This is a genomic window from Halorubrum salsamenti, assembly GCF_007671685.1.
Classification (GTDB): Archaea; Halobacteriota; Halobacteria; order Halobacteriales; family Haloferacaceae; genus Halorubrum; species Halorubrum salsamenti.
Genome location: NZ_VCNL01000001.1, coordinates 166,118 through 222,312 on the forward strand (window position 1 = coordinate 166,118; position 56,195 = coordinate 222,312).

56 protein-coding genes and 1 other RNA gene (2 of these 57 running past the window's edge) are annotated in these 56,195 nt (G+C 69.1%); 28 read left to right on the forward strand and 29 right to left on the reverse strand.

Features of this window, described 5'->3' with window-relative positions; all coding sequences use genetic code 11:
- Positions 1-182: the end of an archaeosortase A gene (artA, locus tag FGL94_RS00820; RefSeq protein WP_144920029.1), read on the forward strand. Its footprint begins 781 nt before the window's first position; the window shows 182 of its 963 coding nt (coding positions 782-963); its start codon lies off the left edge, out of view; its stop codon occupies positions 180-182.
- A 181-nt stretch (positions 183-363) separates the two neighbouring features.
- Positions 364-1,611 (forward strand): MgtC/SapB family protein, encoded by a 1,248-nt coding sequence (locus FGL94_RS00825; RefSeq protein ID WP_144920031.1) that lies wholly within the window; start codon positions 364-366, stop codon positions 1,609-1,611.
- Between the two features lie 51 nt (positions 1,612-1,662).
- Here the strand turns inward: FGL94_RS00825 and FGL94_RS00830 are convergent, their stop codons facing one another.
- From FGL94_RS00830 to dph5, 3 genes are all read right to left on the reverse strand, one after another.
- Positions 1,663-2,037: a CBS domain-containing protein gene (locus tag FGL94_RS00830; protein WP_144920033.1), complete on the reverse strand. Its 375-nt coding sequence runs from the start codon at positions 2,035-2,037 to the stop codon at positions 1,663-1,665.
- Positions 2,038-2,163: 126 nt separating this feature from the next.
- Complete coding sequence (locus FGL94_RS00835) at positions 2,164-2,550, reverse strand: CBS domain-containing protein (RefSeq protein ID WP_144920035.1); 387 nt, start codon at positions 2,548-2,550, stop codon at positions 2,164-2,166.
- 71 nt (positions 2,551-2,621) lie between these two features.
- Positions 2,622-3,419, reverse strand: coding sequence for a diphthine synthase (dph5, locus tag FGL94_RS00840; protein WP_144920037.1), 798 nt, complete (start codon positions 3,417-3,419; stop codon positions 2,622-2,624).
- A gap of 197 nt (positions 3,420-3,616) precedes the next feature.
- Between dph5 and FGL94_RS00845 the strand changes: the two genes are divergently transcribed.
- From FGL94_RS00845 to lrpA1, 3 genes are all read left to right on the forward strand, one after another.
- On the forward strand, positions 3,617-5,512 hold the full coding sequence (locus FGL94_RS00845; RefSeq protein ID WP_144920039.1) for a 2-oxoacid:acceptor oxidoreductase subunit alpha: 1,896 nt from the start codon (positions 3,617-3,619) through the stop codon (positions 5,510-5,512).
- 3 nt (positions 5,513-5,515) lie between these two features.
- On the forward strand, positions 5,516-6,454 hold the full coding sequence (locus FGL94_RS00850) for a thiamine pyrophosphate-dependent enzyme (protein ID WP_144920041.1): 939 nt from the start codon (positions 5,516-5,518) through the stop codon (positions 6,452-6,454).
- 107 nt (positions 6,455-6,561) lie between these two features.
- Positions 6,562-6,990 carry an HTH-type transcriptional regulator LrpA1 gene (lrpA1, locus tag FGL94_RS00855; protein ID WP_144920043.1) on the forward strand — a complete coding sequence of 143 codons (429 nt, stop codon included), beginning with the start codon at positions 6,562-6,564 and terminating at the stop codon, positions 6,988-6,990.
- Positions 6,991-7,026: 36 nt separating this feature from the next.
- Here the strand turns inward: lrpA1 and FGL94_RS00860 are convergent, their stop codons facing one another.
- The 4 genes from FGL94_RS00860 to FGL94_RS00875 all read right to left on the reverse strand — a co-directional run bounded on the left by FGL94_RS00860 (position 7,027) and on the right by FGL94_RS00875 (position 12,030).
- Positions 7,027-7,320, reverse strand: a complete 294-nt coding sequence (locus tag FGL94_RS00860; protein ID WP_206664905.1) for a hypothetical protein — start codon at positions 7,318-7,320, stop codon at positions 7,027-7,029.
- A 65-nt stretch (positions 7,321-7,385) separates the two neighbouring features.
- On the reverse strand, positions 7,386-7,892 hold the full coding sequence (locus tag FGL94_RS00865; protein ID WP_144920045.1) for a GNAT family N-acetyltransferase: 507 nt from the start codon (positions 7,890-7,892) through the stop codon (positions 7,386-7,388).
- Between the two features lie 170 nt (positions 7,893-8,062).
- Positions 8,063-11,215, reverse strand: a complete 3,153-nt coding sequence (gene ileS, locus FGL94_RS00870; RefSeq protein WP_144920047.1) for an isoleucine--tRNA ligase — start codon at positions 11,213-11,215, stop codon at positions 8,063-8,065.
- Positions 11,216-11,583: 368 nt separating this feature from the next.
- Positions 11,584-12,030: an FKBP-type peptidyl-prolyl cis-trans isomerase gene (locus tag FGL94_RS00875; protein ID WP_241659127.1), complete on the reverse strand. Its 447-nt coding sequence runs from the start codon at positions 12,028-12,030 to the stop codon at positions 11,584-11,586.
- 294 nt (positions 12,031-12,324) lie between these two features.
- Between FGL94_RS00875 and FGL94_RS00880 the strand changes: the two genes are divergently transcribed.
- The gene (locus FGL94_RS00880; RefSeq protein ID WP_144920051.1) at positions 12,325-13,350 is read left to right on the forward strand and encodes an aldo/keto reductase; all 1,026 of its coding nucleotides are present in this window, start codon (positions 12,325-12,327) and stop codon (positions 13,348-13,350) included.
- Between the two features lie 57 nt (positions 13,351-13,407).
- Here the strand turns inward: FGL94_RS00880 and FGL94_RS00885 are convergent, their stop codons facing one another.
- Positions 13,408-13,866 carry a hypothetical protein gene (locus FGL94_RS00885; protein WP_144920053.1) on the reverse strand — a complete coding sequence of 153 codons (459 nt, stop codon included), beginning with the start codon at positions 13,864-13,866 and terminating at the stop codon, positions 13,408-13,410.
- Between the two features lie 110 nt (positions 13,867-13,976).
- On the opposite strand from FGL94_RS00885, the gene FGL94_RS00890 reads away from it, so the two are divergent.
- Entirely contained in the window at positions 13,977-14,390 is a 414-nt protein-coding gene (locus tag FGL94_RS00890) for a DUF7548 family protein (RefSeq protein ID WP_144920054.1), read from the forward strand.
- Positions 14,391-14,466: 76 nt separating this feature from the next.
- Positions 14,467-14,778: signal recognition particle sRNA (ffs, locus tag FGL94_RS00895), an RNA gene on the forward strand.
- Between the two features lie 49 nt (positions 14,779-14,827).
- On the opposite strand, the gene FGL94_RS00900 is transcribed toward ffs, so the two are convergent.
- Together FGL94_RS00900 and btuC are read right to left on the reverse strand one after the other, a co-directional pair.
- A complete protein-coding gene (locus tag FGL94_RS00900; protein ID WP_144920056.1) occupies positions 14,828-16,129 on the reverse strand; it encodes an ATP-binding cassette domain-containing protein in 1,302 nt (433 codons plus the stop codon).
- Positions 16,126-17,268: a vitamin B12 ABC transporter permease BtuC gene (gene btuC, locus FGL94_RS00905; protein WP_144920058.1), complete on the reverse strand. Its 1,143-nt coding sequence runs from the start codon at positions 17,266-17,268 to the stop codon at positions 16,126-16,128. The genes FGL94_RS00900 and btuC overlap by 4 nt, the downstream gene beginning before the upstream one ends.
- Before the next feature lie 62 nt (positions 17,269-17,330).
- Between btuC and FGL94_RS00910 the strand changes: the two genes are divergently transcribed.
- Positions 17,331-18,509 (forward strand): PGF-CTERM-anchored ABC transporter substrate-binding protein, encoded by a 1,179-nt coding sequence (locus FGL94_RS00910; RefSeq protein ID WP_144920060.1) that lies wholly within the window; start codon positions 17,331-17,333, stop codon positions 18,507-18,509.
- Positions 18,510-18,575: 66 nt separating this feature from the next.
- Here the strand turns inward: FGL94_RS00910 and FGL94_RS00915 are convergent, their stop codons facing one another.
- Positions 18,576-19,310 (reverse strand): MBL fold metallo-hydrolase, encoded by a 735-nt coding sequence (locus FGL94_RS00915; protein ID WP_144920062.1) that lies wholly within the window; start codon positions 19,308-19,310, stop codon positions 18,576-18,578.
- Between the two features lie 74 nt (positions 19,311-19,384).
- Positions 19,385-21,229, reverse strand: a complete 1,845-nt coding sequence (gene ligA, locus FGL94_RS00920) for an ATP-dependent DNA ligase LigA (protein WP_144920064.1) — start codon at positions 21,227-21,229, stop codon at positions 19,385-19,387.
- 180 nt (positions 21,230-21,409) lie between these two features.
- On the opposite strand from ligA, the gene FGL94_RS00925 reads away from it, so the two are divergent.
- The 13 genes from FGL94_RS00925 (at position 21,410) to FGL94_RS00985 (ending at position 35,631) form a co-directional block, all read left to right on the forward strand.
- The gene (locus FGL94_RS00925; protein ID WP_144920066.1) at positions 21,410-22,969 is read left to right on the forward strand and encodes a hypothetical protein; all 1,560 of its coding nucleotides are present in this window, start codon (positions 21,410-21,412) and stop codon (positions 22,967-22,969) included.
- Positions 22,970-23,221: 252 nt separating this feature from the next.
- Positions 23,222-24,205 carry an aliphatic sulfonate ABC transporter substrate-binding protein gene (locus tag FGL94_RS00930; protein ID WP_144920068.1) on the forward strand — a complete coding sequence of 328 codons (984 nt, stop codon included), beginning with the start codon at positions 23,222-23,224 and terminating at the stop codon, positions 24,203-24,205.
- 1 nt (position 24,206) lies between these two features.
- Positions 24,207-25,016, forward strand: a complete 810-nt coding sequence (locus FGL94_RS00935; RefSeq protein WP_144920070.1) for an ABC transporter permease — start codon at positions 24,207-24,209, stop codon at positions 25,014-25,016.
- Between the two features lie 4 nt (positions 25,017-25,020).
- Positions 25,021-25,815, forward strand: coding sequence for an ABC transporter ATP-binding protein (locus FGL94_RS00940; protein WP_144921383.1), 795 nt, complete (start codon positions 25,021-25,023; stop codon positions 25,813-25,815).
- A 360-nt stretch (positions 25,816-26,175) separates the two neighbouring features.
- Positions 26,176-27,357, forward strand: a complete 1,182-nt coding sequence (locus tag FGL94_RS00945) for a LeuA family protein (protein ID WP_449405026.1) — start codon at positions 26,176-26,178, stop codon at positions 27,355-27,357.
- Between the two features lie 367 nt (positions 27,358-27,724).
- A complete protein-coding gene (gene ilvB, locus FGL94_RS00950) occupies positions 27,725-29,533 on the forward strand; it encodes a biosynthetic-type acetolactate synthase large subunit (protein WP_144920074.1) in 1,809 nt (602 codons plus the stop codon).
- Positions 29,530-30,249 carry an acetolactate synthase small subunit gene (ilvN, locus tag FGL94_RS00955; RefSeq protein WP_144920076.1) on the forward strand — a complete coding sequence of 240 codons (720 nt, stop codon included), beginning with the start codon at positions 29,530-29,532 and terminating at the stop codon, positions 30,247-30,249. The genes ilvB and ilvN overlap by 4 nt, the downstream gene beginning before the upstream one ends.
- Before the next feature lie 22 nt (positions 30,250-30,271).
- Positions 30,272-31,327: a ketol-acid reductoisomerase gene (ilvC, locus tag FGL94_RS00960; RefSeq protein ID WP_144920078.1), complete on the forward strand. Its 1,056-nt coding sequence runs from the start codon at positions 30,272-30,274 to the stop codon at positions 31,325-31,327.
- A 70-nt stretch (positions 31,328-31,397) separates the two neighbouring features.
- Positions 31,398-32,819, forward strand: coding sequence for a 3-isopropylmalate dehydratase large subunit (leuC, locus tag FGL94_RS00965; protein ID WP_144920080.1), 1,422 nt, complete (start codon positions 31,398-31,400; stop codon positions 32,817-32,819).
- Positions 32,816-33,472 carry a 3-isopropylmalate dehydratase small subunit gene (gene leuD, locus FGL94_RS00970; protein ID WP_144920082.1) on the forward strand — a complete coding sequence of 219 codons (657 nt, stop codon included), beginning with the start codon at positions 32,816-32,818 and terminating at the stop codon, positions 33,470-33,472. The genes leuC and leuD overlap by 4 nt, the downstream gene beginning before the upstream one ends.
- A complete protein-coding gene (locus FGL94_RS00975) occupies positions 33,469-34,467 on the forward strand; it encodes an isocitrate/isopropylmalate family dehydrogenase (protein WP_144920084.1) in 999 nt (332 codons plus the stop codon). Before leuD ends, FGL94_RS00975 begins: the two co-directional genes overlap by 4 nt.
- 93 nt (positions 34,468-34,560) lie before the next feature.
- Positions 34,561-34,941: a DUF555 domain-containing protein gene (locus FGL94_RS00980; protein ID WP_099255021.1), complete on the forward strand. Its 381-nt coding sequence runs from the start codon at positions 34,561-34,563 to the stop codon at positions 34,939-34,941.
- Between the two features lie 150 nt (positions 34,942-35,091).
- Positions 35,092-35,631, forward strand: coding sequence for a CBS domain-containing protein (locus tag FGL94_RS00985; protein ID WP_144920085.1), 540 nt, complete (start codon positions 35,092-35,094; stop codon positions 35,629-35,631).
- A gap of 57 nt (positions 35,632-35,688) precedes the next feature.
- On the opposite strand, the gene FGL94_RS00990 is transcribed toward FGL94_RS00985, so the two are convergent.
- Both FGL94_RS00990 and FGL94_RS18745 read right to left on the reverse strand, forming a co-directional pair.
- On the reverse strand, positions 35,689-35,883 hold the full coding sequence (locus tag FGL94_RS00990) for a hypothetical protein (RefSeq protein ID WP_144920087.1): 195 nt from the start codon (positions 35,881-35,883) through the stop codon (positions 35,689-35,691).
- Entirely contained in the window at positions 35,880-36,008 is a 129-nt protein-coding gene (locus tag FGL94_RS18745; RefSeq protein ID WP_277752596.1) for a hypothetical protein, read from the reverse strand. Before FGL94_RS18745 ends, FGL94_RS00990 begins: the two co-directional genes overlap by 4 nt.
- A 217-nt stretch (positions 36,009-36,225) precedes the next feature.
- Here FGL94_RS18745 and FGL94_RS00995 point away from each other — a divergent pair, with 217 nt between their 5' ends.
- The 3 genes from FGL94_RS00995 to FGL94_RS01005 all read left to right on the forward strand — a co-directional run bounded on the left by FGL94_RS00995 (position 36,226) and on the right by FGL94_RS01005 (position 38,733).
- A complete protein-coding gene (locus tag FGL94_RS00995; RefSeq protein ID WP_186313303.1) occupies positions 36,226-36,531 on the forward strand; it encodes a hypothetical protein in 306 nt (101 codons plus the stop codon).
- 92 nt (positions 36,532-36,623) lie between these two features.
- On the forward strand, positions 36,624-38,405 hold the full coding sequence (locus tag FGL94_RS01000) for a nitrite/sulfite reductase (protein ID WP_144920089.1): 1,782 nt from the start codon (positions 36,624-36,626) through the stop codon (positions 38,403-38,405).
- Between the two features lie 31 nt (positions 38,406-38,436).
- Positions 38,437-38,733, forward strand: a complete 297-nt coding sequence (locus FGL94_RS01005; protein ID WP_144920091.1) for a DUF6360 family protein — start codon at positions 38,437-38,439, stop codon at positions 38,731-38,733.
- A gap of 562 nt (positions 38,734-39,295) precedes the next feature.
- Here the strand turns inward: FGL94_RS01005 and purM are convergent.
- The 3 genes from purM to FGL94_RS01020 form a co-directional block, all read right to left on the reverse strand.
- Entirely contained in the window at positions 39,296-40,321 is a 1,026-nt protein-coding gene (gene purM, locus FGL94_RS01010; protein WP_144920093.1) for a phosphoribosylformylglycinamidine cyclo-ligase, read from the reverse strand.
- Positions 40,322-40,404: 83 nt separating this feature from the next.
- Complete coding sequence (locus FGL94_RS01015) at positions 40,405-41,073, reverse strand: zinc metalloprotease (protein ID WP_144920096.1); 669 nt, start codon at positions 41,071-41,073, stop codon at positions 40,405-40,407.
- A gap of 49 nt (positions 41,074-41,122) precedes the next feature.
- The gene (locus FGL94_RS01020) at positions 41,123-42,937 is read right to left on the reverse strand and encodes a TraB/GumN family protein (protein WP_144920098.1); all 1,815 of its coding nucleotides are present in this window, start codon (positions 42,935-42,937) and stop codon (positions 41,123-41,125) included.
- A gap of 108 nt (positions 42,938-43,045) precedes the next feature.
- On the opposite strand from FGL94_RS01020, the gene FGL94_RS01025 reads away from it, so the two are divergent.
- From FGL94_RS01025 to FGL94_RS01035, 3 genes are all read left to right on the forward strand, one after another.
- The gene (locus FGL94_RS01025; RefSeq protein ID WP_144920100.1) at positions 43,046-43,753 is read left to right on the forward strand and encodes an ArsR/SmtB family transcription factor; all 708 of its coding nucleotides are present in this window, start codon (positions 43,046-43,048) and stop codon (positions 43,751-43,753) included.
- A gap of 87 nt (positions 43,754-43,840) precedes the next feature.
- Positions 43,841-44,293 carry a bifunctional nuclease family protein gene (locus FGL94_RS01030; RefSeq protein WP_144920102.1) on the forward strand — a complete coding sequence of 151 codons (453 nt, stop codon included), beginning with the start codon at positions 43,841-43,843 and terminating at the stop codon, positions 44,291-44,293.
- 149 nt (positions 44,294-44,442) lie between these two features.
- A complete protein-coding gene (locus FGL94_RS01035) occupies positions 44,443-44,925 on the forward strand; it encodes an acyl-CoA thioesterase (RefSeq protein ID WP_144920103.1) in 483 nt (160 codons plus the stop codon).
- A 36-nt stretch (positions 44,926-44,961) separates the two neighbouring features.
- Here FGL94_RS01035 and FGL94_RS01040 read toward each other — a convergent pair whose 3' ends face one another.
- The 12 genes from FGL94_RS01040 to FGL94_RS01095 form a co-directional block, all read right to left on the reverse strand.
- Positions 44,962-45,501: a GIY-YIG nuclease family protein gene (locus FGL94_RS01040; protein WP_144920105.1), complete on the reverse strand. Its 540-nt coding sequence runs from the start codon at positions 45,499-45,501 to the stop codon at positions 44,962-44,964.
- Positions 45,498-45,932, reverse strand: a complete 435-nt coding sequence (locus FGL94_RS01045) for a thioredoxin domain-containing protein (protein WP_144920107.1) — start codon at positions 45,930-45,932, stop codon at positions 45,498-45,500. Before FGL94_RS01045 ends, FGL94_RS01040 begins: the two co-directional genes overlap by 4 nt.
- Before the next feature lie 75 nt (positions 45,933-46,007).
- Positions 46,008-46,292 carry a DUF7545 family protein gene (locus FGL94_RS01050; protein WP_008004266.1) on the reverse strand — a complete coding sequence of 95 codons (285 nt, stop codon included), beginning with the start codon at positions 46,290-46,292 and terminating at the stop codon, positions 46,008-46,010.
- An 88-nt stretch (positions 46,293-46,380) separates the two neighbouring features.
- A complete protein-coding gene (locus FGL94_RS01055; protein ID WP_144920108.1) occupies positions 46,381-47,457 on the reverse strand; it encodes a metal ABC transporter permease in 1,077 nt (358 codons plus the stop codon).
- Entirely contained in the window at positions 47,457-48,197 is a 741-nt protein-coding gene (locus tag FGL94_RS01060; protein ID WP_144920110.1) for a metal ABC transporter ATP-binding protein, read from the reverse strand. Before FGL94_RS01060 ends, FGL94_RS01055 begins: the two co-directional genes overlap by 1 nt.
- A gap of 94 nt (positions 48,198-48,291) precedes the next feature.
- Positions 48,292-49,323, reverse strand: a complete 1,032-nt coding sequence (locus FGL94_RS01065; protein WP_144920112.1) for a metal ABC transporter solute-binding protein, Zn/Mn family — start codon at positions 49,321-49,323, stop codon at positions 48,292-48,294.
- A 128-nt stretch (positions 49,324-49,451) separates the two neighbouring features.
- Positions 49,452-49,946 (reverse strand): YbaK/EbsC family protein, encoded by a 495-nt coding sequence (locus FGL94_RS01070; RefSeq protein ID WP_144920114.1) that lies wholly within the window; start codon positions 49,944-49,946, stop codon positions 49,452-49,454.
- A 96-nt stretch (positions 49,947-50,042) separates the two neighbouring features.
- A complete protein-coding gene (locus FGL94_RS01075; protein ID WP_144920116.1) occupies positions 50,043-50,768 on the reverse strand; it encodes a ribosome assembly factor SBDS in 726 nt (241 codons plus the stop codon).
- Positions 50,769-50,851: 83 nt separating this feature from the next.
- Complete coding sequence (locus tag FGL94_RS01080; protein WP_144920118.1) at positions 50,852-51,052, reverse strand: DUF7576 family protein; 201 nt, start codon at positions 51,050-51,052, stop codon at positions 50,852-50,854.
- Positions 51,053-51,118: 66 nt separating this feature from the next.
- Positions 51,119-52,615, reverse strand: a complete 1,497-nt coding sequence (locus FGL94_RS01085) for a CRTAC1 family protein (RefSeq protein ID WP_144920120.1) — start codon at positions 52,613-52,615, stop codon at positions 51,119-51,121.
- A 77-nt stretch (positions 52,616-52,692) separates the two neighbouring features.
- Positions 52,693-54,483 (reverse strand): Na(+)/H(+) antiporter subunit D, encoded by a 1,791-nt coding sequence (locus FGL94_RS01090; RefSeq protein WP_144920122.1) that lies wholly within the window; start codon positions 54,481-54,483, stop codon positions 52,693-52,695.
- Positions 54,480-56,195: the 3' portion of a cation:proton antiporter gene (locus tag FGL94_RS01095; RefSeq protein ID WP_144920124.1), read on the reverse strand. Its footprint extends 393 nt past the window's final position; 1,716 of the gene's 2,109 nt are visible here — the last part of the coding sequence; its start codon lies beyond the right edge, outside the window; the stop codon is at positions 54,480-54,482. Before FGL94_RS01095 ends, FGL94_RS01090 begins: the two co-directional genes overlap by 4 nt.

Genomic DNA, 56,195 nt, shown 5'->3' on the forward strand with positions numbered 1-56,195 from the left:
TCTCCGACCGCATCATGAGCCAGCTGCTCGCGGTCGTCGCGCTGATCGGGATCACTTTCCTCGTCGTGCGAGAGCTGCCGGAGCTCGCGGTCATTCTCGAAGACGTGCTCTACCTGCTCACCGGCGAGGAGCACGACCTGACGGAGGCGCTCGATCTCCCCCGGGAGCCGACCAACCGCTGACGCGGTGTCGCACGGACGCCCGCTTTCTGACTGAATGTTGACACACAGTAAGCTATAGGCGTCGCTGTCGACTGATTCGGCGTATGAACGCGACGACTCGGTCGGTGCGAGCGGTGCGAGGTCGGCAGCGGATGCGGCGACGGTCGGTCCGACGCCGCCGCCGACGACGAGGTGACCCCCCGTGTTGAGCGCCGTCGACCCGCTGGTCTACCTCCAGACGAACGTCTCGAAGTTGGTCCTGGCGACCGCGTTGGGGATGTTCCTCGGACTGGAGCGGGAGTGGTCTCAGAAGTCCGCGGGGATCCGAACGTTCGCGCTGATTAGCCTCGCGGCGGCCGTGTTTTCGCTGCTCGGCGACGACGGGCTCCTGATCGTCGGCGGCGTGCTGATCGTCGCCATCGCGGTGCTGCTCGCGGTCCGGAGCTTCGTCGAGGAGGAGGTCGACGGGCTCTCGCTGACGACGTCGGTGTCGATGCTCGTCACGTACGGGGTGGGCGCGCTCGTCGCCGAGGGTTTCTTCATCGAGGCGGTGACGGTGGCCATGCTCTCCTCGCTGCTGCTCGTGTTGAAGCGGGAGCTCCACCAGTTCGCGTGGGGGCTCTCCCGGGAGGAGGTCCGCAGCGCGGTCGAGTTCACGATCCTCGCGTTCGTCGTCTTCCCGCTGCTCCCGGCGGAGACTATCGACCCCTGGGGCGCGGTCCAGCCCCGGCTCATCTGGTCGCTGGTCGTCGCGGTCAGCGCCATCGGCTTCGTCAACTACGTGCTCGTGAAGCGGTACCAGGGACGCGGTTACGCGGTCACCGGCTTCTTCGGCGGGCTGGTGAACTCCACCGCGGTCGTCGCGGAGATGGCGAAACGCGCGAAGGGGCGGGCGGACTTACTCGACATCGCGGTCGGGTCGATCCTGCTTTCGAACGCCGCGATGGCCCTCCGGAACGCCGCGGTCGTCGCCGTCTTCGTGCCGGAGGCGGCTCTGATCGTCGGCGCGCCGCTGGGCGCGATCACGGCCGCCGGCGTGGCGATCGCGGTGTGGCGCAGCGACTGGCGGACGTCGATGGAGGCGGAGCTCACCTCTCCGTTCAGCCTCCGGAACGCGCTGACGTTCGGGGCGCTGTTCCTCCTCGTGCTGCTCGTCTCGGCGGGCGCCGAACGGACGTTCGGCGCGGGCGGGTTCGTCGCCACGGCGTTCCTCGCGGGGCTCGTCTCCTCCGGAACGGCGACGACCACGGCCGTCTCGCTTCTGGGAACCGGACAGATCACGGTCGACACCGCGGTCGCGGGGGTCGTTGCGGGAACGGTCGCGAGCGTCCTCGTCAAAACGGTGTTCGCCGCGACAATCACGCGAGACCTGGTCCGGCCGGTGCTGTTCTGGAACCTCGTGTTGATCGCGGTGGGGATCGCGGTCGGTGCGCCGCTTCTCTTCTTATAACTGCCGCGAGCCGCCGACGGTCCCGGGCCGTTTACGGGCGGTCGAGGCGGTTCACGACAGGTGCTCGGCGATGTCCGTCGAGGAGATCATCCCGACGTAGTCGTCGTCGACGACGGGGAGGTGTTTCACGCCGTACATCGTCATCATCGCCGCCACTTCCTCCATCAGCAGGTCCGGCGTCACGGTTTCGACGTTCCGGGTCATCACGTCCCGAACCGCCGTCTCTGCGATGTCTTTCCCCTCGGCGACGGCGCCGACGATGTCGCTTTGGGTGACGATACAGCCGCCGCCGGTCGTCACGACGAGCGCGCTGATGTCGCTGTCGCTCATTCGACGCGCCGCCTCTCGGAGCGGTTCGTCGGCCCCGATCGTCTCGAGCGGCGTCGACATGACCTCGCTGACGCGGGTCCGGTCGTCTAGATCCATGACCTGTTGTGTGTTACCACACCTAATGTCTCTTCCGGCTGGCGCAACGCGACGGGGGGTCGGTTTCGTCGCGGACGCGCCGTTTTCGCCTTCAGTCGTCGACGCGTCGCTCCCGGTTTCTGCCCGCTACCGCTTCCCCGAGACGTACGCGGTGAGGTCGGTCGTCGACACCATTCCGACCAGCTCACCGCCTCCGTCGACGACGGGCAGGTGGGTGTAGCCGTGGGCGGTCGGCTCGGCCAGCTCCTCGATCGTGTCCTCGGGCCCGACCGTCACCACGTCGGTCGTCATGAACGCCTCGACCGGCGTCTCGTCTTCGGGGTCGTTCTCGCGGACGAGCGTGACGAAGTCGGTCGCGGTGATCAGCCCGTTCAGTCGGCGGTCGTCGTCGACGACGAGAATTGAGCTCACACCCGTTTCGAGCATGCGCTGTGCCGCGTCTGCGGCGGCGGCGCCCGGACGGATCGTGACGAGGTCGTTCGACATGATCCGCTCGACGGAGAGGTCAGTCATGTGGCGTGATAACGCGGTCGGGGGTCATCAAACGTGGGGTCATTCGCCGACGGCCTCGCCCGGGGTGGGTCTCACTCCTCGAGGAGTTCCGGCGGCGCGTCCGCCAGCCCGGCGAGCGCGTCGGCCTCGACGTGGTGGAGGTCGCCGGGAATCACGAGGAGATGAAGCGGGTCACCGAACTCACGCTCCGCGAGCGCGCTCAGTCGGTCGGCGGCGACGACGGCGTCGGGCGACCCCGCGCGGGCGACGACAACGGCGAGCGCGTCTTCCCACCCGTCGGCGAGCAGACCGGCCGCGACGTCGGCGGTCATGTACTCCTCGTGGTCCGGGTCGGGGCCGGTCGGCCCGGTTCCGACCTTGATATCGAGGTAGACGACCGTGTGGAGCCCCCGATCGCGGTTGGCCTCGATCGTGTCGATCACGCTTCCGGGCACGTCGTCACCGCCGTGGGCGTACGGGAACGGGAGGGTCGTCGCCTTGCCGAACCGGTAGTTCTGCAGGCCCGTCAGGCTCGACGCGGCCGACTGGGCGGTCACGCCGTGGATGACGCGAGTGTCGATCCCGCGCTCCTCGGCGCGCAGCCGGAGGTCGGTGTGGGTCGTCGAGATCATCGTGTCGCCGGCGGTGAGGAACGCGGCGTGGTTCTCTTCCGCCGCCGCCAGGATCGCCTCCGGATCCCGTTCGACGCCCTCGCGCGCCCGGACCTCTATTTCCGTGTCGTGGTACGCCTCCAACTCCTCGATGTCGGTACCGACCAACCGACTAGTGTAGAACTCCGCGAAGACCCTGTCCGCGGACCGGATCGCGTCGCGCCCTTCGACGGTGACCGACCGCTCGTCGTAGAGACCGAGACCGATGAACGTGAGCATACGGCTCGTCGGGGGGCTGGCGAGTAAAAGGGCGCGGAACGCCACCGCTTCCGCGGCGGAGAACGGTCAATCCTACCGGTCGGAGGTGGACGATCCGAAAGGTCCTTCACGATCGTCTCTTGTGAATCCATAGCAAGCCCTAAGAGGTAACCAACACAAAGTCGAACCACGAGACCCTTACGGGCTCACATACCACTATGACTGACGACGAACTCATCTGGCGGATATCGGGGGGATCCGGCGACGGGATCGCTTCGACCAGTCAGAATTTCGCGAAGGCCTTGATGCGATCGGGGCTCAACGTCTTCACGCATCGCCACTACCCGTCGCGGATCCGCGGGGGCCACACCTACACCGAGATCCGGGCGTCTTCGGACCCGGTGAACTCCCGAGGAGACGGGTACAACTTCCTGCTCGCGCTCGGCGACTCGTTCGCCCGCAACCCGCAGGAGGAGGCCGTCTACGGGAACGAGGAGATCAAGCCGCTCTCGGAGAACCTCGACGAGCTCCGCGAGGGCGGGGTCATCGTGTACGACGAGGGACTCCTCGACGCCTCCGAGATTCCGGACTTCGAGGAGCGCGCCGAGGAGAACGACTGGCACGTATACCCCCTCGACCTCCGCGGGCTCGCCCGCGATCAGGGCCGCGAGGTCATGCGCAACACCGCCGGCGTCGGCGCGACCTGCGCGCTGACCGGCATGGACCTCGACCACGTCCAGGACCTCATGCGCGACGCGATGCCGGAGAAGATCCTCGAGCCGAACCTCGAGATCCTCCAGATCGCGTACGACCAGGTCCGCGAGGAGTACGACGTGGACGCCTCGGACGTGTCGGTGCCGACCGGCGAGCACGACGAGACGCAACTGCTCATGTCCGGTTCGGACGCCATCTCCTACGGCGCCATCGACGAGGGGTGCCGGTTCATCGCCGGCTACCCGATGACGCCGTGGACCGAGGTGTTCACCATCATGACGAAGAACCTGCCGAAGCTCGGCGGGATCTCCGAGCAGGTCGAAGACGAGATCGCCGCGGCCGCGCTCGCGGTCGGGGCCTCGCACGCCGGCGTGAAGGCCATGTCCGGCTCCTCCGGCGGTGGGTTCGCGCTGATGTCGGAGCCGCTCGGGCTCGCGGAGATGACGGAGACACCCGTCGTCCTCGTCGAGGCCATGCGCGCCGGCCCGTCGACCGGGATGCCGACGAAGCCGGAGCAGTCCGACCTCGAACACGTCCTGTACACCTCGCAGGGCGACTCCCAGCGCGTCGTTCTGGCGCCGGGGACCGTCGAGGAGGCGTACGAGCAGTCGCGGATCGCCTTCCGGCTGGCCTACGAGTACCAGATCCCGTCGATCCTCCTGTACGACCAGAAGCTCGGCGGCGAGATGACGAACGTCTCGAAGAGCCACTTCGACCGCGAGCCGAACCCGACGCTCGGGAAGACGCTCTCGGAGGACGCGCTGGCCGACGAGCCGCACTCGCCCGACGGGAAGTTCCATCGGTTCCAACACGACGTCGAGGACGGCGTCTCCCCGCGGTCGATCCCCGGCCAGAAGGGCGGTCGCTTCCTCGCGACCGGCAACGAACACGACCCGACCGGGCACATCGCCGAATCGCCCGACAACCGCGTCGCGCAGATCGACCGCCGGACCCAGAAGTTGGAGGCGATCCGCGACGACCTCGACACCGTCGACACCGGCTCGTACGCCGGCCCCGATGACGCCCAGTACGGCATCCTCACGTTCGGGAGCCAGCAGGGAACCGTCGAAGAGGCGGTCGGTCGCCTCAACGACGCCGGCGTCTCGGTGAAGTCGTACGGCGTCTCCGACATGCTTCCCTTCCCGACCGAGCAGGTCGAGGCGTTCGTCGAGAGCGTCGACGAGGTCCTCGTCGTCGAGATGACGGCGTCCGGACAGTTCCGCGGGCTCGTCCAGAAGAACCTCGGCCGCTACGGCGAGAAGCTGTCGAGCCTGTTGAAGTACAACGGGAACCCGTTCGAGCCGGCGGAGATCGTCGACGGGTTCGAGGCCGCGATCATCGAGGGCGACGGCGATGCGTCCGGCCATCAGACCACCTTCGTCCCAGCCGCAGGTGACTAACTCATGAGCACGTTTTCAGCAATCGGAGAGGAACGAGAGATCGACCGCGACGAGTACACCCCCGGCGTCGAGCCCCAGCCGACCTGGTGTCCCGGCTGCGGTGACTTCAGCGTCCTGAAGGCGCTCAAGCAGGCGCTCCCCGAGGTCGGCCGCACGCCCGAGGAGACGCTTCTGTGTACCGGGATCGGCTGTTCCGGGAAGCTGAACAGCTACCTCGACACGTACGGGTTCCACACGATCCACGGGCGCTCGCTGCCCGTGGCCCGCGCCGCGAAGCTCGCGAACCCCGACCTCGAAGTGATCGCCGCCGGCGGTGACGGCGACGGCTACGGGATCGGCGGGAACCACTTCATCCACACGGCCCGGGAGAACCACGACATGACGTACATCGTCTTCAACAACGAGATCTTCGGGCTCACGAAGGGACAGACTTCCCCGACCAGCCCGAAGGGCCACAAGTCGAAGACGCAGCCGTCCGGCAGCGCCAAGGAGCCGATCAAGCCGCTCTCGATGTCGCTGAACGCAGGCGCCTCGTACGTCGCTCGAACCGCCGCGGTCAACCCGAACCAGGCCAAGGAGATCCTGATCGAGGCGATCGAGCACGACGGCTTCGCGCACGTCGACTTCCTCACCCAGTGTCCGACCTGGAACAAGGACGCGCGCCAGTACGTCCCCTACATCGACGTCAACGAGTCCGACGACTACGACTTCGACAAGACGGACCGCGTCGAGGCCGCCGAGATGATGCGCGAGACCGAGGAGTCGCTGTACGAGGGGGAGGTCCTCACCGGCCGCTTCTACGTCGACGAGGACCGCCCGTCCTACGGCTCGGAGAAGCAGGCGATCGGCGAGATGCCCGAGGAGCCGCTGGCCGAGCGCTACTGGGACGACGACTACGAGTGGGAGCGCTCCCACGACATGTTCCTCGACAAGCACGCGTGACGCGGCCGTAGCCCGGGATCGCCGGCCGGTCCCGTTGCAGTTCGTTGTCCGTTCGTCTCGTTTTTCGGTTCGCAAGGTATTTTTTCTGTGGTGACAAAGCAGTAGACATGAGTACGGTATCGACGGAGGAACGGATCCTGTCGGTGTTAGAGGAGGACGCGCAGGCCTCCTGTGCGGAGATCGCCGACCGGGCTGACGTCTCGAAGCCGACGGTGCGGAAGTACATCGACCGCCTCGAAGAGAAGGGCGTGATCGTCGGCTACTCAGCGGAGATCGACCCGAAGAAGCTCTCCTCGCAGTCGATCGCGATGGTCGGGATGGACGTCGACTCGGGACAGTACGTGGGCGCGACCCGGGAGCTGAAGGAGCTCGACGAGGTGCAGGCGCTGTACACCTCCTCCGGCGACCACATGTTGATGGCCGAGGTCCGCGCCGGCGACGGCGACGAGCTCGGCGACGTCATCTCCGAGAAGCTCCTCGGCGTGGACGGCGTCACCGCGGCTCACCCCTCGTTCCTGCAGGAGCGCCTGAAGTAAGCTCGGGCCGGTCGGTTCGGCACCGACGGATCGCTTCTACCGGTAGGCGAACGCGATGAGGAGCCCCGCCGCCGCAGTGACGCCCAGCGCTGTGGCGGCCATCTCGGACTCGCTCGCTCCCGGCAGAACCCCCACGAGCGGGAGACAGAGCAGCGCCCCGGTCCACATCGCCGCGCCGCCGAGCCGGCGCGCCCGCTCGCGGCTCACGTCCGGCGTCGTCAGGAGTTCGCGACGGTCGCGGTAGCGGACGAGCCACCCGAGGGCGACCGTTCCGAAGGCGCTGGCCCCGAGCGCGACGAGGAGAGCCGCACCGAAGTCGACGACAACCATGATCGGGCGGGTGGCGGTGGGGACGCCGGCTACTTAATTCCGCTTCGCCACGGATGCCGCGCGGGTCACTGAAGTGCGTCCACGTCGGTGACGACGATCGACTCGTCGCCGGCCGGGCCGCGACGGGTGCCGCGGTGGACGAACCCGTGCGCGCTGAAGAACTCGGTGGCGCCGGGACTGTCGGCGGGAACGCTCGCGCGCAGAGTGCCGATGCCGTGGTCGGCCACCGATGACGCGACGCGAGCGAGCAGTTCGCTTGCGACGCCCTCGCCCGCGTGGTTCGGGTGGACCCACAGCGCGAGCAGTTCGGCCTCCCGGTCGCCTTCTCCCCTGTCTCTCGACGTGTCAGCCGCCTCTTCCGCGTCGGGGTGGGCGATAGCGACACCCACCGGTCCGTCCTCGCCCTCCATCAGGAACGACCACTCGGCCTCCGCGGCGGCCTCGCGGACGCCGGCGGCGGACACGTCGAGAAGGGGGGCTCCGATGTCGTCGAAGACGGTCGCCTCGCGGGCTCGCGAGACGGCCGTTCGTAGCGCCTCCGCGTCGTCGGGCCGAGCCGCCCGGACATGCATGTGTGACCGTGGGTAAAGAAGTCACCTATAGGTTTCGGGACGGCAACGTTTCGTACGGCGGCGACCGTCGGAACGGCCGTCCGATCAGTTGTGCGAGGGTTGGACGTGTGATCTCTGTCCGACTTCACGGATCGGTGTTCGCATCTCCGTGCGAAACGCCGGTCCGACCGTCACGCGACCGGTTCGATTCCGATCGTAACCCCGACGCCTTCGACCTCCCACTCCTCGACGAGGCCGCCGTCGGCGTCCGCGGCGTCGCTCGGGTCGTCGAGCCACGCGTCGGCGCGCACCTCGCCGGCGATCAGGTCGGCGTGCTCGTCGACGAAGTCGGCGATCCGGTCGTCGTCGACGGCGACGCCGACGCGGATCCGGGCCTCGACGTCGAGATCGAGCTCCTTGCGCATCTCCTGAATCCGACGGATCACGTCGCGGGCGTACCCCTCCGACTCGATCTCGGGAGTCAACGAGGTGTCGACGTAGACGGCGCCGCCGTCGAAGCCGGCGCCGGAGACGTGTTCCGGGGGCTCCGCGACGTACTCGACCATCTCGTCGTCGAGGTCGACGGGCTCACCGCCGACGGTCACCTCGCCGCCCTCGACCCCCGCGCGGGTCGCGCCCTGCACCGCGTTCATCACCTTTTGGGCGTCGGCGCCGAAGGCGGGACCGATCGCGCCCATCTGCGGCTCGGCGGTCTCGACGAGCTCGTCGAAGGCGTCCGTGACCGTCACCTCGCGGGCGTTGACGCGCTCGGCGATCAGCTCCGAGAGGCGCTCGACCGCGGCGGTCACGTCCTCGTCGTCGCTCTCGACCACCACGCGCGGCACGGGCCAGCGGAGCTTGCGACCGGCCTGCTGGCGGGCGTTCGCGGCGGCCTCTTCCACATTGCGGAGGACGGTCACGTCGCGTTCGAGCTCGGGGTCTCGGAGGTCCTCGTCGGGCTCGGGGTAGTCGAGCTGGTGGACCGTCGTGACCTCGCCGTCGAGCGTCTGATACATGCGCTCGGTCATGTACGGCGCGATCGGCGCGAGCAGCCGGGTCGTCTCGTCGAGGACGGTCGCGAGCGTCGCGTAAGCGCCGCGCTTGGAGGCGGAGTCGGACTCCTCCCACATGCGGTCGCGGACCGCCTTCACGTAGAACCGCGAGACGTCCTGCGTGACGAACTCGATAACGGCGTTGACCGCGTCGCTGACGCGGTAGTCGGCCCAGGCCTCTTCGACTTCCGTCTCGACGGACTGGAGCCGCGAGAGCACCCACTCGTCGACGAGTTCGAGCTCGCCGTCGTCGAGGTCGGCCTCGGCGGGGTCGTAGCCGTCGAGGTCCATGTACTCCAGCGGGAATCGGAACACGTTCCAGAGGATGTTGAGCTTCCCCTGTAGCTCGCCGAGCCCGTCCCACTCGAACGCGAGGTCGACGCCCTGCTGGTCGTGGCTGAGCAGGTAGGTGCGCAGCGGGTCGCGACCGGCGCGCTCGATCGCCTCCTCGGGCGTGACGATGTTGCCGACGGACTTGGACATCTTGCGGCCGTCCTCGTCGTTGGCGAACCCGTGCATGAGGACCTCTTCGTAGGGGATCTTCCCGACTGCGGCGGTTCCCATTCCGAGCTGGGACCAGAACCAGCCGCGGGTCTGGTCGTGCGCCTCGACGATGAGGTCGGCCGGCCACAGCTCGTCGTGGGCGGTCTCGTCGCTCGGGTATCCGAGCGTGCCCCACGAGGCGACAGAGGAGTCGAGCCACACGTCGAACACGTCCTCGACGCGGCGGTACGTGGTGCCGTCCTCGACGATAGTCAGGTCGTCGACGGCGGGACGGTGGAGGTCGATCGCCTCGGGGTCGACGTCCTCCTCGACGCGCTCGGCGAGCTCCTCGCGAGTGCCGATCACGATCATGTCCTCGTCGAGGTTCCCGTCCTCGGCGTCCTCGGGCACCCAGATCGGGATCGGGACGCCCCAGTAGCGCTGGCGGGAGACGTTCCAGTCGGGCGCGTCCTCGATGAAGTCGCGGAACCGGTTGTCCCGCGCCCACTGCGGATGCCACTCCGACTCCTCCATGTTGTCGAGGAGGTCCTCCTTCACGTCCGTGATCGAGATGAACCACTGGTCGGTGACCAGCTGGATGATCCCGGTGTCGCACCGCCAGCAGTGGCCGTAGCTGTGCTCGACGGTTCCGTGCGCGAGCATGTGCCCGTCGGCGACCAGATCGTCGACGATGTCGTCGTTGGCGTCGCGCACGAACTGCCCGGCGTACTCGCCGGCGGCCTCGGTGAACTCGCCGTTGGGACCGACCGGACAGTAGATGTCGAGCCCGAGCTCGCTGCCGCGGTGGAAGTCCTCCTCACCGTGACCCGGCGCGGAGTGGACGAGCCCGGTGCGGTCGGCCTCCACGTAGTCGGCGGCGTACACCCGTCCGGCGCCCTCGAAGTCCGGGTACTCGGCGACGCGACTGGCGAGCGGGTGGTCGTACTCCCAGCCGACGAGCTCGTCGCCCGTCAGTTCGGCCTCGACCTCGTACTCCTCGTAGCGTCCTTCTTGGAGGACATCCTCAACGCACTCTTCGGCGACGTAGAACACCTCCTCCTCGCCGTCCTTCTCGGCTCGGACCGCGTTGTACGTGAGGTCCTCGTCGACGGCGACGAAGGTGTTCGCGGGGATGGTCCACGGCGTCGTCGTCCAGATGACGAGGCTTCCCTCCCGATCCGCGAGCGGGAACTTCACGTAGACGGAGGGGTCCTCCACGTCCTCGTACTCGACCTCGTTGTTTGCGAGTCCGGTCTCACAGCGCGGGCACTGCGAGATGGACCGTTTCCCCTGCTCGACGAGGCCGTTGTCGGCGACGTTCGAGAACGCCCACCACGCGGCCTCCATGTACTCGGGGTCGATCGTCTCGTAGGGGTCGTCCCAGTCCATCCACACGCCGATGGACTGGAAGTCCTCGTCCATCGCCGCGCGGTTGGTGACGGCGAACTCCTTGCACTTCTCGATGAACGCCTCCATCCCGTACTCCTCGATGTCCCGCTTGTTCTCGAAGCCGAGCTCCTCCTCGACTTTCACCTCGATCGGGAGCCCGTGCATGTCGTAGCCCGGGCGGTCGGTGACGCGGTGGCCGGTCATCCGCTTGTGGCGGATGATCGCGTCCTTCAGCGTCTTGTTCCACGCCGTGCCGAGGTGCATCTGGCCGGAGGTGTACGGCGGCCCGTCCACGAAGAAGAAGGGCGGGTCGTCGGCGTGCGCCTCCTTCGCCGCCTCGTAGGCGTCCGTCTCGTCCCAGTACTCGTCGACCCCGGACTCGACGTCCGCGGGCGTGTACTGGTCGTCGATATCGTCCATACGGATCGGTCTTGACGCGGATATTTGAATACGACGGAGTTACGTGGGTGTGTGGCACAGTTTGGCGGGGACGAGACGCGTCGCGGACGCGTCTTGACCACTTATAAGCGTCGCCCCGACGAGACCGGGGCTTTGGAGGCGTTCACCCGGCGTCAACGACGCCCGAACGGCCGCCAGCAACACCTCGTTCTCACCGCTAAACAACCACTCGGCCAACTCGACTCACGTACTCCCGCTCTCGATCAAGAGGCGGCTCTCGGCGAGCAGGTGTTCCATGCTGTATCGCACTTAAAAAGCGGTTTCGGCAGGGCAATCGAGATCTCCCCCGTGTCGCCCCCAACGGCCGCTCAAAATGCCTCCGTTCGAGCTCAGTTGACGTCGATGATCTCGACGTCGAACGTCAGCGTTTCGCCCGCGAGGCGCGGGTTGAAGTCCACCCGGACAACCTCCTCGTCGACGTGGACGACCTCGCCTTGGCTGCCGTTCTGGGCCTCAAGGTAGGCGCCCTCTTCGGGCGTCTGGCCGCCGAGCATCTCTCGGAGCTCCTCGGTTTCGAACTCCTGAATATTGTCGTCGCTGGGCTCGCCGTAGGCCTTCTCCGGCGGGATCGTCAGCGTCTCCGTCTCCCCGGCCTCTAAGCCGATCAGGCCTTCCTCCATCCCTTCGATGACCTGTTCGTCGCCGATTTCGACCGTCAGGGGCGCGTACTCTCGGTCGGGCTGGGCCTCGGCGAGGCCCGTCTCCTCGGCGACGGATCGCCGGGAGGTGTCGAACACAGTTTCATCGTCGAGCCGTCCCGTGTACTCGAGCGTCACAGAATCGCCGGTAGCTATCGTCATACGAGAACGAGGCGTGCCACACGGAAAGTCTATTGCATCGAGAGACGGCAGTCAGGCTTTCTTTGAGCGGATACGGGACCGGTGCCTTTCTCCGTGTTATCGACACTCCAGCCGATCGCTTATAACCGGTCGCTGATTGCGGGTCGACGGCGGGAACCTGCGCGCCACCGCCTCGTTCCTTATAAGCGATCGTCGCGGCCGCTCGGCCGACCTCCTCCGCCGACCGCCGCTGTCGCCACGCTTTATAAATCGCGGCCGAGACGTGCGAGCATGGACTACCGACGGCTCGGCAACACGGGACTCCGCGTCTCCGAGCTCTGCTTCGGGACGTGGCGCTTCGGGCGGGAGACGAACGGCGTCGTCGAGACGGGCCGCGAGGAGGCCCACGAACTCCTCGACGCGGCGGCGGATCACGGGATCAACTTCATCGACACCGCCAACGTGTACGGGACGCCGAACGGGAAAAGCGAGGAGTACGTCGGCGAGTGGCTCGCGGAGCGCGACCGCGAGGACTACGTGATCGCCTCGAAGGTGTACTTCCCGTTCGACGGGCGCGGCGAGCCCGGCCCCAACGACTCCGGGCTCGGGCGCAAGCACATTCGGGCGCAGGTCGAGGGGACCCTCGATCGGCTCGACACCGACTACCTCGATATCTACTACATCCACCGCTGGGACGAGGAGACGCCCATCGAGGAGACGATGCGCGTCCTCGACGAGCTGGTCTCGGAGGGGAAGGTCCACTATCTCGGCGCGTCCACGATGGCGGCGTGGCAGCTGACGAAGGCGCTGTGGACCGCCGACGCCAACGACTACGCGCGCTTCGACGTGGTCCAGCCGCTCCACCACGCCGGCTACTACGAGGACGTGAGCGAGTACCTCGACGTGTGCGCCGATCAGGATCTGGCCGTCTGCCCGTACTCCCCGCTAGCGGGCGGATTCCTCACCGGCAAGTACGAGCGCGCCGACCCCGACGACCCCGAGCAGGTGATCGCGCCGGACGGCTCGCGGGGGAGCTTCGACGACCGGTTCGAGCGCTTCTACCTCTCCGAGCGCGGCTGGGAGGTGCTCGACGCGGTCCGCGAGGTCGCCGACGAGCTCGACGCGACGCCCGCACAGACCGCGCTCGCGTGGCTCACGGAGTGGGACGAGTTCACCTGCGTCCCCATCGTCGGCGCGCGCACGACCGACCAGCTCGCGGAGAACGCCGCTGCGACCGACCTCGCGCTCTCCGACGAGCAGTGGGACCGGATCATGGACGCGCGGTACGACCCGGACGGGAACCTCTGGGGGCACTGACGGGTCGGGAACCGGCGCGCGCGGCCGGCACCGCGGGCGTCGCGGGGGTCCAGCCCCCTACGCCTCGAAGTCGGGCAGGTCGTCGGGCGCCTCGAACTCCGCTTCCCAGTCGATGTACTCCTCCTTCAGCGTCTCGCAGACGATCTGGCCGAGCTCCGTGAGCCCCGCGTTGATCGCGGAGACGGTGCCCCACGAGTCGAGATCCGGATGAAGGTCTCGCTCCTTCCAGTCCTCGGGGAGGCCGGGCGCGTGGTACCCAACCCGGTCGGCGAAGTCGTCCCAGAAGAAGTCGAACCGGGAGACCAGATCGAGGTCGAGCGCGATCCGCCAGTCCGCTTCGTCCATGTCGCTGCCGGCGGCCCACTCCTCGAACGCCTCTTCCCACGCGCCCTCGCGCAGGAACGCCTCCAGCTCGTCGCGGCGGTACTCTCCGCCGGCGACCTCCGCGTCCTCGTACTCGTTCGGATCGACGGCGGCGAGTTCGGGCGGCTCCGGCGGGTCGACGTCGAGGCTCATGTGCTCCCCTCCGCGCCGGCGACTCAAAACGCTACGGGAGCGTGCCGTTCCGCCGTCGGGTCCCGCCCCGATCCGGTCCTTTTACCGCCGTCCCTCACCGAGTCCCGGACATGGAGCTCCGCGACATCTCGCGTCGGGCGGGGATCGCCGCCGGCGTCGTCACCGTGCTCGCGCTCGCCGCGCCGTACGCGGTCGTGTCAGGCGGCGAGTACGCGACCCAGCTCGCCGGGTACTACGCCTCGGGCCCGCTTGGCGGCGCCGGCGTTGCCCTGTTTGCGCTGCTCGGCGCCGTCGTCGTCGCCTCCGTCGAGCGCGGCAACCTCGATCCGGGGACGCTCGCCGGCGTCGCGGTGATGCTCGGCGTCGCGACGACGCTGAGCGCGGCGCTGTGGGCGACGGCGATCGAGCCCACCACGATGTTCGCCGACCACCGTTGGCTGGAGTGGCACGCCCGCGCCGTAGTGGCCCTGTCGGTTACGATGCCGGTGTCCGCGGCGGTGTACGCTCGGGAGTTGCTGGCGTAGCGACGCTCCGCGACGCCTCCGGACCGATCGGTTCTCCGCCGAACGAAAGGCCCTTAAGGTGGTGACGTGTACCTCGAAGTGGACTAGGTCGGGCGGTTAGGCCCCGCTCGTCACCCGTGAGGTAGTCTTTAGCGGGGACCGAACAGCGGGCGCGTCCGGTCTGACCGGCGCGGGCCCCGAGAGCCAACGTGGAAGCCTCGTCCGCCGGGGACAGCGGTCCGTGACGCCCGCTCGCAGGAGCGGTCCGTCGCGGTTCGTCGGCGACACTGGGTCAGGCGCGGAAGCGAGCAGCCCACCGCCGGACGCCAGTCGCTCGTCGGGTCGCGGGGTGGAGAAGGCAACCGGGATACCCCGCGCCGGAACGCCGGGCTACCCCGCCTGTCCGCCATTCATACTCGTTTTCACGACCGGTAGCGACCGTACCGTCGTAGCCGGTCTCACCTGTTCGGCTCGTCGTTTCCGTCGATCTCGCGTACCGCGTCGAGCGGTTCACCGTCGTCGAACCGATCGCCGACGCACGCGATCCGGTCACTGGCCGCCAACACCGCCGCGTTCGCTTCGGTTTCGCCGTCCGTCTCTACCCCTATCTCCTCCTGTCCCGCTTTCCCCGCCTCCCCGACCGCGACGGTCACGTCGGCCGCCCGCGCGAGAGCGACGGCCTCGGCCCGCCGCTCGGAAGGGACTGCCGCGAACGGGGGCGCCGTCACGACCGCCGCGTCCGCGTCGGCCGCGACGCCGGCGGCCGCGTCGCCCTCGGGGACGACGCCGACGGAGACGGCGTGGCCCGCCGCGGCCAGCCGTGCGACGACCCGCCCCGCCGGTCGACCCGTTCCGACGACGTGAACGCGGCGCGGGTCGGGCGGGCCGGCGGACTCCGTCGGCTCCGCGGACTCGCTCCCGTCGGCCGCGTCGAACGCGGTGACCGTCGGTGTCCCCGTCGCCGGGTCCCTCCCGACGAACGCCTCGGCGTCGAACGCGTCTCGGAGCGCCGCCGCCGTCAACACCTCCTCGGGCGGGCCGGCGGCGCGGACGCCGCCGTTCGCGAGGACGACGATCTCGTCGCAGTACCGCGCGGCCACGTCGAGGTCGTGGATCGCCGCGAGCGCGGCGCGCCCGTCGTCGACCAGGTCTCTGACGAGTTCGAGGGTTCGGACCGCGTGGTTCACGTCGAGGCTCGCCGTCGGCTCGTCGAGCAGCAGCGACGGGGTCTCCTGTGCCAGCGCCCGCGCCAGCAGGACCCGCTGACGCTCGCCGCCGGAGACCTCGGTGATCGCCCGGTCGGCGAAGCGCGCGACGCCCGCCGCGTCCATGGCCTCGCGGACCGCGCGCTCGTCTTCGGGCCCGTGACCGTCGAACCGCCCGAGATGCGGCGTCCGTCCCATCTCGACGATCTGCCGCACTCGGAAGTCGAACGCGAGGCCCGTCTCCTGCGGGACGCTGGCGACCCGCCGTCCGGCCGCGCGCGCGGACAGCGATTCGGCTGGGTCGCCGTCGAGCCGAACCTCGCCCGCGTCGGGGGAGAGCGTTCCCTTGATCGCCCGGAGGACGGTCGTCTTCCCCGCGCCGTTCGGCCCGACGAGCCCCACGAGTGTCCCGCGCTCGACCCGGAGGTCGACCCCCGAGACGACCGGCACGTCGCCGAAGGCGACCGAGAGGTCGCTGACTTCGATCGGCGGGGTCTCGGCGTCGCTGGTCGAGGAGGACGCCGAACCCTCAGCGGCGGACGACTCGGCCGTCACAGCTCGTGCACCTCCCGGGTCACGAGCAGGTAGATAAAGAAGGGCGCGCCCACGGCGGCGGTGACGATTCCGACGGGGAGCTCCGTGCTCCCGGCGCGCGCGAGCGTGTCGGCGGCGACGAGGAACGATCCCCCCGCGAGCGCGGCGCTCGGGAGCAGGACGCGGTGGTCGGGGCCGACGACCAGCCGGAGCATGTGCGGGACGATCAGGCCGACGAAGCCGATGACCCCCGCGAAGGCGACGCCCGCGGCCGTGATCAGCGCCGAGGCGGCGAGCAGGACCCGCTTCGTGCGCTCGACCGCGATGCCGAGCCCCTGCGCCTCCTCCTCGCCGAGCAGCATGACGTTGAGGTCGCGAGCGTACGCCAACAGAACGACGAAAAGCGGCGGCACGACGACCGCGGTGACGGCGACGTCGCTCCACGCGGCCCCGGAGAGGTGCCCCATCAGCCACGCGACGATCCGGCGGAGCGACTCGCCGGCCTGTAGTTGGAGGTACGAGATGACCGCGCCGAGGAACGTCTGGATAGCGACGCCGGCGAGGAGGAGGGTCGCGACCGGGGTCCGACCGTGCCGCGTCGCGATGGCGTACACGCCGAAAGCGGCGGCGAGCGCCCCGACGAACGCGAACAGGCTCACGCCCGCGCCGTGCGAAAGCCCGATATCGACCGCGCCGACGACCGGGAGCGTCAGGGTCGCCGACAGCGCGACGGGGAAGACGATGAACGCGACCGCGCCGACGGCCGCGCCCGAGGACACCCCGATGATCGACGGGTCCGCCATCGGGTTGCGGAAGAACCCCTGCATCACCGTGCCGGCGGCCGCGAGCGCGAACCCCACGAGCGCGCCCATGAAGATCCGCGGGAGCCGGACGCCGACGACGATCTGCTGGTGGACTTCGTCGACGGGGAACGCGAACGGAGACCGGTACGCGAGGTCGATGTTCGGAAGCGTGAGCAGCCCGACTCCCTGCGAGGTCGTCTCGACTCCAACCGGAACGACGAGCGCGTTTAACACCGCCATTACGACTTCAACGGGCGGAATTCGGACGGGACCGATCGCGGCGCTCGTGACAATCACGGCGACCAACGCCGCCGCTAACGCCGCCGACCACCCCGCGGCCCGACCCCAAGCACTCATTCGTTCTCCAACAAAACTTGTAGTAGGTAAGTACTTATTGGACGAGCGTCGTCGTCGATGCGATGCGAGACAGGTACGTCATCGCGATGGCCCTGCTCGTGGCGACCGCCCTCGTGGGCGGCGTCGCGGGCCCGGCCGCGGGTGCACAGCCGACGACGGAGGCGACCTCGGCGATCGAATCTCCGACCGACGGGCCGAGCGTCCACCAGACGGACGACGCGTGCGGGTTCCCGCTCGAAGTCACGGACGCCACGGGGACGACGGTCACGCTCGACGAGCGGCCCGAGCGGATCACGACGACCAACCCGTCGGCCGCCCAGACGCTCTGGGAGATCGGCGCGCAGGACCGGGTCGTCGGCGTGACGCAGTACGCCGCGTACCTCGACGGGGCCAGCGAGCGGGCGAACGTCTCGGCCGAGGGTTTCGGCGTCAGCGTCGAGCGCGTCGTCGGCACCGAGCCGGACCTCGTGCTCGTCCCGAACGCGTCGTCGGCGAGCACGGCCGAGTCCCTCCGCGAGCAGAATCTCACGGTGTACCACTTCGCCGCGGCGACCTCGGTCGAAGACATCGCGGAGAAGACCGAGACCACCGGCCGCCTCGTCGGTAGCTGCGAGGCCGCCGCCGAGACGAACGCGGAGATGAACCAGGCGGTCGCCGACGCCGAGAACCGCACCGCGGGCCTCGACCGCCCGAACGCGCTGTACCCGCTCGGCGACGGCTACGTGGCCGCGAACAACACCTTCATCAACTCGATCATGGAGATCGGCGGGGTGAACAACGTCGCCGCCTCGGAGGGCGACGGCTACCCGCAGCTGTCGAACGAGGTCATTCTCCAGACCGATCCCGAGATCGTCCTCGTCACCGACCCCGAGGCGCCGATCCTCGACGAGGAGCCGTACGCCAGCACGACCGCCGGGGTCGAGGACAACTACGTCGTGATGAACGTGAACTACCTCAACCAGCCGGCGCCGCGGAGCGTGATCGAGTCGACGACCACGCTCGCGACCGCGGTCGAGGAGCTGCAGACGGAGGGCGAAGAGACGACCGACGGAGAGGACGGGACGAGTGATGGAGAAGACGGAACGAGTGACGACGAGAACGGAACGACGGACGGCGACGACGGAACGACAGATGGAACGACGGACGGCGGCGACGGCTCGGAGAGCCAAGCGCCCGGGTTCGGCGTCGTGACCGCCCTGATCGCGGCGCTCGCGGCGGCGCTGATCGCGCGGCGACCGTAACTGGCGGCACCCGTCGCAGGCTGCGGTTTCTCGGCCTTCCAACCGTCGAGCTACTGGTTTACTGGTTCACTGATTCGCCGAGCGCGCGTCGAGCGCGACGGGGATCGAGCGCGCGGCCACGTCGCCCGCGAACGCCTCGCCGTCCGCCTCCAACTGCTCGAAGGTGTCGTAGTGGATAGGGACGACCAGGTCCGGGTCCATCGCCTCGGCCAGCTCCGCCGCGGCCCGCCGGTCGGAAGCGAGCCCGCCGCCGGCGATGTTCGCGAGGTAGACCGAGACGTCGAGCTCCGCGAACCCGTCGAGCGCGTCGGAGTCGCCGGGCCAGAAGACGGTGCGGTCGCCGAGTCCGAGCAGGAACCCGCAGCCGAACCCCGGCGGGTGGATCACCGAGCCGTCCGGTCCGGCGTTGGGCCCTTCGGGGTCGTTGTGCGCGGCGACCGACCAGACCGCGACCTCGCCGACCGGGGTCGCTACGTCGACGCGCGCCTCGTCGTCGACGCGGATCACGTCGTAGTCGTCGGCGAGCGACTCGATCGACTCCACGTCGCGGTCGATCCCCGCGGGGTCGACCGCCTCGTATATCACGAGCGTCGCGTCCTCGCGCGCGACCGACCGGATCCCCTCGGGGTCGTAGTGGTGATCGTGGGTGACGACGACGAGGTCGCCGTCTCGGGCCCAGTAGTCGTCGAGGACGCCGTATCGTCCCGGATCCGTGTAGGCGACGGGGCCGTCCTCGGGCTCCAGTCGCGCCGTCGCGTATCCGAGCCACTCCACCGAGAAGTCGTCGTAGCGAACCGTCATACGCGTGTATCTGCCGCAGCCGCCTTGAGCGTGGCTATGGATACCCGGTCACTCGGCGTCGCCGGCGAGAACGCTCACTCCTCTCCGTCCCCGGCGAGCCGCGCGACGCGTTCCAGCGAGTCGGCGTCGTCGACCGCTTTGTCCTCGCGCACGCCGACGAACCGCGGGAACCGCAGGGCGTAGCCCGACGAGTAGGTCGGCGAGGTCTGGATCTCCTCGTAGCCGACTTCGAGGACGACCTCGGGTCGGATCGTGATCTCGGTCCCCTCCTCGCTCACCACGTGAGGCTCCAGCCGCTCGGTGAGGCCGGCGAGCTCCTCGTCGGTGAGCCCGGTCGCGACCTTGCCGATGGTCGCGAACTCATCGCTCCCCGTCCGCACGCCGAGCAGGAAGGTTCCGAACAGCTCCGCGCGGCGCCCCTCGCCCCACTCCGCGCCGACCACGACGGCGTCGAGCGTCTCTACGTCGGGCTTGCGCTTCAGCCAGTCTCGGCCGCGGTCGCCGGGCGTGTACGCCGACTCGGGGTTCTTCAGCATCACGCCCTCGTGGCCCGCGTCGAGCGCGGCCGCCTCAGCCGCCTCGATCGCCGTCGGACCGTCAGCGAACTCGACGCTCGCGGCCGCACCGGGCAGAACTTCGACGAGCCGGCCGTGGCGGGCCCGGAGCGGCTCGTCGAGCAGATCGTCGCCGTCCGCGTGGAGGCAGTCGAACGCGTGAAGCCGGAGCCCGACCTCGTCGCGCATCCGTTCCACGTCGTGTTTCCGCCGGAAGCGCCGTAACACCTCCTGGAACGGGAGCGGGTCGCCGTCGTCGTCGATCGCGACGACTTCCCCGTCGAGGATGACCGGGTCGGAGACGTGTCCCTCCACGTACTCGACGATCTCCGGGAGCGCGTCGGTTACGTCGTCCATGTTTCGCGAGTAAACTCGCGGACCGAGGCCGCCGTTTCCGGTGTGATCGGCGCCGGAACCGTTGTCGACGGCATCCTCTGGCACGTAATGGATCTGCACGCGCGCCCCGTCGAACTTGGTTTCGACGGCGACCTCGCCGAACGCCTCGACCGCGTCGGTCGCGGTTCCCGCCTGCGCGAGCATCGCCTGCACCGGTCGACCGACCGCCAGCCCCTCGGCGCGCAGGCCGGTGAGCCCTTCGTCGCGGGCGAGGACCGCGACGCGACCGTAGTCGTTGGTCACCTGGAGCGCGCGCTCGACCGCCGCGACCGCCTCGGTATCGGCGCGAAGGGTCGGACCGTCGCCGTCGTCGCTGTCGTCGCCGTCGACCGTCTCACTGCCGCCTTCCCTGTCCGCGAGAAACGCCTCCGCGATCGCGTCGCGGACGGCCCCCTCTCCGACGCCGAGCCGCATCTCGCCGAGGACGAGCCGGGCGAGCACCTTCGCCTCGGCGGGCTCGCACCGGTTGAACAGCCCGAACAGCGCGTCGCGCTTGCGGGACTCGCTGCCGTCGCCGGCGGCGGCCGCCAGCCCGCGCAGCTCCGCGTCGACCGCAGCGACGGTGAGCCGGTCGCGTCCCTCGCCGAAGGCGTCGAGCCCGCGCTGGCCGCCGAACTCGAAGCCGGCGGCGACCGCGCCGATCTCGCCCGCCTCGGCCAGCCGCTCCTCCACGTCGGCGGCGGTCACGTTCGGGCCGGCGGCGCGGGCGATCGCCTCGCGACAGCGGGCCGGTCCCACGTCGAGCGTCCGGGTGTCGTGCGCCGGGAAGACGCGACCGAGCAGGAACCGAGTGACCGTCGCGAGATCGTCGTCCCCGGGGCCTCCGTCGTCGGTCCCGCCGTCGCCGTCGTCGCTTCCGTCGGTCCCCTCGGCGACCGCGAGCAGGTCGGCAACGAGTCGGGTCGTCTCGATGTCGGCGGGCTCGGCCGCCAGCCGCTCCGCCCGGTCGGCGAACGCTGCGAACTCCATGCGCGGAGTCGGCGATCGCTCGGCAAAAGCGCCCCGATACGGGCAGCGCCACGGTGTCGGTCGGTCTCGACGGGACAACATCTCCGAGCGCCCGCGCGGGCCTCCAGGCCGCGTGTCGACCGGTCCCACGCAGCCGATCGGGCGTAGGCCTTTTTAGTTGGCGGGGTCGTCGACCGTCCCATGAGCACCGAGTCCGCGCTCGCCGATGGGGTCCGTGAGGCGCTCGCGGTCGACCCGGAGGAATTCGATGCCCGCGCCGAGGAGGAGGCGGAGGTCGTCAAGCAGGCGCTCCGCGACGGCGCCTTCGACAACCACCAGTCGATCGTCGGCTTCGAGTACGAGTTCTACGCGGTCGCCGACGGGCGGTGGAGCGAGGAGTCGCGTGCGGGCGAGTACGCCCTGATGCGGGTCCCTCGTCGACTGCTGGAGCTGATGGGGTTCGAGAAGGAACTCGGGCTCCACAACGCCGAGATGTCGACGAGTCCGCAGCCGCTCTCCGACCACGGGCTCCGGGCGCAGCTCGCGGAGGTCAGGGCGCGGCTGGAGGCCGCAGAGAACACCGCGGGCGTCGAGGGGATGCGGCTCGTCTCGGACGGCCTCTGGACCATCCCGCCGGCGGGGGAGACGGCCCGCGGGTACCTCACCGACAGCGTCGACGTCGACGGAGTCACCGTCGCGGTCAACATGAGCGACGCGGTCCGGTACCACGCGATGGCGAACACGGGCGACGACGGGCAGCGCGGGACGGTCATCGAGGCGCCCGGAGTGTCGCTCGCGGCGGACACGGTGATGCCTGAGAGCCTCATCACCTCGATCCAACCGCACTACCAGGTCGCGCAGGCCGAGACCCTGCCGCGGCACTTCCGGTACGCGCTCCGGATCGCCGGCCCCTTGCTCGCGCTCGGAGTCAACTCCCCCTTCTTCCCGCCGGACCTGTACGACGACGACTGGGGCGGCGAGCGCGTCCTCGCGGAGGGCGCGACGGAGAACCGGATCCACGTGTTCGAGTCGGTGCTCAACGCGCGCACCGACGAGGGCAAGGTACGGTTCCCGCGAGACGTTCACGACGTCGAGACCGCGGTCGACCGGATCGCCGCAGACGAGACGCTGATCCCGATGCCGGAGCCCGACGGTACCGACCGGTTCGACGACGAGTTCGCGACGTTCCGGACGAAACACGGCAGCTACTGGCGATGGGTCCGCCCCGTCTTCGAGGGCGCGAGCCGGTCGAGCGCCAACGCCCGGATCGAGTTCCGACCGATTCCGGGCCAGCCGACCGTCCGCGACTCGATCGCCTTCCAGGGGGCGTTCGCCGGGCTGATGCAGGCGCTCCCGCAGCGCGAACACCCCGTCATCGGGCTCGACTGGGAGACCGCGCGCGACAACTTCTACGCCGCGGTCGCCGACGGCCTCGACGCGGAGATCGAGTGGATCGGACTCGACGGGGAGCGAACCACCGACGTCGACGCGCTGTACGCGGACCTCCTCGACCACGCCGAGGCGGGGCTCCGGACCGCGGGCTGCCCCGAGGAAGAGGCGGCCGCGTGGCTCGCTCCGCTCCGGTGGCGGGTGGCGAACCGGACGACGCCGGCGAGCTGGAAGCGAGACCGGGTTCGCGAGCGCCTCGACGCCGGCGACGACTTCGAGACGGCGGTCCACGACACCCAACGCGAGTACATCGACCGACAGGCCGAGACGCTGATCGAGGGCGGCTTCTCCGCGTGGACGAACGGTGACTGAGGCGCCGAATCGGCGTCGACCCGAATAAACCGGCAATCGGTTCCGGATTCGGGAACGGCGGCTTTGACCGATCTCGACGACCGAGTTGCAGTTCGATCGCGTATGAGGCGGACAGAGCCTTCGAAGCGGCAGATTAGCCCCTGTGTCTGTTTCTCACGTGCCAGTATTTATAACTACAAGGCATCATAGGTGCGGTTGAATATTCTCGATAGCCATATTACCTTATGAGTGGGGCCGGTACGAGAGGGTACGATGGAGCGAAGACAGTTCCTCAGCGGAACCGGCGCGGCGATCGGCGGCTCGCTGCTCGCCGGCTGCGTTGGCGGGAGCGACTCTCGGACGGTGACGGTCGATTACGCCTACTACAACCCGGTCAGCCTCGTGTTACGCGAGAAGGGGTGGATGGCGGAGGCGTTCGCCGACACCGACGTGGAGATCGAGTGGGTGCTGAGCCTCGGCAGCAACCAGGCCAACGAGTACTCCCAGAGCGGCGAGGCCGAGGTCGCCTCCACCGCCGGGATCGCGGCGCTGATGGCCCGGTCGAACGGGGTCCCGATCACGACGCCGTACATCTACTCCGAGCCCGAGTGGACCGCGCTCGTCACCTTCGAGGAGAGCGGCATCGAGTCGGTCGCCGACCTGGAGGGTAAACGGATCGCCGCGACCCGAGGCACCGACCCGTACTTCTTCCTCCTGCAGGCGCTCGACGACGCGGGGCTGAGCGAGGACGACGTGGAGGTCGTCCACCTCCAGCATCCCGAGGGGCAGTCCTCGCTGGTGCAGGGCAACGTGGACGCGTGGGCGGGGCTCGACCCCCACATGGCCGAGTTGGAGCTGGAACACGACGGCGCGGAGCTGTTCTTCCGCGAGCCCGCGTACAACACCTACGGGTTCCTGAACTTCCTCGACGGGTTCCTCGCGGACCACCCGGAGGACGCCCGGCGCGTGATCGACGCCTACGAGCGCGGCCGCGAGTGGGCGATCGACAACCCCGAGGAGACCGCGTCGATCCTCGCGAGCGAGTCGGACATGTCCCAACCGGTCGCAGAGCGGGTTTTCACACAGCGGAACGACCTCTCGGAACCGGTTCCGGGCGACGCCCACCGCGACCTGTTGTCGGACCTCGCGCCGATCCTCGAAGCGGAGGGACTCGTCAACGACGACGCCGACCCTCGGGGGAGCATCGACGACCTGCTCGACTCCGAGTTCGCGGCCGACGCCGCGGGAGGCGAGTGAGATGGCGACCACGCGGGAGACCGAGAGCGGCGACGTTGGGGCGGAACTCGTGGGTGCGCTTCCGGACGCCGACCGGTTCCAGTGGCTGCTCGGGCTGGTCGTGCCCGCGGCGCTCGTCGTCGTCTGGCATCTGCTGGTTACGACGGGGGTGTTCGCGGCCCATCAGCTCCCCCAGCCGCTCCGCGTCGTCGAGACGCTCTACGGGATGGCGGCCACGGGCGAGCTGTGGGGCCACATCGCCATTACGCTCCAGCGCGTGTTCTTTGGGACGCTCCTCGGCGTGAGCGTCGGGGTCGGTTTCGGAACGATTACCGGTCTGTACGGGCTCGCGCACGACCTGCTCGACCCGCTCTTACAGAGCCTCAAGAACATCCCCTCGCTGGCGTGGGTGCCGCTGTTCCTGCTGTGGTTCGGCATCGGCGAGGGCGCGAAGGTTCTCCTTATCGCCGTCGGGGCCTTTTTCCCCGTCTACCTCAACCTCTCGACCGGTATCAGTAACGTGAGCGAGGACCTGATCGAGGTGGCCGAGGTGTACGACCTCGGTCGGTTCGAATCGCTCCGGCGGGTCGTGTTCCCGGCCGCGGTGCCGAGCCTGCTCGTCGGGATCCGCGGCGGCGTCGGGTTGGCGTGGATGTTCGTCGTCGCCGCGGAGCTGATCGCGGCGAGCCAGGGGATCGGGTTCCTGCTGAGCGACGGGCGGGTGCTCGCCCGACCGGACATCATCGTGGGATCGATCCTGCTGTTCGCCTTCTTCGGGAACCTCTCGGATCTCGCTGTCAAGGAGGTGGAAAAGCGTGCCGTCGACTGGTGAGGAAGTGGACGAGGCGGACGACCCGCCGGAGCGGACGGGCGACTCGACGGCGCCGACGGACGGTCCGGCCCTCGCCGTCCGCGGGCTCACGAAGCGCTACGGCGACACCGTCGCGCTCGACGAGGTCGACCTCGCGGTCGACGACGGGGAGTTCGTGGCGGTCGTCGGCCCCTCGGGCTGCGGGAAGTCGACGCTGCTGCGCGTACTCACGGGGTTAGAAGAGCGGTTCGAGGGGCGCGCGGCGGTCGACGGGGTCGACGTGCGCGACGGCGGCAGCGACGCGGTCGGCATGGTGTTCCAGGAGCCGCGTCTGCTCGCGTGGGCGGACGTGCGTGAGAACGTCGCAGTCGGGCTCCCGGCCGACGTCGATCCCGGCGATCCCGCTGCGCGCGACCGCGTCGACGGGCTGATCGAGACGGTCGGCCTCGACGGGTTCGCCGAGAGCCGCCCCGGCGAGCTCTCGGGCGGGATGGCCCAGCGCGTCTCGCTGGCGCGCGGGCTCGCCTACGAGCCCGAGGTGCTGTTGCTCGACGAGCCGTTCTCCGCGCTCGACCAGCTGACGAAGTACGAGCAGCAGGACAACCTGCTCGACGTGTGGCGCGAGCGCGGGGCGACGGTCGCGCTCGTCACCCACGACGTGGAGGAGGCGGCGTACCTCGCGGACCGCGTCGTCGTGCTCGGCGGCCAGCCCGGCACCGTCGAGACCGTCGTCGACGTCGAGGCGGACCGACCGCGCGAGCGGACCGACGAGGCGCTGCTCACGGCCCGCCGCGAGATCACGGACGCGCTCGGGGTCTGAGCGGCGTTCGATCGCCTCGGCGCCCGATCGCATCGCGCCTGTGACCGGGGTCGGCGGCGCGTGCCGCCATCCGCTTCGGGACCACCGACCGCGCGCCGACCGCACACGGAACGAAACGAACGTCGATTCGGCTTATTAATCGGGTTCCGAAACCACAGTACCCCGATCGTCTCGATGTGTGTATAATGTGTATAAGGACATGCGATCACGTTGATGTCGTGTGATTTTCGGGATCGTCGTTCGAACCCCGGGGGCTCTCAGATGAGCCGTTTTTGCAACCGGCACAAGTGTTAAGTTCTCGACCGTGCTTTCGTCAGTCGATGACAGACATCACGGAGGCTTCGTCGGACACCCCGGCGGATCGAGTTCTTCCAGGGCACGATAGCTTCTAACATCGATATCGGTCCTGTACGGATCTTCGACACGACGTTACGAGACGGTGAACAGTCACCACGGACGTCGTTCAGCTACGACGAGAAACGCCGCATAGCGGCGACGCTGGACGACATGAACACCCACGTCATCGAGGCTGGGTTCCCGGTGAACTCGGACGCGGAGTTCGAGGCCGTGAGCGATATCGCCGCCGCGACGGACACCACCGTCTGCGGGCTGGCGCGGGTCGTCGAGGGCGACATCGAGGCCGCCATCGACTCCGGCGTCGAGATGGTCCACGTGTTCGTCTCCACCAGCGACGTACAGCTGGAGGATTCGATGCACGCGACCCGGCAGGAGGCGAAACAGCGCGCGATCGACGCCGTCGAGCAGGTGAAAGACGCCGGCGTCGAGTGCATGTTCTCGCCGATGGACGCGACGCGGACCGACCCCGACTACCTGCGGGAGATCGTCGAGGCGGTCAGCGACGCGGGCACCGACTGGATCAACATCCCGGACACGTGCGGCGTGGCGATGCCGACCAGCTTCGGGAAGACCGTGAAGGCGGTCGTCGAGGCGACCGACGCCCGCGTCGACGTACACACCCACGACGACTTCGGGATGGCCGCGGCGAACGCGGTCACCGGCTTCGAGAACGGCGCGGAGCAGGCGCAGGTGTCGGTCAACGGGATCGGCGAGCGCGCCGGCAACGCCGCCTACGAGGAGGTCGTGATGGCGGTCGAATCCGTGTACGGCGTCGACACCGGCATCGACACGACCCAGATCACCAAGCTGGCCCGGATCGTCGAGGAGGCCTCGGACATCCCGGTGCCGGCGAACAAACCCGTCACCGGGCGGAACGCGTTCGCCCACGAGTCGGGCATCCACGCCGCGGGCGTCATCGAGAACGCCGACACGTTCGAGACCGGCGTGATGACCCCGGAGATGGTCGGTGCCGAACGCGAGTTCGTGCTCGGGAAACACACCGGCACCCACAGCGTGCGCAAGCACCTGGTGGAGGCCGGCTTCGACCCGAGCGACAGCGAGGTCCGGCGCATCACCAAGCGCGTCAAGGAGTACGGCTCCGGCAAGCGCCAGGTGACCGCCGGCGACGTCGAGCGGTTCGCCGAGGAGGCGGACGTCGACCGCGAGGAGGAGGTCCGGGTCTGATGGCCGCCTCCCTGCACGGGGAGCCTGCCGATCGACCGCCGTGCGGTCTCGCTGGCGGGGGCGATCACCCGATCCGATCCGCCCCCCGGAATCGGTCCGCCGGTTCCGTTTCCCGACAGGGATTTATACCCCGGACGTGTTGGTGGAATCGAGATGCGACGGCACACCGTGACCCCGACGACCGCCGACGTCGCCGGAGCCGTCGCGCCGATCATTGTAGGGGTATAATCCCCTACACCACACCTTCCTCACCGACGCCACGCATCGACGAACGCCGACGGGCGAGCCCGTTCTCGTCCGGCGACCCGGCGTTCGGATCGACCGACTCTCACACCCGCGAGATGCACCACCGAACATCACCACGACAATGAGCGACACAGCAGCACAGCCACGAGACGACGACGCGGAGGGCGCGGCCGAGTCCGCCGACGCCGACGCCGACGATCCGAGCGACGCGGACGGTCCCACCGCGGGACCGGTGTCGACCGGCGCCGAGTCGGTCGTCGCCGCGCTGGAGGCCGCCGGCGCGGAGACCGCCTTCGGCGTGCAGGGCGGCGCGATCATGCCCGTCTACGACGCGCTGTACGACTCCTCGATCCGCCACGTGACGATGGCCCACGAGCAGGGTGCGTCCCACGCCGCCGACGCCTACGGCGTCGTGGCCGGCGAGCCCGGCCTCTGTCTGGCGACCTCGGGACCGGGCGCGACCAACCTCGTTACCGGCATCGCCGACGCCGACATGGACTCCGACGCCATGTTAGCGTTGACCGGGCAGGTGCCCACCGAGTTCGTCGGCAACGACGCGTTCCAGGAGACCGACACGGTCGGCGTCACCCGCCCGATCACGAAGCACAACTACTTCGCGCACGGCGCGGACACCGTCGGCGACACCGTCGGCGAGGCGTTCGAGTTGTCGCGCGCTGGACGGCCCGGCCCGACGCTCGTCGACCTGCCGAAGGACGTGACGCAGGGCGAGACGGACGAGACGCCCGGGCCGGCGACGCCGCCGGCCGGAACCGACCCCGACCCGAACGCCGACGCCGACGCGGTCGAGGAGGCCGCTCGCGCGATTGAGGCGGCCGAACGACCCGTGTGCCTGTTCGGCGGCGGCGTGATCAAAGCCGACGCGAGCGACGCCGCGCGCACCTTCGCGCGGACGTACGGGATCCCGGTGACGACGACGATGCCCGGCATCGGCTCGTTCCCCGAGGACGACGACCTCTGTCTCTCGTGGGCGGGGATGCACGGTACCGGCTACGCCAACATGGCGATCACCCACACCGACTGCCTGATCGCGGTCGGTACCCGGTTCGACGACCGGTTGACCGGCGGGATCGACACGTTCGCGCCGGAGGCCGAGGTCGTCCACGTCGACATCGACCCGGCCGAGATCTCGAAGAACGTCCACGCCGACTACCCGCTGATCGGCGACGCCGAGCGCGTCCTCGACCAGTTGACCGCGGCGGTCCGCGAGGCGCCCGACGCCGAGGCGTGGCGCGAGCGCTGCGCGGAGTGGAGGGAGACGTACCCGCTCACGTACGCGACGCCCGAGGACGAGCCGCTGAAGCCGCAGTTCGTCGTCGAGGCGTTCGACGAGGCCACCGACGACGACACGATCGTGACGACCGGCGTCGGCCAACACCAGATGTGGGCCTCCCAGTTCTGGACGTACACGGAGCCCCGGACGTGGGTCTCCTCGCACGGCCTGGGGACGATGGGGTACGGCGTGCCCGCCGCGGTCGGCGCGCGCGTCGCGGCCGACGCGATGGGCGAGCCCGACCGCGACGTGGTGTGTTTCGACGGCGACGGCTCCTTCCTGATGACGATGCAGGAGCTGTCTGTGGCCGTCCGCGAGGACCTCGACGTCACGATCGCCGTGCTGAACAACGAGTACATCGGAATGGTGCGTCAGTGGCAGGACGCCTTCTACGAGGGCCGCCACATGGCCTCGGACTACACGTGGATGCCCGAGTTCGACAAGCTCGCCGAGGCGTTCGGCGCCCTCGGGCTCCGCGTCGACGACTACGACGAGGTCGCGCCCGCGGTCGAGGAGGCCCTCGACTACGACGGGCCGGCCGTGATCGACTTCCACGTCGATCCGGAGGAGAACGTCCTGCCGATGGTGCCGAGCGGCGGTGCGAACGGGAAGTTCGCCACCGCGGAGGACCAGCTATGAGCGGTGACTCGAACGACTCTCGGCCCGCGACCGACGGCGGCTCCGCGTCCGACGCCGGCGCTCCCGAGGCCGACTCTCGGCCCGCACCGAGCGAACAGCCCGCGCCGGAGGAGCGCGACCACCCCGAGGGGCGCCGGAACCTCGAAGGGATCCGCATCGACCCCGTCGTCGAGGCGGAACACGAGTCGCGCCGCGCCGTCATCTCGGCGCTGGTGGAGGACGAGCCGGGCGTGCTCGCGCGCGTCTCCGGGCTCGTCTCCCGCCGCCAGTTCAACATCGAGAGCCTCACCGTCGGTCCGACGACCGTGGACGGCCACTCGCGGATCACCATGGTCGTCGAGGAGACCGACCCGGGCATCGACCAGATCGAAAAGCAGATGGCGAAGCTGAAGCCGGTCATCTCGGTCGGCGAGGTCGCCGGCGACGCCGTCACCTCCGAACTCGTCCTGTTGAAGGTGCAGGCGGACGACCCCGCCGCGGTCCACGCGGTCTCCGAGATGTACGACGGCCGGACGGTCGACGCCGGCCCGGAGACGATCACCGTCGAACTCACGGGCGACAACGCCAGCATCGACAACGCGATCGGCGCCTTCGAGCGGTTCGGCATCGTCGAGATCGCGCGGACGGGGCCAACCGCCCTCGCGCGGGGGAACACGCCGACGGCGCCCGGAGAGAAACCCGGAACGGCCGGCGAACCGACGACGCACGACGACTGACACGCGAACTCACACGATACACATGACCGAAGACGACACGCAGACGTTCGATTCGACTGTATACTACGACGAAGACGCCGACGAGGAGGCGATCGCCCATAAGACCGTGGCCGTGCTGGGCTACGGCTCGCAGGGCCACGCGCACGCGCAGAACCTCTCCGAGAGCGGGGTCGACGTGATCGTCGGCCTCCGCGAGGACAGCTCCTCCCGGAGCGCAGCCGAGAGCGACGGGCTCCGCGTGGAGACCCCCGCCGACGCGGCCGCCGAGGCCGACATCGTGAGCGTGCTCGTGCCCGACACGGTCCAGCCGGACGTGTACGAGAACGCCGTCGAGCCGAACCTGGACGCGGGCGACACGCTCCAGTTCGCGCACGGGTTCAACATCCACTACAACCAGATCCAGCCGCCCGAGGACGTCGACGTGACGATGGTCGCGCCGAAGTCGCCGGGCCACCTCGTGCGCCGCAACTACGAGAACGACGAGGGGACGCCCGGTCTGCTTGCTGTCTACCAGGACGCGACCGGCGACGCCCACGACGAGGGGCTCGCGTACGCGGCCGCGATCGGCTGTACCCGCGCCGGCGTCGTCGAGACCTCGTTCCGCGAGGAGACCGAGACCGACCTGTTCGGCGAGCAGGCCGTCCTCTGTGGCGGCGTCACCTCGCTCGTGAAGCAGGGGTACGAGACGCTGGTCGACGCCGGCTACTCCCCGGAGATGGCGTACTTCGAGTGCCTCAACGAGCTGAAACTCATCGTCGATCTGATGTACGAGGACGGGCTCGGCGGCATGTGGGACTCCGTCTCCGACACCGCGGAGTACGGCGGGCTCACGCAGGGCGACGTGGTCGTCGACGAACACGCCCGCGAGAACATGGAAGAGGTCTTAGAGAAGGTCCAGAACGGCGAGTTCGCCCGCGAGTGGATCGCGGAGAACCAGGCGGGTCGACCCTCCTACACCCAGCTCCGGACCGCCGAGAAGAACCACGAGATCGAGGCCGTCGGCGAGGAGCTGCGCGGCCTGTTCGCGTGGCAGGAGGAGCAAGAAGACGAGGAGGACTCCGCCGAGGTGACCGCCTGATGGGCGTACGCGGCGACGCGAACCGGGCCTGTGAGACCACGCGGACCACGCGCCACGCGGGTGAGTCCCGATGAGCGAGGGGACCCTGTACGACAAGGTGTGGGACCGCCACAAGGTGACGGCGCTGCCCACCGGACAGGACCAGCTGTTCGTCGGGCTCCACCTCGTCCACGAGGTAACCAGTCCGCAGGCGTTCGGCATGCTGAGAGAGCGCGACCAGGAGGTCGCGTTCCCGAAGCGCACGCACGCGACCGTCGATCACATCGTGCCCACCGGCAACCGCGATCGGCCCTACCGCGACGAGGCCGCCGAGAACATGATGGCGGAGCTGGAGGAGAACGTCCGCGGCTCCGGTATCGACTTCTCCGACCCGGACTCCGGCGATCAGGGGATCGTCCACGTCATCGGGCCGGAGCAGGGGCTCACCCAGCCGGGGATGACGATCGTCTGCGGGGACTCGCACACGTCGACGCACGGCGCGTTTGGCGCGCTGGCGTTCGGCATCGGCACGTCGCAGATCCGCGACGTGCTGGCGACGGGCTGTATCGCCATGGAGAAGCAGAAGGTCCGCAAGATCGAGGTCACGGGCGAGCTCGGTGAGGGCGTCACCGCGAAGGACGTCATCCTCACGATCATCGGGAAGCTCGGGACCGACGGCGGCGTCGGCTACGTGTACGAGTACGCCGGCGAGGCTATCGAGGACCTCGGGATGGAGGGGCGGATGTCCATCTGCAACATGTCGATCGAGGGCGGCGCCCGCGCGGGGTACGTCAATCCCGACGAGACCACCTACGAGTGGCTGGCGGAGACGGACGCCTTCGCCGACGACCCGGAGGAGTTCGAGCGGCTGAAACCCTACTGGGAGTCGATCCGGACCGACGACGACGCCGAGTACGACGACGTGGTCACCATCGACGGATCGGCCATCGAGCCGACCGTGACGTGGGGGACCACGCCGGGCCAGACCGCGGGCATCACCGAGCCGATCCCGGACCCCGACGACCTCCCCGAAGAGGACCGCGACACGGCGCGGCGCGCGCAGAAGCACATGCGCGTCGATCCCGGCGACACGATGGAGGGGTACGACATCGACGTGGCGTTCCTCGGCTCGTGTACCAACGCGCGGCTGAAGGACCTCCGCGAGGCCGCGGCGTTCGTCGAGGGCCGCGAGGTCGACGACGACGTGCGCGCGATGGTCGTCCCCGGTAGCCAGCGGGTCCGCGACGCCGCCGAGGCTGAGGGGCTCGACGAGATCTTCAAGCAGGCGGGCTTCGACTGGCGCGAGCCCGGCTGTTCGATGTGTCTCGGTATGAACGACGACCAGCTGGTTGGCGACGAGGCGAGCGCCTCCTCGTCGAACCGGAACTTCGTCGGCCGGCAGGGCTCGAAGGACGGGCGCACCGTGCTGATGAGTCCGATCATGGTCGCGGCCGCGGCGGTGACCGGCGAGGTCACCGACGTCCGCGAGATGGAGGAGGTGGCGACCGTATGAGCTCGCCCGAGTTCAGCGCCGGCGAGGCACCGGCGGAGAAGGTCACCGAGGTCACCGGCACCGGGATCCCGGTCCGGGGCAACGACATCGACACCGATCAGATCATCCCGGCGCGGTTCATGAAGGTCGTCACCTTCGACGGGCTGGGCCAGTTCTCCTTCTTCGACCAGCGGTTCGACGACGACGACAACGAGAAGGACCACCCGTTCAACGAGGAGCAGTACCAGGGCGCGAACGTCCTGGTCGTCAACGCCAACTTCGGCTGCGGCTCGTCGCGAGAGCACGCTCCGCAGGCGCTGATGCGCTGGGGGATCGACGCCGTCGTCGGCGAGTCCTTCGCGGAGATCTTCGCGGGCAACTGCCTCGCGCTCGGTATCCCGACCGTCACGGCGGATCAGGAGGAGATCGAGGCGCTGCAGGACTACGTCGAGGCCAACCCCGACGCCGAGGTCGACATCGACGTGGCCGCGGAGACGATCACCTACGGCGACACCGTGGTCGACGCGACGGTCCACGACGCCCAGCGGAAGGCGCTCGTCGAGGGCGTCTGGGACACCACGGCGCTGATGGGCGCGAACGAGAGCGCAGTCCGCGAGACCGCACGGTCGCTCCCGTACGTACCGGCCGAGCACATCCCGGAGGACGAGGCGTGAGCCACGAGGTCGTCGTCATCGAGGGCGACGGGATCGGCCGTGAGGTCGTTCCGGCCGCCGTCGACGTGCTGGAGGCGCTCCCGGTCGACTTCGAGTTCGTTCAGGGCGACGCGGGTGACGCGGTGAAAGAGCGGACCGGCGATGCGCTCCCGGCGGAGACGTACGAGCTCGCGGCCGACGCGGACGCGACGCTGTTCGGCGCGGCCGGCGAGACCGCCGCCGACGTCATCCTCCCGCTGCGCAAGGCGGTCGACTCGTTCGTCAACGTCCGGCCCGCCAAGGCGTACCCCGGCGTCGACGCGGTCCGGCCGGAGACGGACGTGGTCTTCCTCCGCGAGAACACCGAGGGCGTCTACTCGGGCCACGAGGACCGCCTGAGCGACGACCTCTCGACGCTGACGCGGGTCGTCACCTCGTCGGCCTCCCGCGAGCTGGCGGAGTTCGCCTGCGAGTTCGTCGAAGACGAGCGAGGCCCCGCCGGCGACCCCGACGAGGGGTTCACGGTCGCGCACAAGGCGAACGTGATGCGCGAGACGGACGGCCGGTTCCGCGAGGAGGTGCTCGCGGTCGCCGAGGAGCGCGGCGTCGACGCCGACGAGGAGCTGATGGACGCGTTCGCGACGAAGCTCCCGCTCGACCCGACCCAGTACGGCGTGGTCGTCTGTCCGAACCTCGCCGGCGACGTGCTCTCCGATCTGGCCGCCGGGCTCGTCGGCGGGCTCGGTCTGCTTCCCTCGGCCAACGTGGGCCACGACAACGCGCTGTTCGAGCCGGTCCACGGCACCGCGCCCGACATCGCGGGCGAGGGGATCGCGAACCCGACCGCGGCGATTCTCTCGGCCGCCATGCTGCTTGAGTACCTCGGCCACGTCGAGGAGGGCCAGCGGGTGCGCGACGCCGTGGAGGGCGTGCTCTCCGACGGCCCGCGCACCGGAGACCTCGGCGGCGACGCGACGACCGACGAGGTCACCGCGGCGATCGTCGACCGACTGTAGGCCGCGACTGCCGCAACCCTTCTCCGTGCGATCGAGACCCGTGACCGCGGGCGAACCACAAGAAAGGAAACCCTGCGGCCCGTCGGCTCGCGTATGAGCAACTACGAAGTCGCGATGGAAGCCGCCTGGTTGGTCCGTGACGTCGAGGAGACCGACGACGCCATCGGCGTCGCGGTCAGCGAAGCCGGCAAGCGACTCAACGAGACGGACAAGCAGTACGTCGAGGTCGAGCCCGGCGTCACCGGCTGTCCGGTCTGCGGGGAGCCGTTCGACGCCGCGTTCCTCGCCGCGAACACCGCCCTCGTCGGACTCCTCCTGGAGATCGACATCTTCAACGCCGACAGCGAGGAGCACGCCGAGCGGATCGCGAAAAGCGAGGTCGGCGGCGCGCTCCGCGACGTTCCCCTCGAGGTCATCGAGGTCATCGAGACCGAGGGCGACGAGGAGGACGCCGACGTCGACGCCGGGCAGTGAACGCTCTGACGGCTGATCGCTAGGAGGGCTGGCCGCGGGCGCGTCGTACCGACGCCGGCGCGTCGCTACCGGCGTTATCGACACGGCGAGGGCGCCCGCGATATCGGTCGTTGCCGAAACCTTTTCTAATAACCCCTAGTTATTCAGCGTATGGAACTCCCGACGCCACAGGACCTCCGCGAGCGGCGGACGACGCTGGAGCTGACCCAGAGCGAGCTCGCCGACGCCGCGGACGTCTCGCAGCCGCTCATCGCGCGGATCGAAGGCGGCGATGTCGACCCTCGGCTCTCGACGCTCCGACGTATCGTCAACGCGCTCCACGAAGCGGAGGGGAAGGTCGTTCGCGCGAGCGACCTGATGAACGAGACGGTGATAAGCGTTGCTCCCGACGACGCGGTTCGCGAGGCGGTCGAGCTGATGGAAGAGGAGGCGTACTCGCAGTTACCGGTGCTCCAGAACGGCGTCCCGGTCGGCTCGATCAGTCAGGGAGACGTGATCCACGCCGGCGAGAACGTCGGCGATCACCCGGTCAGCGATGTGATGAGCGAATCGTTCCCCACGGTCGCGCCCGGCGCGACCGTCGACGAGGTCCGGAACCTCCTTGACCACTACAAGGCGGTGATGGTGACCGACGGCGGCGAGACGGTCGGCATCATCACCGAGGCCGACATCGCCGCGCACCTGTCGTAGGGCGATCCGCGTCGCACGCGACGTTCACCCGAGACGGTCGAGCCGTCCCGCGCGTCCTCACCCCTCCCGTCGCTCCGAGAGCCGCTCCCAGATCTCCGTACAGCCGGCGCCGTCCTCGATGTCGTCGAGGTGGTCCGTGCCGTCGTCGGGGTCGGCGTCCGCCTCTCTCTCTGGGTCTACCTCCCCTCGCTGGTCGCTTTCGGCCGCTTCTCGGTCGTCGTCGGTCGTTTGTCGATCGCCTCGCTGCGTCATCGTCCCTCCGGGGTATCGCCGAAGAGTTCGGGCGCTACGTCCGCGGACGCGTGCTGTCTATACTCGCGGTCGTCGACCGGGCCAGCGAGTGGATCGTCGGTGGCCTCGGGGACCGAATCGGTCATCACACCACCGTAAGCGCGTACGAGCCATAAGTATCGCCACACATGTAAATCAGACCAGTACTCTCGGATACCGGAGTTCGTGTCCGGTAGTCAGGAAGCTAATTTTACGGTCGATCGCCTTGCAGTCCGTCGGTTTTCCCGATCCTGCGGCGTCATCGAAACGGTCGCCGATTGCGACCACCGTCACGCATTGGGTCGTTGCGGGCGAACTGGGGGTGTGACCACTCGTCTGCGCGTCCTCGACGACGGGGCGTGGATCTCCGTCAACGACGGCCGGGAAGTGCGTGTCAGCGAACTGTGGCGCCTCGACGCACCGGAACTGTGCGAGTGCGCGCTCACCGACCTGGTCGTCGAGAACTTCCAGTCGGTCGGCGTCGACGGCTCGACCGTGGAGGTCCGGGCCTACGGTCAGTGTATCGCCTGCGGGGCGACGGGAACCACCGGCTGGATCCCCGTCGGCCGGGTACGTGGTGGTGAGTTCACCGAACTCGACCGTTCCGCGGTCCGCCGGGTGCGACGCTGAGGGTAGCGGAAACATATGCCACATCGGTGCAGCACCGGGGAAGGTTGACTCGACGCGGTCGCCTATGTGGTCGTCGGCTGTACACCGGATCGATGCCAACAGACGTCGAGAACTGGAAATCGGAGGTGTACGGCAACGAGATCCGCGACCGCCTGTTCGAGTTCGCCGAGGAGGGGTTCGACTCGATCCCGGACGACGAGCGGGACGCGTGGTTCGAGCGCTTCAAGTGGTGGGGCCTGTACCACCAGCGGAACGGACAGGAGGGGTACTTCATGATGCGGATCGGGACCCCGAACGGCGTGCTCGAGCCGGGACAGCTCCGAACCGTCGGCGAGATCGCCGACGAGTACGCTCGCGGCCCCGGGGTGAACCCGATCTTCGGCGGCGCGTACGCCGACTTCACCACCCGACAGTCGATCCAGCTCCACTGGATCGAGCTGTCGGACGTGCCGGCCATTTTCGAGAAGCTGGAGGAAAACGGGCTCTCGACCCAACAGGCCTGCGGCGACTCGTGGCGGAACATCGTCGGGAACCCCGTCGCGGGCAAGGACGGACAGGAGGTGATCGACGCGTGGCCCGTAATCTCCGAGCTCAACGAGACGTTCAAGGGGAACGACGACCACGCGAACCTCCCTCGGAAGTGGAAGGTGTCGGTGACCGGCTCCGCCGACGGCTCCGGGCAGGGCGACATCAACGACCTCGCGTTCGAGCCCGCGTACAAGGCGGTCGGCGGAGGCAGCGGCGGAGACGGAGCCGGCGGCGAGACCGAGGACACCGTCGGATTCAACGTCAGAGTCGGTGGCGGGCTCGCCCGCAACGAGCCGCGGTTCGCTCGCGACATCGACGTGTGGGTCCCCCCGGATCGGGTGCCGGACGTGGCCGGCGGGCTCTCCGCGCTGTTCCGCGACTACGGCGACCGCGAGGACCGGTACAACGCGCGGGTGAAGTTCCTCGTCGACGAGTGGGGCGCGGACGAGGTCCGCGAGACGCTACAGGAGGAGTACGTCGACTTCGAGCTGGAGACCGCCGGCCGGGACGTTCGCGAGGAGTACACCTACAACGCCGGCGAGGGCGAGCGCAACGACCTGATCGGCGTCCACGACCAGAAAAACGGAGAGAACTTCGTCGGGCTGAACGTGCTCGTCGGGCGGATGGGCGCCGACGACGTGCTCGAGCTGGCCGACCTGGCCGAGGAGTACGGCTCCGGCGAGGTCCGGCTCTCGCAGCGCCAGAACGTCGTCGTCACCGACGTGCCGGACGACGCGCTCGACGAGTTCCTCGACGAGCCGCTGCTCGACCACTACTCGCCTTCCCCCTCGCCGTTCATGCGCGGCTCGGTCGCGTGTACCGGCACGGAGTTCTGCTCGCTGTCGATCGTGGAGACGAAGAACCGACAGGTCCGATTCGCTCGCTGGCTGAAGGCCAACGTCGACCTCCCCGACGACGTCGACGAGTTCCACATTCACCTCTCCGGGTGTACGGCCTCGTGCGCCCAGCCGCAGATCGCCGACGTGAGCCTGCGCGGGATGAAGACCCGCAAGGACGGGGACCCCGTGGAGGCGCTCGACGTGGGGCTCGGCGGCGGGCTCGGCGAGGATCCGCAGTTCGCCCGGTGGGTCACCCAGCGCGTGCCCGTCGACGAGGTGCCGGGCGCGCTCGCGAATCTCGTGGAGAGCTTCGCCGCCGAGCGCGACGAGGGCGAGTCGTTCCGAGCGTTCGTCGCCCGCTACGACGACGACGAGCTCGACGCCCTCGTGGAGCCCGAGGAGACCGATTACGAGGACCCGATGATGCACAACACGAAGCGCACTTGGTACCCGTACGCCGAGGACGACGCGATGGAGGACGCGCCGCCGACGCCGGCGGACGACTGACGATGCGCTCGACGGACCCGGAGGCGAACCGATGAGCGATCGACTGCTCCGCGTGAACGCCTACACGACGCTCGATCTCGTGGAGGGGCGCGCCCGCGGCCACGAGTTCGAGAGCGAGGCCCCCGGCGTCGTGAACGTCACCGCGCCTCGGGAGGACCCAGAGCACGTCACGTTGCAAGTCGAACTCGACGACACGGCGATCGACGACCTCACCGCCCACGCCGACGAGATCGACCTCTCCACCGCGCAGGCGCGGACACTCGCCGAGACGCTGGAGTCGACGGCGGACAGGGTCGACGCCGCGCGAGACGGCGACGACTGCTTATAAACAAGCGCAGCGGTGCGGTGGCGCGCGCCTCCGAGCGCCCGTTGGGCGCTCGGAGCGCGTGCGAGGGACGCGGCGACCGAAGGGAGCCGCGAGGCTGGGGAGGTGTGAGGCTGCGGTTGCGGTGTGGGTGGGATTCAAAGGGGTAGCCGCGAGGACGGCACAGGCGTTCACGAGAGCAAAGCTCTCGTGAGCCAGTCAGAACGCGAAGCGTTCTGATGACGACGTAAGCACCGCAACGAGGGAGCGAAGGAAGTGAGCGACCGAGTGAGGAGCGTGGTTCGAGAGAGCTACGCTCTCTCGTCATCACGAGACGCCTTTGGCGTCTCGAACGACAGCGAGCGTGTGCCGTCCTCGCGGCTGGGGCTTTGGAGGTATGCTCCACCGGTTCGTGATCAACGATTTATAAATGAGCGGCTGAGGCTCTGGAAGTGTCCGCCGTCGAGCCGAAGTTACGGATTTATAAGCGATCATCTGAAAATCGGAAGCGGTCCACCGCGCGAGTAACCGTTTATCAGCGAACACTTAGAACTCCGTCAGAAACGGTCCTCACGCTAGCGTCCATTTATAACTCTAGTCCGCGGATCGCGACGCTTCCCTCCTCGCCACCGTCCCCGTCTTCCACCCGTCCGATCACGCGTCCGTCGGTCTCGGCGGCCAGCGACTCGGCCGCGTCGGGGTCGAGCGCCGCGACGAAGCCGGTCCCCATGTTGAACGTCCGGTGCATCTCCTCGTCGGAGACGCCCCCCACCGACTGCACGAACTCGAAAACCGGCTGGGGGTCGAACGCGTCGTCGACGACGTACCGGTTCGCGCCGAGCCGCGTCAGGTTGGTCCAGCCGCCGCCGGTGACGTGGGCCGCGCCGCGTACGCCGTGGTCGCGCATCGGGTCGAGGAGGTCGGTGTAGATCCGGGTCGGCTCTAAGAGGGCCTCGCCGACCGTCTCGTACCCCTCGAACGGACACGGGTCGGTGTACGCGTGCTCGCGAGTCGCGGCCTCGCGCGCGAGCGTGAGCCCGTTCGAGTGGATCCCCGACGACTCCCAGCCGACCAGCGCGTCTCCCGGCCGCGCCGCACCGTCGAAGACGGCCTCTTTCGCGGCGAGCCCGGCGCAGGTCCCCGCCAGATCGAGGCCTTTGATCACGTCGGGCATCACCGCCGTCTCGCCGCCGACGAGTTCCATGTCGGCGAGGTCGGCGCCGCGCGCGAGCCCCTCGCCGACCTGCTCGGCGAACCGCTCGTCGGGCTCGTCGACCGCGAGGTAGTCGACGAACGCGACGGGGCGGACGCCGGCGGCGACGAGGTCGTTGACGTTCATCGCGATGCAGTCGATCCCGACCGTCGAGTAGTCGCCGAGCGCCTCGGCGACGAGGAGCTTCGTCCCGACCCCGTCGGTCGCCAGCGCGAGGTAGCGGTCGCCGATGTCGAGCAGACCGGCGTAGTCGCCCTCTCCCTCGCCGACCGCGCCGATCAGCGCGGCGGTCGCCGCCTCGCTGGCGTCGATGTCGACGCCCGCGTCCGCGTAGGTGAGTTCGTCGTCGGCGTCGCCTCCGCTCGCGTTTCCGTCGTCTTCGCCGTCGCCCTCGGTCATGTGTGTCGAGGGACGCCCGCGGAGCAAAAGCGCACCGTTCCCACCGAGCGACCGAGACGTCAGCGATGGATCCCCCGCCCGACTCAGAACGGCCCGCCGAAGCCGAGCCCGAGAACGAACACGAGCCCGACCGTGAGCAGGACGGAGAGGGCGAAGAAGCCGGCCCACACCGGCTTGCTCCACCCGATCACGGTCTTCCCGTCGAGTGGGCCGTACGGGATCAGGTTGAAGGCCGCGAGGAAGACGTTGATCGCGATCCCGCGAGAGCCGATCAGCGTGACCACCGGGCTCCCGATGACCGGACCGAGCAGGAGCGCCGGCAGGAACACGAGCGTGAGCAGGAGGTTGACGACCGGTCCCGCCAGCGCGATGTGGCCGTGTTCCTCGGGCGTCAGTCGGCCTCTGTGGTGGACCGCGCCCGGCGCGGCGAAGATGAAGCCGAGGAGCGAGCTCATCACGGCCAGGAACAGCATGCTGTTGTCCGCGCGGAACTCGGCCACTTGGTCGTAGTGGACCGCGACGACCTTGTGAGCGATCTCGTGGAGGAGGAACGCGACGCCCGCGGTGAGCAGACCGACCAGCAGCGGCGGGACGACGCCCGCCGCGAGCAGCCGATCGAAGCCGGCGGTGCCGTTCACGAAGAAGAACGTGAACGCGACGCCGAGCGCGAGCCACGCGACCACCAGGTCGCGGATCTCGGTCCCGCTGAAGTAGAGGCCGGCGATCCGGCGGCCTTGAAGGGTTCCGCTCATGCGTTCACCTCACCGGCGCGTCGGGTTATGCCCACCGCAAGGCACCGACTCATGCTCCACCCGTGACCGCGCTCCGGATCAGATCCGCGCCGGTCTGTGCCCCCTCGATCATGAGCCGCCCCACCTCGTCGACGCCGCCAACGTCGCCGAACATCGCGGGGATGACGTACACCGCGAACAGGAAGCTCGCGACGATGCTGCCGATGTTCGTCATCGCGACCACGACGATGAGCTTGAACAGGGGCACGTCGAGCATCGCGGAGACCAGCTCCGAGGGCGACTGCGTCTCGTCGGAGAGCAGTTCGTTGAGCCGCCCGATGTCGCCGACGTTCACCGTCAGGCTCCGGAGTTCGACGTAGCCCGTGAACCAACCGGGAGCGAGCATCGGGTTGATCGAGGTCATCCACGCGACGGCACCGCCGACCCCCGCCGAGGTCCAGCGCGCGCCGGCGAGCTTCGCGAACGCGAACGCGAACGCGCCGTTGATCAGGAACCACGCGCCGAACAGCCGGAACAGGAACGCGTTCTCCACGCCGGCGAGCGCGAGGAGGACGAAAAAGCCCACGAACCCGACGGTGATCGCGTAGCCGATCGCCTTCTTCCACGGGAGTCCCCGCCCGCGCTCCTTCCCGACGAGGTCCTCCATCGGCGGGAGCGACGCGGGATCGGAGAGATACCCCTCGATCCCCGCGCGGTGGCCCGCGCCGACGACGGCGACCACGTCGTACCCGGCCTCGCGGAGGGCGACGAGCCGGTGGGAGATGAAGGCGTCGCGCTCGTCGATGAGCGCTTCCGCGCCGCCCGGAGAGAACTGCCGGAACTCCTCCATCATCATCGTCACCACGTCGGTGTCGGTTAGGTCCTCCATCCCCAGCTCCTCGATCCCGCCGTGTTCGGGCTCGCCGGTGCCCCGCCCGACGACGGTCATCGCGAGAGACGCGAACACGCCGAGGGTCAGGCCGAGCGAGATTCCGAGCCCGAGACTCCCGACCGCCGTCACGGCGAAGCCGCCGAGGTACGTCTCGACGAGCCCGTCGAGCGCGCCGACCGCGGCGGCGGTGATTCCGGAGGAGACGCCCAGTATCGCCGCGGCGTAGAGGCGTCCGTCGGGCGAGAGCGCGACTTTCCCGACCTGATCGACGGCGATCGCGACCGCGACCGCGGCGAGGACGCCGCCGGTGACGCTCGTCAACAGCGCGTCGGTGACCCCGACGCTCCCGCCGAAGAGCCCGATCACGGGGCCGGCGATGATCCCGACGAACAGTCCGACCAACACCCCGACCACGCGGGAGTCGGTGACGCCGAACGCGAGCCCGCCCACCATGCGCAACTTCTCGGCGATCGACATCCGGGCCCAGAAGCGCTGGATCGTCGTCTGGATGTCCCGGTCGACTAGCGCCACGTCGATGCCGAGCCCCTCGGCGACGTCGATGGCGGCCCGCATGTCGGCGCCGGGCTCGATGTCGAAGCGGTCGCCGAGTTGCGTCTGGACGTACGACAGCATCCAGTACGCGAGGAACTGGAAGACCGTGTTTCCCCGCAACAGGTCGCTCGCGTCGAGGTCGTCGGGACTCTCGCCGTTCATCTGGCGGTACCGGCCCTCGTCGAGCTCGACGGCGACCACGTCGGGCCGCTCGCGCTCGATCGTCTCTTCGACCTCGTCGACGGACTGCTCGGAGACGTGCGCGGTTCCGACCACCGTCACCGAGCCGTCTCCGTCGCCGCCGTCGGGAGGCGATCCGATCGCGCCGCTCGCAGGGGCACCCTCGCCGCCGGTCGACGCCGAGTCGATTTCCGTCGGCGCCGGGTCGCTCGCCGTCGGGGGCGGGGACGCGCCGTCGGATCCCCCTGGCGTCTCTGTCATTGCCACGACGTACTCCGTCGTCGCGTTTAGGGTTTGTGAGTCGGTGACCCCGCGTCTCCCCCTCGAAGATCCAACAAATTTGTATCCTCACGGCGCGGAGGGGCCGGTATGTCGCGGCTGTTGCCCTCCCTCCCCGACGCGACCCCCGAAGACAGAGAGCCCCGGGTGGTCGGCGTCGACGACGACGACGCGGACGAGCTCATCGCCGCGCTCGGCTCCGAGACGGCGCGCGAGATACTCACGCGCCTCCACGACGAGCCGGCGACCAAATCGGAGCTCGCCGACGCCGTCGACACCTCGCTCCAGAACGTCCAGTACCACCTCTCGAAGCTCGACGGCGCCGACCTCGTCGACGTCGTCGACACGACCTACTCCGAGAAGGGCCGAGAGATGGAGGTGTACGCGGCCGCGGACGAGCCGCTCGTGCTCTTCGCCGGCGGCTCGGAGGCGTCGCGCGGGATCAAGTCGGCGCTGATGCGGCTGCTCGGCGGCTACGGGATCATCGGGCTGGCGGCGGTCGCGGCCCAGCGGGTCCTCTCGGTGACCGGACCGACCGCCCGCGTGTCGAGGAGCACGGACGGGAGCGCCGGTAGCGACGGCGGCGACGTCGCGACCGAAGACGCCGCGGACGGGCCCACTATTGAGTCCTCCCCCGACGGCGGCGGAAGCGGAGAGATCGACGGCACCGTCGAGTACGTCGTCGATCCGCTGGCGGACTACGCCGTCTCGCTGCTCGAGCCCGGAGTCGTATTCTTCCTCGGCGCCGCGCTCGTGTTCACGATCGGCTGGGCGTACTGGTACTGGGGCGACCGCTGAGGGGGTCCGCTACCCGAGCGAGGAGTCACCGGGGCTGCCAGCGATCGCGTGGGACAGCTATTCATGTCGCCGCCGCCACGATCCGGTATGGAACACGAAGCCGAGGTCGTCGGGGTCGGAGCGGGCTCCGCACCCGGCGGCGACGTGCCGGCAGTCATCCTGTCCGCGCGCGACGAGTACGTCCCGATCTTCGTCAGCGCCGATCAGGCCCAGTCGATCGGGATGGCGCTCGAAGGCGAGCCGTTCGATCGGCCGCTGACGCACGATCTCCTCGTCGATATCCTCACCGAGTTCGGGGGAGCGATCGACCGCGTCCGGGTCGACGACCTCCGAGACGGTACCTTCTACGCGAAGGTTGACGCCGAGCGGTACGAGGACGGCGAGCCGGAACGGTTCGTCTTCGACGCGCGCCCCTCCGACGCGCTCGCGCTCGCCGTCCGGATCGACTGTCCGATCGTCGTCTCCGACGAGGTGATCGACGAGGCGGGACGCTCGCAGGACTCGGTCCGGTTCGACGACGGCCCTCAAGAGGGGGCCTGACTTCCCGCGCCGCCCGCTGTCCGGCGCCGCTAGCCGCCCCTGTTCGGCGCCGCTAGCCGCCCGCCCCTGTACCGCCAGCCGCACCCCCGTACCGCCAGCCGCCCGACGCCGGTCACCGGGTTGAAGTCGCCCGCCGTCCCACCGACGACATGGACGAGACGGCAACAGTCGCGGAGTCGTACACCGAGATGACCGAACTGCTGTTGCCGAACGACACGAACAACCTCGGACGAGCACTCGGGGGCGCGGTCCTCCACTGGATGGACATCTGCGGCGCCATCGCCGGGATGCGCTTCTCGAACCGACAGGTCGTCACCGCCTCGATGGACCACGTCGACTTCATCTCCCCCATCGAGATGGGCGAAGTCGCTGTCATCGAGGGGTATGTGTTCAACGTGGGGACCACGAGCCTCGACGTGAAGGTCGACGTGCGCGCCGAGAACCCCCGTACCGACGAGGAGCGCCGCACGACGACCTCCTACTTCACGTTCGTCGCGCTCGACGACGAGGGGAACCCGGCGAGCGTCCCGGAGCTGACGACGCCGACGCCGGAGGAGGAGGCGCTGCGCGACGAGGCGATCGAGGGGCGTCGCGAACAGCTCACCGACATCGTCGAGCGGTACGACCTGTAGGTTGGCAGTGTGGTCGGCTGGCGACCTCCAGACGGCTCACCGGGTCGTGCTCACGTCGTCGACGCCGCCGTCGACCGCCTCCGCCGATCCGGCGACCACGTCGACGAAGCCGTCCGTCTCCGCGACCGCGTCCTCGTGCGCCTCGCGGACCAGCGCGGTGGATTCGTCGACCGATCCCACGTTGCCGGCCGCGGCGAGGTGGCTCCCGCAGCCGCAGTCGGACGCGCCGAAGCCGCCGACCGGGCCCGCGGGGAGTCGGTCGGCGACCGCGCACTCCACGTCGGCGCCGACGCTCCGAACGACGCGGTCGATCCGGGCGTCGGGGCGGCCGAGCAGGTAGTCGACGTGCCAGTGGCGCACGTCGTGTTCGCCCCGAGCGGTCCGACGGTGGCGGTCGACGCGGGAGAACCCGCTGGCGCCGAGCGCGCTGCCCGTGTAGGCGTAGACGCCGGATTCGAACCGATGTTCCCCGAGGGCGCCGACCTCGATCGCCGCCGGCGACGCGAGTTCGACGAGGAGGGTGTAGGTGCCGCCGCCCGGGTCGTCAGAATCCGCTCCCGCTCTGCCCCCGCTCACGACAGCGCCTCCGGCCGCTCGCTCGCCGCGGGACGGAGGTCGTCCACGAGCTCGCTCGCGGCCTCGGTCAGATCGTAGGTGTCGTGTACGTCGGCGGGGTCGCGACCCCGCCCAGACAGAGTTCCGACGACGCCGGCGATCCGGTCGTAGTTGTCGCGCACCAGCCCGCCGACGATCTCGGGGGTGCCCGCGCGCTCGGCCAGCTCCTCCGCCGCCGAGCGGCCGGCGTACACCCGCCTCTCGCCGGGGTCGACGAACACCATCGCGAACGGGCGCGAGCCGAACTGCGCGTCGAGGAACGGGCCGACGGGCTCGGCCTCCCACGGCACCGCGACGACGCCCTCCAGCCGCCGGAGCGCGACGGCCGCCACCGAGCAGTACGGGCAGTCGCCGTCGAAGATCAGCACCGGCGCGTCCGAGTCGGTATCCATGTTTACACTACGCGTCCCGGCCGCTTAAGCGGTCGGCCGGAGCGACTGCAGTTTAAAAGGGATCGAGCGAACCGATCAGTGCGAGTGGCCGAGCGCGTCCTCGAGCGACTGACCGAAGCGTTCCTCGAACAGCTCCGCGGCGGTGTCGTTCATCTCCGCGATGTCGTCCGGGACCTCGCCCTCGCTGTGGTGAGCGATGACGTGGGCTTGCTGGGCCATCGCCTGCACCACGACGTCGCTGACGACGCGGGTCGGCTCCTCGCCCTGCTGGCTGAGCACGTCGACGAGGCCGGCGGGCAGTTCGAACGACTCCTCGTTGCCGTCGGGGTCGGTGACCGTGTAGGTCTCAGTATCTCCCATACCCGTCGGACGGGAGCCGTACATAAGGGTCTGTGGAAACCGGGCGCGGTCCGCTGACAGTCCCTTCCCGAGCGGTCTCGATCCGTCCTCACCCGTGCGCCGAGATCGCCTTCACCGAGAAGCCGGAGCCGACGATGCTCGCGAGGTACAGCGCGATGGCCGTCACGACGATCGACCCTCCAGAGGGGAGCCCGAGGCCGATCGAGACGGCGAATCCGCCGATCACCGACAGCTGGCCGAAGATCACCGCGAGGTACATCGTCTCGCGGAAGCTCCGGGCGATCTGGGAGGCGGCCGCGACCGGGACGACGAGCATTGCGGCGACGAGGATGACGCCGAGCACCTGCATCGCGCCGACGACGACGACCGCGGTCATCACCACGAGCAGCGTGTTGTAGCCGGTGACGTTCAGCTGGGCGACGCGGGCCGCCTGCTCGTCGAAGGTGATGAACAGGAGCTGTTTGTACGTCAACGCGACCCCGGCGACGACGAGGATCGACAGCGCCCCCATCAGTCGCGCGCCCTCGGCCGTGACGACCGCGAGGTTCCCGAACAGGTACCCCTCGATGTTGATCGCCGTCAGCCCCCGACCGTAGCTGACGATCAGCGTGCCGACAGCGAAGCTCCCGCTGAGCATGATCGCGATCGGCACGTCGCCGTAGGCGTCGGTGCGCTCGGTGAGCCACTGGACCACGAGCGCACCGAGGATTCCGACGACCAAGGCGATCAGAAGCAGCGAGCCGTTCCAGCCCGTCGCGGCGTTGACGAGGATGCCGATCGCGACGCCCGCGAACGCGGTGTGCGCGAGCGTTTCGCCGATCAGCGCCATCTCGCGGTGGACGAGGAACGACCCGACGAGCGGCGCGACGACCCCGACGAGCACGCCGACCGCCATCGACTGCCACATGATCGGGTGCCGGAACACGTTCGTCCCGAAGGCGGCGTCCATCCCCCGCCCGAACGACCGGAACGCGGCGTATAGATCGCTCGCGACCGGGAGGTCCTGCGCCCAGTAGAGGAGGAGGAACCCGAGCATGCCGAGCGCGACGAACGCGGTGAGGCCGATGCCGGCGAGTTCGATCCGCCGCCGGAGCCCGCGGTCAGGCCTCGCGTTCGCGTTCGATTCGGTCTCCCCCTCGCCGTCCGGCGTCGCGGTCCCGCTCATCAGTGGTGGTGGTGGACGACCTGTCCGGTGGTGCCGTACGCCTCCGCGAGGGCGTCGCTCTCGACGAACGACTCGGTGTCCCCGTGGTGGTACAGCTCGGTGTTGATACAGGCGATGCGGTTCGCGCGGTCGGTGACGACGCCGATGTCGTGTTCGATGAGGATGATGGTGATCCCCTCGTCGTTCAGCTCGTCGAGGAGGGCGTAGAAGGCGTCGCGCGACTCGGCGTCGACGCCGACCGTCGGCTCGTCGAGCGCGAGGAGGTCCGCGTCGCTCGCCAGGGCCCGAGCGATGTACGCCCGCTGCTTCTGCCCGCCGGACAGCTCCGAGACGAGCCGGTCGGCGAGGTCGTCGATGCCGACCGTCTCGATCGCGTCCGCGACGGCGACGCGGTCGGCCTCGGAGAGCCTCCCTCGGCCGGCGTGCGCGAACCGACCCATCGTAACGCACTCGCGGACGGTGACCGGCATCGCGCCGCCCCGGCTGGTCGCCTTCTGTGAGACGTAGCCGATCCGGCCGCCGTCGTCGAACTCCTCGACCGGTCGCCCGAACAGTTCCACAGAGCCCGCGTCGGGCTCGTGGAGTCCGAGCATGAGGTGGAGCAGGGTGGTCTTCCCGGAGCCGTTCGGCCCGACGAGCCCGAGGAAGTCGCCCTCCTCGACCGTCAGAGAGACGTCGCTCACGGCGACGGTGTCGCCGTAGGAGAACGTCACGCCGTCGAGGTCGACGATTGCGGTCACTGCGTGTGTCCGATCTGGGTCGCCCGAACGTTTAGCTCTTTTAGTCCGTCGTCGCGCCGGCGGGTCGGCCGCGGCTCGTTCACCGATTCCCTCACTACGCGCCGAACGCCCGTTCGAACGCGGGGACGTTGACCTCGGTCATCTGTTCGAGGTAGCCGTAGCCGGCGTCGTTCCACTCCTCCGTCGTGCCGCCGGCCGGCGAGACCGCGGTCGTCTCCGTCGCGTCGCTGTTCTCGACTATCGTCTCGGCGAGCCTGGTCGACTCGAAGCGGTCGTAGAGGATCGTGTCGATTCCCTCGGCGTTCACCAGCTCGATGGTGTCGGCGATCTCGCTCTGGCTCGGCTCGTTCTGCGGCGAGACGCCGACCGGCGAGTGGAGCCGGAACCCGTAGCGCGCCTCCAAGTACTGGAAGGAGTTGTGGCCCGCGATGACGGCCACGTCGCGGGCGGCGTCCTCGGCGATCGACTCGAACGCGGCGTCGACTCCGTCGAGCTCCTCGGCGTACGCGGCCGCGTTATCGGCGTAGACCTCGGCGTTGTCCGGATCGGCCTCGCCGAGCCCGGCCGCGATGGTGTCGACCATTTCGGCCGCGAAAACCGGATCGACCCAGACGTGGGGATCGTACTGGCGGTCGTTGTTGTCTCCTTCGCCGTCGTGGCCGTCCTCGTCCTCGTCGTGGGGCTCCCCGTCGTGTCCGTCTTCACCTTCCTCGTCCTCGTGCGAATGGTTCCAGTCGAGGAGATCGTCCTCGACGTCGGCGAGCGCGTCGATGACGGCGACGGAGTCGTAGTCGGCCTCCAGCGTCGCGGCGAGGTCCTGCGCCCACGAGAACTCGGGGCTATCGAGGTAGACGAACGCGTCGGTCGAAGCGATGTCGGCGGCGAGGTTGCCGTCAGGCGTCCACCCGTGGCCGAGACGGCCGACCTCGACGGGGCTCTCGAAGCTCGCGCGGTCGCCGGCGACCGCGTTCGCCCAGTCGTTGAGCGTAAAGAAGGCGGCGTACCCGCCGTCGAACCCGGCGGTGCCCTCGTCCGCGGCGCCAGAACAGCCGGCGAGAGCGGTCGCCGCGCCGGCGGCCAGCAGTCCCGCGCCGCGCTTCACCACCGATCGACGTGAGTGAGCCATACCCGTCACTACCGCGTTTTAACAGAAAAGTATTGTTATTTCACAATAGAAGTTTAATAAATCTCGGGCGCGAGAGCGGGTTCGATTAACAACGTGGGTTCCGCGGGCGAACCTGGCGGGCGATCCGTTTACCCCGTGAGATCGACAGTCGTCGCGTCAGCGAGATCCGCGAGCCGCTCGGGAGGGATCGCGAACACTGCGCTCGGCGTCCCCGCCGCACCGTAGACGGTGTCGTACCCCGCGAGCGTCGGGTCGAAGACGGTCGGCAGCGCGGCGTCGTGACAGATCGGCGGCACGCCACCGATGCTCCAGCCGACGACCTCGCGTATCTCCTCCGGATTCGCCATCGCCGCCGAGGCCGCGCCGAACCGCTCCGCGACCGCGTCCAGATCGAGCCGATTCGCGCCGCTCGTGATAGCCGCGACGAGGGACTCCGGACCCGCCTCCCGCTCCGGCTCCGAGAGCGACACCACGATGGTGGAGGCGATCGCCGCGGTGTCACAGCCGACGGCGTCGGCGGCCGCGGCCGCCGTCTTCGTCCCCGCGTCGAACTCCAGCACGTCGAGGTCGACGCCGTGTCGGTCTCGCGCTCGTTCCGCGAACTCAGTCGCGCGCTCGTGCATGACGAGAAAGAGGTCCGCGGCCGGGTATGAAGCTCTCGGCCGCGGCACGTATGGCGATCGTTGAAACCGACCGCCGGGCGCGGCGCGGTCGACGCCTCACCGCGTCCGAAGCTCGTCTTTGTCCTTGATCACGCGGGCGTCGCCTTCCCCGGACGTGACCTCGTTGACGAGGTCGTACAGGTCGTTTTGAAGCCCGGCCGGAAAGGTGAGCACGCCCACCCACGAGCCGTCGTTCTGCCACTCCTCGCGTTCGAGGTCACCGAACTCGCGGATCTGGGCTTGCCCGGAGCCCGCGTAGTCGGCGGGGAGTTGGACCGCCATCGTCACCTCCTCGAATCGGATCGGGATGACGGGGCGGAGCGCCTCGAGGGCGTCGTCGACCTGGTTCTCGACCGGCTCCATCGGGTCGACCTGAAAGCCCGCCTCTTCGAGGGCGCGCTCGATCCGCTCGGGCGGGTGCGGCGAGTCGTCCATCTGCGGGTTCACGGCGTTGCGCGTGATGGTGGTGACGAGCTGGTTGTGCTTGCGTTCCATCATCTCCTCGCGCTGCTCGGCGGTGATCTGGATCTCCCCGCGCTCGACGACCTCGGGGATGACCTCGAGCGGATCGGTCGTGCCGAACACGGTCTCTAGGTCCTCCTCGGCCGGCCGATCCCCGCGCGACGCGTTCTCGAACACGTCCTCGGCGGCGATCACGTCCTCCAAGTCGCCCTCGAACTCCCCCCGTTTCATCGCGAGCGCGGCGTCGGGGTCGATCAGCACCTCGAACCGTTCACCGTGCGACTCCAGTCGCGCCGTCACGGCCTCGTCGAGCGATATCATACTGACCGATACCACCCCCGTCGTGAAAAAGCCTCCCGCGCCGCGACATCGACTGTCCGGTTCGGATCGGTCCACCCCTCCGGTTAGCTCCCCACCGAGTGCCGCTCGTCCGTCCATTCGCCGCGACAGGCCTCCGAGCAGAAGTTCCGGTGCACCGCGTCGTCGCCGTCGACCCACGTCACCGTCCGTCGGTCGGCTCCCAGCGCCGGCTCCCCGCAGGTCGCACAGCGCGGCGCGGACTCCTCGTCGACGTCCTCTTCGAGGTCGGAAGTCGGATCTACCATACCCGTCCGTACACCTCCGGACACTTGAACCTGCGAAGGGCGGCAGTTCTGGCCGTGCGGATCGCCTTACCGACCGACGGGGTGGCCGCCGCTCCCTTCACTCCGCCTACCTCCGTCGTTTCGCCCGCGTCCCCGCCGCCTCCCGGTCGCCGCCGCGATCCGCGAGGGGTGTTCGACCGCGAGCTCCGCGTTTACCGGCGGGTCGGTGAGAGTCCGCTCGCGGCCGTCCGGCCACCGCACGTCCACTCGGACCGGGGTCGCCCCGCCGAGCCCGAAGTGCGCCACCGGTTCGGTCTGACAGAGACAACCGCCGCCGGCGTCGACGGTACGGCGTTGGACGCCGTCGGCCGTTTCGAGCCGGACAACGGCGCCCCGGGCCGGCGCCCCGTGCCGCGTGGTCGGACGAACGCGGACCCATCCGGCGGCCGCCGCAGTCGGGTCCTTATACACCGAGATCGGTTGGGCCGCGACCTCGCCGTGGACCACGATCAGTTCGAGGACGCCGTCGCCGTCGAGGTCGGCCGCGACCGCGCCGGTTCCGAACCCGTCCGGTTCGGCGGCCGGTCCCGGGTCGACGCGGCGCCAGCGCGCGTCGTCGCCCTCGGCGGTCTCGCCCGCCCCCTCGCTCGCTCTCTCGCCGCCGCGCGCGAAGAGCCGATTCGGCCCTCCCGAGGCGTTGAAGAACAGCTCTTCGCGGCCGTCGTTGTCGAAGTCCGCGGCGACGACGGTCCGGACGCGGCCGGTCTCACGGAGCGCGGGCGGCGCCGCGTCGACGAACCCGCCGTCGGGCGCTCTGCGGAGGAGGCGGTTCGGCCCGCTCTCGTTGCCGACCGCGAACGCGAATCGACCGCCCTCGTCGACGAGGGCGGCCCCCCGCGTGTCGCCGGCCGGGTCCGAGAGCGCGGCGCCGCCGTCGGCGTTGTCGTAGTGGCCGCCGTCGTTCCGGAACAGCCGGTTCGGTCCCCGCTCGACGCCCGCGAACAGGTCGCCCTCGCCGGAGCAGTGTGGGACCGTGAGCAGCGACCGACACCCCCCGTCGACCTCTAGCCCGACCGCGTCGGCCATGTCCGTGATCTCGCCGTCGTCGCCGATCTCGTAGAAGGCGAGCGGGGCCGCGTACCCGGAGACGGCGACACCGTATCGGCCGGTCCCGAGGCGGTCGAGCGCCGCGACCGATCGACCGGCGCGCACGTCGAGCCGATCCGCGTTCACATCGAGCGCGAATAGGTCGGTCCAGCGGTATCGCTCGGACTCGAGCCGATTTAAGAGGAGGTCCGGGTCGCCGCCGCCGTCGACGCCCTTGGTGCAGTTGTGGACGTACACCTCCTCGCAGCCGTCGGCGTCAAGGTCCGCCGCGCACACGCCCATCCCGTGTCGGGTCCCGTCGGCGACGATGCCGCAGGCCGTGTCGACGAAGCGGTCCCCGTCGCGGGCGTACAGCCGGTTAGGCTCCCCGTATCCCGCGACGAAGACCAGCGGCCCCTCCCGGCCGGGTGTCACCGCGACGCCGTAGCCCCGAACTGGGTCGTCGTCCGCGACGAGGTCGGACCGCTCCGTGAACATGACCGTCCGTCACCGCTCGGGGAATAAGAACTCACGGGTCCGTTCGGAGCGGTCTTTATAAACCCGTCCGCGCCGCGCTAGCCGAGCACGAACACGAACAGCGCCACCCCGGCGGCGAGCGTTAAGAAGAGGACGCTCCGCCCGATGCCGGTCCGGATCTCGACGTCGACGCCGGCGCGTCCGAGCGCCTCCCGCGGGTGCATTCCGGTCCACTCGGCGGCCGCGATCGCGCTCATCACCGCGCGGTCGACGGCGGCCCACAGCTCGGTGACGCCCCAGATCGTGCCGCGAGCGAGGTAGAACGCGGCGGGGTACGTCACGGCGTCCACGTCACGCATGTGGTGGGCGAGCCACCCGAGCGGGCGCTTCAGCGCGAAGAAGCCGACGAAGCCGGTCCCCATCAGCCACGCCGACTCGGTCAGGTGGCTCATGCTGTAGGGCTTGAAGTAGACATCCTCGCTGAGGATAATCTCCGTGAACGGCATCAGCTCGATCAGCTGGTAGTAGAACACCCCGAAGAAGACGCAGGCGCCGCCGGCGAGCACCATCCCGGCGGTCTGGAACGGGGTGGCGTCCTTCGGCGACAGCGTCGCGGAGCCGTGGAAGAACACGTAGTAGCCGAGCTTGATGAACGACATGAACGTCCCCACGCCGCCGAGGATCAGAAGCCACCAGAGGAGCCCGCTGTCCAACAGGAGCACGTAGTTGTGGACCTCGTGTGCGGAGTCGATCACCATCCCCTTCGAGATGAACCCGTTGAACCCCGGAACGGCCGTAATCGAGGCCGCACCGACGACGTACAGCAGAAAGGCGACCGGCATCTCCCGCCACAGTCCGCCCATGTCCCTGATGTCCTCGACGCCGGTCCGGTAGATCACGACGCCGACCGCCATGAACAGCAGGCTCTTGTAGAGGACGTTGTTGAACAGGTGCGCGAACCCGCCGGTGACCGCGAACTCGCCGACGTACGTCGCTAGTCCGAGCCCGGCGAGCATGTAGCCGACCTGCGCCTGGATGTGGTACGACAACAGCCGGCGCGGGTCGTACTGCAGCAGCGCGAAGAAGGCACCGTAGACGGCCATGAACCCGCCGAGGTACGCGAGCCACATCCCGCCCTCCGGGAACGCGCGGTACATCACGTACACCGCGGTCTTCGTCGTGAACACCGAGAGGAACACCGACGCCGCGACGTGCGGGCGCGGGTAGGTGTCCGGCAGCCACGTGTGCAGGAAGATGAACCCGCAGTTGACGCCGATCCCGATCGCCGCGAGCAGCGTCGCGCTGGCGTGGATCCCGGTCGTCGACGAGAACAGGAAGATCTCGGCGGCCGGCACGCTGCCGAGCATCGACGCGCCGTGGACGACGACCGCGCCGAGCAGGAACGTCCCGCCGATCCCGTGGAACAGGGCGTAGCGGTAGCCGGCCCGGACCGCCGCGCCGCCGTACTGCCACACCAGCAAGGTGCTGGTGACGGCCATCAGCTCCCAGAAGAAGATCAGGGTGAGCCAGTCGCCGGCGTATATCGTCCCGACAGTCGAGGAGACGTAGATCAGCGCGAACGCGGTCACCCACGTGGGCGCCTCCGTCCCGTACGCGTACAGCACCGCCGCGGTCGCGAGGAAGCCGACGACGACGCCCATCAGCAGCGAGAACTGGTCGACGTTGAACCACACCACGTCGAAGCCGAGGAACTGCGTCGCGAGGTGCGCGCCCGTCCCGCCGTCGCCGAGCAGGACGGCCTGTGCGAACGTGAACGCCGTCGCCAGCGCGGCCGCCGCGTGGCCGAGCCGGCGCGGGAGCGCCAGCACGGCGAGCGCGGCGAACGCGAGCAGCACGTACGGCGGCACGGACGTGAGAATCGGGTTCACGGCCGCATCACCCCCTCGGGGAGCCGCGTGTCGACGATGAGCTCGATCAGCTCCAGGAAGCCCATCTCGTAGGGAATCACGCCGAGCAGCACCGCGAGGCTCATCGCGGTGAGGATCGGCCCGAGCGTGAACCACGTCGACTCGCGCCCGCGGAGGGCGTCGAGCCCGGCGACGCGTTCCCAGCCGCCTGCGGGCGGGCCGCCGGCGTGGCCGTGGCCGTCGTGGTCCGCGTGATCCGTGTGATCGTCACCGTGGTCGTCGTGACTCGTGTCGTCGCCATCGTCGGTGTCGTTCGGTTCGCTTCCGGCCGCCGCGGAGTCGTCGCCGCGCCCCACGCCGAACGGCACGTTGGCGTCCGAGGGTCGCGAGTCGACCGCGTAATCGCCGGTGTCGACGCGCTCGGCGGGCTCTGAGAAGTCCCGGTCGCTCGTGTCGAAGTCAGGACGGACAACTCCCTCCTCGTCGGTCGGGAGGTCGTCCATCTCCGCGTCGGGGATGTCGGAGTCGTCCGGGACCTCGGCGTCGTCGCCGATGGATTCGGTGTCCTCGTCGTCAACCGCCGAGTCGCCCTCGGCGCTCTCGACGACCTCGTCGATGTCGGCCTCGTCGTCTGCAGTACCGTCGCTATCGGCGTCATCGCCGGGATGACCCCCGTCGGTCGCCGGCAGCGTCGACCGCGACTCGCCGCCCATCCGGAAGTCGACGAGCGGCTTCGCGTCGTGGGCGTCCTCCGCCTCGAAGAAGGCGGTGTAGATCACCGGCCAGAAGTACGCGATGTTGAGCACCCCGGAGAGCAGCAGCGCCCCGACGAGGTAGTAGGCGATCGGAGTGAACCGGGCGCCCATCCGTATCCCGCCGATCAGCATGTAGTACTTGCTCACGAACCCGGCGAGCAGCGGGATCCCCGCCATCCCGAGCGAGGCGACGGTAAAGGCCCCCATGGTCAGGGGCATCCGCTTGCCGATCCCCGCCATCTCGGAGATGTAGTCGGTGTGCGTCGAGACGTGGAGGTTCCCCGCGCAGAAGAACAGGGTGAGCTTCATGAACGCGTGCGCCGGGATGTGCAGCAGCGCGCCGACGAGCCCGTACCACCCGAACAGCCCGAGCCCGAGGATGATGTAGCTCAGCTGGCTCACCGTCGAGTAGGCGAGCCGCTGTTTCAGGTGGTCCTTCCGCAGCGCGATGATGGAGGCCGCGGTCAGCGTGATCGCTCCGATTGTCGAGAGGACGAGCCCGGCCGAGAAGCCGAAGGGGAGCGAGAGGTCGAAGACGAGCTCCGGCCCGAACACGTCGAGGACGACCCGGGAGACGCCGAACGCGCCCGACTTGACGACCGCGACCGCGTGGAGCAGCCCGGAGACGGGCGTCGGCGCGACCATCGCCTCGGGGAGCCACTGGTGGAGCGGCATGATCCCGGCCTTCACGCCGAACCCGATCGCGAGGAGGAAGAAGGCGAGCATCGCGAGGCCGGGGTCGGCGTTCGCCAGCTCCTCGATGCCGCCGGCCGTGAACGAGACGTTGCCGGCGATCAGGTAGACGAGGGCGGTCCCCGCGAGCACGAGAACGCCCCCGCCGAACATCGTGTACGCGAGGTACTTCCGACCCGCCGCCCGGGCCTCGTCGGTCTCGTCGTGGGCGACGAGCGGGTACGTCGCGATCGAGAGGATCTCGTAGAACACGAAGATCGTCACGAGGTTGCCCGCGAACGCGAT

Excerpts from the sequence above, each read along its gene's own strand:
- FGL94_RS00830 (WP_144920033.1), bottom strand. The coding sequence starts at position 2,037 with ATGGATCTAGACGACCGGACCCGCGTCAGCGAGGTCATGTCGACGCCG.
- FGL94_RS00835 (WP_144920035.1), bottom strand. The coding sequence starts at position 2,550 with ATGACTGACCTCTCCGTCGAGCGGATCATGTCGAACGACCTCGTCACG.
- dph5 (WP_144920037.1), bottom strand. The coding sequence starts at position 3,419 with ATGCTCACGTTCATCGGTCTCGGTCTCTACGACGAGCGGTCGGTCACC.
- FGL94_RS00845 (WP_144920039.1), top strand. The coding sequence starts at position 3,617 with ATGACTGACGACGAACTCATCTGGCGGATATCGGGGGGATCCGGCGAC.
- FGL94_RS00850 (WP_144920041.1), top strand. The coding sequence starts at position 5,516 with ATGAGCACGTTTTCAGCAATCGGAGAGGAACGAGAGATCGACCGCGAC.
- lrpA1 (WP_144920043.1), top strand. The coding sequence starts at position 6,562 with ATGAGTACGGTATCGACGGAGGAACGGATCCTGTCGGTGTTAGAGGAG.
- FGL94_RS00860 (WP_206664905.1), bottom strand. The coding sequence starts at position 7,320 with ATGGTTGTCGTCGACTTCGGTGCGGCTCTCCTCGTCGCGCTCGGGGCC.
- FGL94_RS00865 (WP_144920045.1), bottom strand. The coding sequence starts at position 7,892 with ATGCATGTCCGGGCGGCTCGGCCCGACGACGCGGAGGCGCTACGAACG.
- ileS (WP_144920047.1), bottom strand. The coding sequence starts at position 11,215 with ATGGACGATATCGACGACCAGTACACGCCCGCGGACGTCGAGTCCGGG.
- FGL94_RS00880 (WP_144920051.1), top strand. The coding sequence starts at position 12,325 with ATGGACTACCGACGGCTCGGCAACACGGGACTCCGCGTCTCCGAGCTC.
- FGL94_RS00885 (WP_144920053.1), bottom strand. The coding sequence starts at position 13,866 with ATGAGCCTCGACGTCGACCCGCCGGAGCCGCCCGAACTCGCCGCCGTC.
- FGL94_RS00890 (WP_144920054.1), top strand. The coding sequence starts at position 13,977 with ATGGAGCTCCGCGACATCTCGCGTCGGGCGGGGATCGCCGCCGGCGTC.
- btuC (WP_144920058.1), bottom strand. The coding sequence starts at position 17,268 with ATGAGTGCTTGGGGTCGGGCCGCGGGGTGGTCGGCGGCGTTAGCGGCG.
- FGL94_RS00910 (WP_144920060.1), top strand. The coding sequence starts at position 17,331 with ATGCGAGACAGGTACGTCATCGCGATGGCCCTGCTCGTGGCGACCGCC.
- FGL94_RS00915 (WP_144920062.1), bottom strand. The coding sequence starts at position 19,310 with ATGACGGTTCGCTACGACGACTTCTCGGTGGAGTGGCTCGGATACGCG.
- ligA (WP_144920064.1), bottom strand. The coding sequence starts at position 21,229 with ATGGAGTTCGCAGCGTTCGCCGACCGGGCGGAGCGGCTGGCGGCCGAG.
- FGL94_RS00925 (WP_144920066.1), top strand. The coding sequence starts at position 21,410 with ATGAGCACCGAGTCCGCGCTCGCCGATGGGGTCCGTGAGGCGCTCGCG.
- FGL94_RS00930 (WP_144920068.1), top strand. The coding sequence starts at position 23,222 with ATGGAGCGAAGACAGTTCCTCAGCGGAACCGGCGCGGCGATCGGCGGC.
- FGL94_RS00935 (WP_144920070.1), top strand. The coding sequence starts at position 24,207 with ATGGCGACCACGCGGGAGACCGAGAGCGGCGACGTTGGGGCGGAACTC.
- ilvB (WP_144920074.1), top strand. The coding sequence starts at position 27,725 with ATGAGCGACACAGCAGCACAGCCACGAGACGACGACGCGGAGGGCGCG.
- ilvN (WP_144920076.1), top strand. The coding sequence starts at position 29,530 with ATGAGCGGTGACTCGAACGACTCTCGGCCCGCGACCGACGGCGGCTCC.
- ilvC (WP_144920078.1), top strand. The coding sequence starts at position 30,272 with ATGACCGAAGACGACACGCAGACGTTCGATTCGACTGTATACTACGAC.
- leuC (WP_144920080.1), top strand. The coding sequence starts at position 31,398 with ATGAGCGAGGGGACCCTGTACGACAAGGTGTGGGACCGCCACAAGGTG.
- leuD (WP_144920082.1), top strand. The coding sequence starts at position 32,816 with ATGAGCTCGCCCGAGTTCAGCGCCGGCGAGGCACCGGCGGAGAAGGTC.
- FGL94_RS00980 (WP_099255021.1), top strand. The coding sequence starts at position 34,561 with ATGAGCAACTACGAAGTCGCGATGGAAGCCGCCTGGTTGGTCCGTGAC.
- FGL94_RS00985 (WP_144920085.1), top strand. The coding sequence starts at position 35,092 with ATGGAACTCCCGACGCCACAGGACCTCCGCGAGCGGCGGACGACGCTG.
- FGL94_RS00990 (WP_144920087.1), bottom strand. The coding sequence starts at position 35,883 with ATGACGCAGCGAGGCGATCGACAAACGACCGACGACGACCGAGAAGCG.
- FGL94_RS18745 (WP_277752596.1), bottom strand. The coding sequence starts at position 36,008 with ATGACCGATTCGGTCCCCGAGGCCACCGACGATCCACTCGCTGGCCCG.
- FGL94_RS01000 (WP_144920089.1), top strand. The coding sequence starts at position 36,624 with ATGCCAACAGACGTCGAGAACTGGAAATCGGAGGTGTACGGCAACGAG.
- FGL94_RS01005 (WP_144920091.1), top strand. The coding sequence starts at position 38,437 with ATGAGCGATCGACTGCTCCGCGTGAACGCCTACACGACGCTCGATCTC.
- purM (WP_144920093.1), bottom strand. The coding sequence starts at position 40,321 with ATGACCGAGGGCGACGGCGAAGACGACGGAAACGCGAGCGGAGGCGAC.
- FGL94_RS01015 (WP_144920096.1), bottom strand. The coding sequence starts at position 41,073 with ATGAGCGGAACCCTTCAAGGCCGCCGGATCGCCGGCCTCTACTTCAGC.
- FGL94_RS01020 (WP_144920098.1), bottom strand. The coding sequence starts at position 42,937 with ATGACAGAGACGCCAGGGGGATCCGACGGCGCGTCCCCGCCCCCGACG.
- FGL94_RS01025 (WP_144920100.1), top strand. The coding sequence starts at position 43,046 with ATGTCGCGGCTGTTGCCCTCCCTCCCCGACGCGACCCCCGAAGACAGA.
- FGL94_RS01030 (WP_144920102.1), top strand. The coding sequence starts at position 43,841 with ATGGAACACGAAGCCGAGGTCGTCGGGGTCGGAGCGGGCTCCGCACCC.
- FGL94_RS01035 (WP_144920103.1), top strand. The coding sequence starts at position 44,443 with ATGGACGAGACGGCAACAGTCGCGGAGTCGTACACCGAGATGACCGAA.
- FGL94_RS01045 (WP_144920107.1), bottom strand. The coding sequence starts at position 45,932 with ATGGATACCGACTCGGACGCGCCGGTGCTGATCTTCGACGGCGACTGC.
- FGL94_RS01050 (WP_008004266.1), bottom strand. The coding sequence starts at position 46,292 with ATGGGAGATACTGAGACCTACACGGTCACCGACCCCGACGGCAACGAG.
- FGL94_RS01055 (WP_144920108.1), bottom strand. The coding sequence starts at position 47,457 with ATGAGCGGGACCGCGACGCCGGACGGCGAGGGGGAGACCGAATCGAAC.
- FGL94_RS01065 (WP_144920112.1), bottom strand. The coding sequence starts at position 49,323 with ATGGCTCACTCACGTCGATCGGTGGTGAAGCGCGGCGCGGGACTGCTG.
- FGL94_RS01070 (WP_144920114.1), bottom strand. The coding sequence starts at position 49,946 with ATGCACGAGCGCGCGACTGAGTTCGCGGAACGAGCGCGAGACCGACAC.
- FGL94_RS01075 (WP_144920116.1), bottom strand. The coding sequence starts at position 50,768 with ATGATATCGCTCGACGAGGCCGTGACGGCGCGACTGGAGTCGCACGGT.
- FGL94_RS01080 (WP_144920118.1), bottom strand. The coding sequence starts at position 51,052 with ATGGTAGATCCGACTTCCGACCTCGAAGAGGACGTCGACGAGGAGTCC.
- FGL94_RS01085 (WP_144920120.1), bottom strand. The coding sequence starts at position 52,615 with ATGTTCACGGAGCGGTCCGACCTCGTCGCGGACGACGACCCAGTTCGG.